The 55,320-nt window shown below is 70.4% G+C and carries 53 protein-coding genes and 2 pseudogenes (1 of these 55 only partly in view); 34 read left to right on the plus strand and 21 right to left on the minus strand.

What is annotated here, in order from left to right; genetic code table 11:
* Positions 1 to 125 (plus strand): glycoside hydrolase family 19 protein (locus AB0N66_RS34290; protein ID WP_365442579.1); only part of this gene is annotated, 125 nt, incomplete at its 5' end.
* Positions 126 to 210: 85 nt separating this feature from the next.
* Positions 211 to 1,115 (plus strand): annotated as a pseudogene (locus AB0N66_RS34295) (aldo/keto reductase).
* Between the two features lie 15 nt (positions 1,116 to 1,130).
* Here the strand turns inward: AB0N66_RS34295 and AB0N66_RS34300 are convergent.
* Positions 1,131 to 1,733, minus strand: a complete 603-nt coding sequence (locus tag AB0N66_RS34300; protein WP_365442398.1) for a TetR/AcrR family transcriptional regulator — start codon at positions 1,731 to 1,733, stop codon at positions 1,131 to 1,133.
* Between the two features lie 122 nt (positions 1,734 to 1,855).
* Between AB0N66_RS34300 and AB0N66_RS34305 the strand changes: the two genes are divergently transcribed.
* Both AB0N66_RS34305 and AB0N66_RS34310 read left to right on the plus strand, forming a co-directional pair.
* Positions 1,856 to 2,539, plus strand: coding sequence for an NAD(P)H-binding protein (locus AB0N66_RS34305; RefSeq protein WP_365442400.1), 684 nt, complete (start codon positions 1,856 to 1,858; stop codon positions 2,537 to 2,539).
* Positions 2,536 to 3,555, plus strand: coding sequence for an NAD-dependent epimerase/dehydratase family protein (locus tag AB0N66_RS34310; protein ID WP_365442402.1), 1,020 nt, complete (start codon positions 2,536 to 2,538; stop codon positions 3,553 to 3,555). The genes AB0N66_RS34305 and AB0N66_RS34310 overlap by 4 nt, the downstream gene beginning before the upstream one ends.
* Before the next feature lie 53 nt (positions 3,556 to 3,608).
* On the opposite strand, the gene AB0N66_RS34315 is transcribed toward AB0N66_RS34310, so the two are convergent.
* Complete coding sequence (locus AB0N66_RS34315; RefSeq protein WP_365442404.1) at positions 3,609 to 4,559, minus strand: aminoglycoside phosphotransferase family protein; 951 nt, start codon at positions 4,557 to 4,559, stop codon at positions 3,609 to 3,611.
* Between the two features lie 195 nt (positions 4,560 to 4,754).
* Positions 4,755 to 5,465, minus strand: a complete 711-nt coding sequence (locus AB0N66_RS34320) for a dienelactone hydrolase family protein (RefSeq protein ID WP_365442406.1) — start codon at positions 5,463 to 5,465, stop codon at positions 4,755 to 4,757.
* 253 nt (positions 5,466 to 5,718) lie between these two features.
* Between AB0N66_RS34320 and AB0N66_RS34325 the strand changes: the two genes are divergently transcribed.
* Positions 5,719 to 6,129 (plus strand): VOC family protein, encoded by a 411-nt coding sequence (locus tag AB0N66_RS34325; protein WP_365442408.1) that lies wholly within the window; start codon positions 5,719 to 5,721, stop codon positions 6,127 to 6,129.
* Positions 6,130 to 6,162: 33 nt separating this feature from the next.
* Positions 6,163 to 7,233, plus strand: coding sequence for an adenosine deaminase (locus AB0N66_RS34330; protein WP_365442410.1), 1,071 nt, complete (start codon positions 6,163 to 6,165; stop codon positions 7,231 to 7,233).
* 177 nt (positions 7,234 to 7,410) lie between these two features.
* On the opposite strand, the gene AB0N66_RS34335 is transcribed toward AB0N66_RS34330, so the two are convergent.
* Positions 7,411 to 7,911, minus strand: coding sequence for a DinB family protein (locus tag AB0N66_RS34335; protein ID WP_365442412.1), 501 nt, complete (start codon positions 7,909 to 7,911; stop codon positions 7,411 to 7,413).
* 77 nt (positions 7,912 to 7,988) lie between these two features.
* Positions 7,989 to 8,882: a LysR family transcriptional regulator gene (locus tag AB0N66_RS34340; protein ID WP_365442414.1), complete on the minus strand. Its 894-nt coding sequence runs from the start codon at positions 8,880 to 8,882 to the stop codon at positions 7,989 to 7,991.
* 148 nt (positions 8,883 to 9,030) lie between these two features.
* Here AB0N66_RS34340 and mgrA point away from each other — a divergent pair, with 148 nt between their 5' ends.
* Complete coding sequence (mgrA, locus tag AB0N66_RS34345; protein WP_365442416.1) at positions 9,031 to 10,032, plus strand: L-glyceraldehyde 3-phosphate reductase; 1,002 nt, start codon at positions 9,031 to 9,033, stop codon at positions 10,030 to 10,032.
* Here the strand turns inward: mgrA and AB0N66_RS34350 are convergent.
* Positions 10,013 to 11,011: an oxidoreductase gene (locus tag AB0N66_RS34350; protein WP_365442418.1), complete on the minus strand. Its 999-nt coding sequence runs from the start codon at positions 11,009 to 11,011 to the stop codon at positions 10,013 to 10,015. The two genes, mgrA and AB0N66_RS34350, sit on opposite strands and share 20 nt — an antisense overlap.
* A gap of 99 nt (positions 11,012 to 11,110) precedes the next feature.
* Here AB0N66_RS34350 and AB0N66_RS34355 point away from each other — a divergent pair, with 99 nt between their 5' ends.
* Positions 11,111 to 12,064 carry an AraC family transcriptional regulator gene (locus AB0N66_RS34355; RefSeq protein ID WP_365442420.1) on the plus strand — a complete coding sequence of 318 codons (954 nt, stop codon included), beginning with the start codon at positions 11,111 to 11,113 and terminating at the stop codon, positions 12,062 to 12,064.
* Here AB0N66_RS34355 and AB0N66_RS34360 read toward each other — a convergent pair.
* On the minus strand, positions 12,061 to 12,438 hold the full coding sequence (locus AB0N66_RS34360) for a nuclear transport factor 2 family protein (RefSeq protein ID WP_365442422.1): 378 nt from the start codon (positions 12,436 to 12,438) through the stop codon (positions 12,061 to 12,063). The genes AB0N66_RS34355 and AB0N66_RS34360 overlap by 4 nt on opposite strands.
* 356 nt (positions 12,439 to 12,794) lie before the next feature.
* On the opposite strand from AB0N66_RS34360, the gene AB0N66_RS34365 reads away from it, so the two are divergent.
* The 5 genes from AB0N66_RS34365 (at position 12,795) to AB0N66_RS34385 (ending at position 18,859) form a co-directional block, all read left to right on the plus strand.
* Complete coding sequence (locus AB0N66_RS34365) at positions 12,795 to 13,205, plus strand: hypothetical protein (RefSeq protein ID WP_365442424.1); 411 nt, start codon at positions 12,795 to 12,797, stop codon at positions 13,203 to 13,205.
* Positions 13,206 to 13,313: 108 nt separating this feature from the next.
* Positions 13,314 to 15,647 carry an FHA domain-containing protein gene (locus tag AB0N66_RS34370; RefSeq protein WP_365442426.1) on the plus strand — a complete coding sequence of 778 codons (2,334 nt, stop codon included), beginning with the start codon at positions 13,314 to 13,316 and terminating at the stop codon, positions 15,645 to 15,647.
* 5 nt (positions 15,648 to 15,652) lie between these two features.
* Positions 15,653 to 16,237 (plus strand): hypothetical protein, encoded by a 585-nt coding sequence (locus tag AB0N66_RS34375; protein WP_365442428.1) that lies wholly within the window; start codon positions 15,653 to 15,655, stop codon positions 16,235 to 16,237.
* 31 nt (positions 16,238 to 16,268) lie between these two features.
* The gene (locus tag AB0N66_RS34380; protein WP_365442430.1) at positions 16,269 to 17,270 is read left to right on the plus strand and encodes a serine/threonine-protein kinase; all 1,002 of its coding nucleotides are present in this window, start codon (positions 16,269 to 16,271) and stop codon (positions 17,268 to 17,270) included.
* 104 nt (positions 17,271 to 17,374) lie between these two features.
* Complete coding sequence (locus AB0N66_RS34385) at positions 17,375 to 18,859, plus strand: alpha/beta hydrolase (RefSeq protein ID WP_365442432.1); 1,485 nt, start codon at positions 17,375 to 17,377, stop codon at positions 18,857 to 18,859.
* Here the strand turns inward: AB0N66_RS34385 and AB0N66_RS34390 are convergent.
* A complete protein-coding gene (locus AB0N66_RS34390; RefSeq protein ID WP_365442434.1) occupies positions 18,856 to 20,178 on the minus strand; it encodes a streptophobe family protein in 1,323 nt (440 codons plus the stop codon). The two genes, AB0N66_RS34385 and AB0N66_RS34390, sit on opposite strands and share 4 nt — an antisense overlap.
* A 203-nt stretch (positions 20,179 to 20,381) precedes the next feature.
* On the opposite strand from AB0N66_RS34390, the gene AB0N66_RS34395 reads away from it, so the two are divergent.
* Both AB0N66_RS34395 and AB0N66_RS34400 read left to right on the plus strand, forming a co-directional pair.
* Positions 20,382 to 21,746 carry a DUF6777 domain-containing protein gene (locus AB0N66_RS34395; RefSeq protein ID WP_365442436.1) on the plus strand — a complete coding sequence of 455 codons (1,365 nt, stop codon included), beginning with the start codon at positions 20,382 to 20,384 and terminating at the stop codon, positions 21,744 to 21,746.
* Positions 21,747 to 21,914: 168 nt separating this feature from the next.
* Positions 21,915 to 22,436 carry a DinB family protein gene (locus AB0N66_RS34400; RefSeq protein ID WP_365442581.1) on the plus strand — a complete coding sequence of 174 codons (522 nt, stop codon included), beginning with the start codon at positions 21,915 to 21,917 and terminating at the stop codon, positions 22,434 to 22,436.
* A 21-nt stretch (positions 22,437 to 22,457) separates the two neighbouring features.
* Here the strand turns inward: AB0N66_RS34400 and AB0N66_RS34405 are convergent, their stop codons facing one another.
* Positions 22,458 to 22,814, minus strand: a complete 357-nt coding sequence (locus AB0N66_RS34405; RefSeq protein ID WP_365442438.1) for a nuclear transport factor 2 family protein — start codon at positions 22,812 to 22,814, stop codon at positions 22,458 to 22,460.
* Positions 22,815 to 22,819: 5 nt separating this feature from the next.
* A complete protein-coding gene (locus AB0N66_RS34410) occupies positions 22,820 to 23,569 on the minus strand; it encodes an SDR family oxidoreductase (protein ID WP_365442440.1) in 750 nt (249 codons plus the stop codon).
* A gap of 154 nt (positions 23,570 to 23,723) precedes the next feature.
* Here AB0N66_RS34410 and AB0N66_RS34415 point away from each other — a divergent pair, with 154 nt between their 5' ends.
* Both AB0N66_RS34415 and AB0N66_RS34420 read left to right on the plus strand, forming a co-directional pair.
* Positions 23,724 to 24,554, plus strand: coding sequence for a helix-turn-helix transcriptional regulator (locus tag AB0N66_RS34415; protein WP_365442442.1), 831 nt, complete (start codon positions 23,724 to 23,726; stop codon positions 24,552 to 24,554).
* Between the two features lie 330 nt (positions 24,555 to 24,884).
* Positions 24,885 to 25,343: a helix-turn-helix transcriptional regulator gene (locus AB0N66_RS34420; RefSeq protein WP_365442444.1), complete on the plus strand. Its 459-nt coding sequence runs from the start codon at positions 24,885 to 24,887 to the stop codon at positions 25,341 to 25,343.
* 35 nt (positions 25,344 to 25,378) lie between these two features.
* Here the strand turns inward: AB0N66_RS34420 and AB0N66_RS34425 are convergent, their stop codons facing one another.
* On the minus strand, positions 25,379 to 25,981 hold the full coding sequence (locus tag AB0N66_RS34425) for an ATP-dependent Clp protease proteolytic subunit (RefSeq protein ID WP_365442446.1): 603 nt from the start codon (positions 25,979 to 25,981) through the stop codon (positions 25,379 to 25,381).
* A 1-nt stretch (position 25,982) separates the two neighbouring features.
* Positions 25,983 to 26,636, minus strand: a complete 654-nt coding sequence (locus AB0N66_RS34430; protein WP_365442448.1) for an ATP-dependent Clp protease proteolytic subunit — start codon at positions 26,634 to 26,636, stop codon at positions 25,983 to 25,985.
* Positions 26,637 to 26,930: 294 nt separating this feature from the next.
* Between AB0N66_RS34430 and AB0N66_RS34435 the strand changes: the two genes are divergently transcribed.
* Positions 26,931 to 27,413: a VOC family protein gene (locus tag AB0N66_RS34435; RefSeq protein WP_365442450.1), complete on the plus strand. Its 483-nt coding sequence runs from the start codon at positions 26,931 to 26,933 to the stop codon at positions 27,411 to 27,413.
* A 36-nt stretch (positions 27,414 to 27,449) separates the two neighbouring features.
* On the opposite strand, the gene AB0N66_RS34440 is transcribed toward AB0N66_RS34435, so the two are convergent.
* Positions 27,450 to 29,213: an ABC transporter ATP-binding protein gene (locus AB0N66_RS34440; protein ID WP_365442452.1), complete on the minus strand. Its 1,764-nt coding sequence runs from the start codon at positions 29,211 to 29,213 to the stop codon at positions 27,450 to 27,452.
* A gap of 261 nt (positions 29,214 to 29,474) precedes the next feature.
* Here AB0N66_RS34440 and AB0N66_RS34445 point away from each other — a divergent pair, with 261 nt between their 5' ends.
* The 6 genes from AB0N66_RS34445 to AB0N66_RS34470 are packed head-to-tail and all read left to right on the plus strand — an operon-like array spanning position 29,475 to position 37,341.
* On the plus strand, positions 29,475 to 31,058 hold the full coding sequence (locus AB0N66_RS34445; RefSeq protein WP_365442454.1) for an ABC transporter substrate-binding protein: 1,584 nt from the start codon (positions 29,475 to 29,477) through the stop codon (positions 31,056 to 31,058).
* A gap of 2 nt (positions 31,059 to 31,060) precedes the next feature.
* The gene (locus AB0N66_RS34450) at positions 31,061 to 32,017 is read left to right on the plus strand and encodes an ABC transporter permease (RefSeq protein WP_365442456.1); all 957 of its coding nucleotides are present in this window, start codon (positions 31,061 to 31,063) and stop codon (positions 32,015 to 32,017) included.
* A complete protein-coding gene (locus AB0N66_RS34455) occupies positions 32,014 to 32,910 on the plus strand; it encodes an ABC transporter permease (protein ID WP_365442458.1) in 897 nt (298 codons plus the stop codon). The genes AB0N66_RS34450 and AB0N66_RS34455 overlap by 4 nt, the downstream gene beginning before the upstream one ends.
* Positions 32,910 to 34,688 carry an ABC transporter ATP-binding protein gene (locus AB0N66_RS34460; RefSeq protein ID WP_365442460.1) on the plus strand — a complete coding sequence of 593 codons (1,779 nt, stop codon included), beginning with the start codon at positions 32,910 to 32,912 and terminating at the stop codon, positions 34,686 to 34,688. The genes AB0N66_RS34455 and AB0N66_RS34460 overlap by 1 nt, the downstream gene beginning before the upstream one ends.
* On the plus strand, positions 34,685 to 36,685 hold the full coding sequence (locus AB0N66_RS34465) for a CocE/NonD family hydrolase (protein ID WP_365442462.1): 2,001 nt from the start codon (positions 34,685 to 34,687) through the stop codon (positions 36,683 to 36,685). Before AB0N66_RS34460 ends, AB0N66_RS34465 begins: the two co-directional genes overlap by 4 nt.
* Complete coding sequence (locus AB0N66_RS34470) at positions 36,682 to 37,341, plus strand: TetR family transcriptional regulator C-terminal domain-containing protein (protein WP_365442464.1); 660 nt, start codon at positions 36,682 to 36,684, stop codon at positions 37,339 to 37,341. The genes AB0N66_RS34465 and AB0N66_RS34470 overlap by 4 nt, the downstream gene beginning before the upstream one ends.
* A gap of 11 nt (positions 37,342 to 37,352) precedes the next feature.
* Here the strand turns inward: AB0N66_RS34470 and AB0N66_RS34475 are convergent, their stop codons facing one another.
* The 3 genes from AB0N66_RS34475 to AB0N66_RS34485 all read right to left on the minus strand — a co-directional run bounded on the left by AB0N66_RS34475 (position 37,353) and on the right by AB0N66_RS34485 (position 40,870).
* Positions 37,353 to 38,282, minus strand: a complete 930-nt coding sequence (locus AB0N66_RS34475) for an SGNH/GDSL hydrolase family protein (protein ID WP_365442466.1) — start codon at positions 38,280 to 38,282, stop codon at positions 37,353 to 37,355.
* A gap of 276 nt (positions 38,283 to 38,558) precedes the next feature.
* Positions 38,559 to 39,788: a GAF domain-containing SpoIIE family protein phosphatase gene (locus AB0N66_RS34480; RefSeq protein WP_365442468.1), complete on the minus strand. Its 1,230-nt coding sequence runs from the start codon at positions 39,786 to 39,788 to the stop codon at positions 38,559 to 38,561.
* Between the two features lie 65 nt (positions 39,789 to 39,853).
* Entirely contained in the window at positions 39,854 to 40,870 is a 1,017-nt protein-coding gene (locus tag AB0N66_RS34485) for a zinc-binding alcohol dehydrogenase family protein (protein ID WP_365442583.1), read from the minus strand.
* 142 nt (positions 40,871 to 41,012) lie between these two features.
* Here AB0N66_RS34485 and AB0N66_RS34490 point away from each other — a divergent pair, with 142 nt between their 5' ends.
* The 3 genes from AB0N66_RS34490 to AB0N66_RS34500 all read left to right on the plus strand — a co-directional run bounded on the left by AB0N66_RS34490 (position 41,013) and on the right by AB0N66_RS34500 (position 43,641).
* Positions 41,013 to 41,810 (plus strand): VOC family protein, encoded by a 798-nt coding sequence (locus AB0N66_RS34490; RefSeq protein WP_365442469.1) that lies wholly within the window; start codon positions 41,013 to 41,015, stop codon positions 41,808 to 41,810.
* A 105-nt stretch (positions 41,811 to 41,915) separates the two neighbouring features.
* Complete coding sequence (locus AB0N66_RS34495) at positions 41,916 to 42,935, plus strand: helix-turn-helix domain-containing protein (RefSeq protein WP_365442471.1); 1,020 nt, start codon at positions 41,916 to 41,918, stop codon at positions 42,933 to 42,935.
* A gap of 1 nt (position 42,936) precedes the next feature.
* Complete coding sequence (locus tag AB0N66_RS34500; RefSeq protein ID WP_365442585.1) at positions 42,937 to 43,641, plus strand: ribonuclease H; 705 nt, start codon at positions 42,937 to 42,939, stop codon at positions 43,639 to 43,641.
* Between the two features lie 118 nt (positions 43,642 to 43,759).
* Here the strand turns inward: AB0N66_RS34500 and AB0N66_RS34505 are convergent.
* Positions 43,760 to 43,996, minus strand: a pseudogene (locus AB0N66_RS34505) (tyrosinase family protein); the annotation flags it as partial.
* 95 nt (positions 43,997 to 44,091) lie between these two features.
* On the opposite strand from AB0N66_RS34505, the gene AB0N66_RS34510 reads away from it, so the two are divergent.
* The 3 genes from AB0N66_RS34510 (at position 44,092) to AB0N66_RS34520 (ending at position 47,436) form a co-directional block, all read left to right on the plus strand.
* Positions 44,092 to 45,297: an FAD-dependent monooxygenase gene (locus tag AB0N66_RS34510; protein ID WP_365442473.1), complete on the plus strand. Its 1,206-nt coding sequence runs from the start codon at positions 44,092 to 44,094 to the stop codon at positions 45,295 to 45,297.
* Positions 45,298 to 45,409: 112 nt separating this feature from the next.
* A complete protein-coding gene (locus AB0N66_RS34515) occupies positions 45,410 to 46,834 on the plus strand; it encodes an MFS transporter (protein WP_365442587.1) in 1,425 nt (474 codons plus the stop codon).
* Complete coding sequence (locus AB0N66_RS34520) at positions 46,831 to 47,436, plus strand: TetR family transcriptional regulator (RefSeq protein WP_365442589.1); 606 nt, start codon at positions 46,831 to 46,833, stop codon at positions 47,434 to 47,436. Before AB0N66_RS34515 ends, AB0N66_RS34520 begins: the two co-directional genes overlap by 4 nt.
* Before the next feature lie 12 nt (positions 47,437 to 47,448).
* On the opposite strand, the gene AB0N66_RS34525 is transcribed toward AB0N66_RS34520, so the two are convergent.
* Entirely contained in the window at positions 47,449 to 48,075 is a 627-nt protein-coding gene (locus tag AB0N66_RS34525; RefSeq protein ID WP_365442475.1) for an alpha-ketoglutarate-dependent dioxygenase AlkB, read from the minus strand.
* A gap of 124 nt (positions 48,076 to 48,199) precedes the next feature.
* Positions 48,200 to 49,081 (minus strand): SDR family NAD(P)-dependent oxidoreductase, encoded by an 882-nt coding sequence (locus tag AB0N66_RS34530; RefSeq protein ID WP_365442477.1) that lies wholly within the window; start codon positions 49,079 to 49,081, stop codon positions 48,200 to 48,202.
* 145 nt (positions 49,082 to 49,226) lie between these two features.
* Between AB0N66_RS34530 and AB0N66_RS34535 the strand changes: the two genes are divergently transcribed.
* Positions 49,227 to 49,706: a MarR family winged helix-turn-helix transcriptional regulator gene (locus tag AB0N66_RS34535; RefSeq protein ID WP_365442479.1), complete on the plus strand. Its 480-nt coding sequence runs from the start codon at positions 49,227 to 49,229 to the stop codon at positions 49,704 to 49,706.
* A 71-nt stretch (positions 49,707 to 49,777) separates the two neighbouring features.
* Here AB0N66_RS34535 and AB0N66_RS34540 read toward each other — a convergent pair whose 3' ends face one another.
* On the minus strand, positions 49,778 to 50,689 hold the full coding sequence (locus AB0N66_RS34540; RefSeq protein ID WP_365442481.1) for an aminoglycoside phosphotransferase family protein: 912 nt from the start codon (positions 50,687 to 50,689) through the stop codon (positions 49,778 to 49,780).
* A 287-nt stretch (positions 50,690 to 50,976) separates the two neighbouring features.
* On the opposite strand from AB0N66_RS34540, the gene AB0N66_RS34545 reads away from it, so the two are divergent.
* From AB0N66_RS34545 to AB0N66_RS34555, 3 genes are all read left to right on the plus strand, one after another.
* Complete coding sequence (locus AB0N66_RS34545; protein ID WP_365442591.1) at positions 50,977 to 52,038, plus strand: tetratricopeptide repeat protein; 1,062 nt, start codon at positions 50,977 to 50,979, stop codon at positions 52,036 to 52,038.
* Positions 52,035 to 53,099 (plus strand): polyprenyl synthetase family protein, encoded by a 1,065-nt coding sequence (locus tag AB0N66_RS34550; RefSeq protein ID WP_365442483.1) that lies wholly within the window; start codon positions 52,035 to 52,037, stop codon positions 53,097 to 53,099. The genes AB0N66_RS34545 and AB0N66_RS34550 overlap by 4 nt, the downstream gene beginning before the upstream one ends.
* Positions 53,100 to 53,305: 206 nt before the next feature.
* On the plus strand, positions 53,306 to 55,060 hold the full coding sequence (locus AB0N66_RS34555) for a M4 family metallopeptidase (RefSeq protein ID WP_365442485.1): 1,755 nt from the start codon (positions 53,306 to 53,308) through the stop codon (positions 55,058 to 55,060).
* A 50-nt stretch (positions 55,061 to 55,110) separates the two neighbouring features.
* Here the strand turns inward: AB0N66_RS34555 and AB0N66_RS34560 are convergent, their stop codons facing one another.
* Positions 55,111 to 55,320: the end of an AIM24 family protein gene (locus AB0N66_RS34560; protein WP_365442487.1), read on the minus strand. Its footprint extends 468 nt past the window's final position; the window shows 210 of its 678 coding nt (coding positions 469-678); its start codon lies off the right edge, out of view — the gene reads right to left on this strand; its stop codon occupies positions 55,111 to 55,113.

Consider the following 55,320-nt stretch of genomic DNA (forward strand, 5'->3'; position numbering starts at 1 on the left):
GCAGCATCAACGGCTCCCTGGAATGCGACGGGAAGAACCCCGCGCAGGTCCAGAGCCGCGTCGACGCCTACAACCGCTTCGTCGGCATCCTCGGCACCACCGCCGGCGCCAACCTCTACTGCTGACGTCGGCCAGGTCGGCGGCAGCGAACCCACGAACGGCAACCTGAACACGTACACCTGTCCGTAGATCCTGTGCGAAGCTGCCGCGATGACCTCAGCGAAGATCACCACGGCAGCCGCGGGCACCTGGAAACTCGGAGATCTGCCCGTCAACCGCATCGGACTCGGCGCGATGCGGCTGACGGGCAGTGCGGCCTTTCATCTGGGCACGCCGAGCGACCGCGCACGCTCGATCGCTGTGCTACGGCGCGCGATCGAGCTGGGCGTCAATCACATCGACACCGCAGCCTTCTACTTCTCGTCGCTGCGCTCCGCGAACGAACTGATCAACAGCGCGCTCGCCCCGTACCCGGACGACCTGGTCATCGCCACGAAGGTCGGGCCGCACCGCGAGTACTCGGGGGAGTGGGGCACCGCCGCCAGGCCGGACCAACTGCGCGGCCAGGTCGAGGAGAACCTGCGGCAGCTCGGCCGCGACCATCTCGACTTGGGTACCTCCGCCGGATGCGGCAGGACTCCATCGCCGAGCACTTCGGGGCGCTGGCCGAGCTGCGCGACGCGGGCCTGATCCGGCACCTCGCCATCTCCGACGTCGAATCCGGGCACCTCGCCGAAGCGCAGGCCATCGCACCGGTGGTGAGCGTGCAGAACAAGTACGGCCTCGACTTCGCGGACCCCGAGACCGATGCCCTTCTGCGAGTCTGCGGCGAACAGGGCATCGCGTTCGTGCCCTTCTTCGCGATCGCGGGCAAGGGCGGCGCACAGGGCGCGAGCGGCGCCGACGACGGCGAAGTGCTCGCCGTCGCGCGTGCGCACGGTGTGACCCCGGCACAGGTCCGGCTCGCCTGGACACTGCGGCAGGGCCCGCACGTGCTCGCCATCCCCGGCACCGGCAACCCGGACCACCTCGCGGAGAACGTGGCCGCGGGCGCGCTCCGGCTCACCGACGACGAAACCTCCCGCCTCGACGCGCGCCACACGCGAGGGGAATGAGAGCGAAGCCGGTTCTCAGGAGCGGGTTTCTCGGGGACCCGCCACAGGAGTGCCAGGTGCGCCGAGCCGCAAGCCGTCGATGACCAGGTCGAGGAGGCGGGCCACACGCGCCTCCCCCTCCTCGCCGGGGCCGGTCCGCCACAGGAATCCCAGCATCAGCAGTACGTCGTCGGGGTCGACGCCGGGGCGGATGCTGCCGTCCTTCTCGCAGGCGCGCAGCAACAGGGTGACCGCGCCGATGACGGCTCCGTAGATCTCACCCGCGAGGCCGTCGTCGGTGAGGGAGTGCAGGATGTCCGACACGCCGTGCTTGACCCGCCCGTAGTACGCGAGCCGGTCGAACCACAGGCGCAGCGCCTCCAGTGGCGGGTGGTCCTCCAGCAACTCCGGGGCGTACGCGGCGAGTTGCTCGACCTCGTGGCGGTAGACCGCCAGAATCAGTGCCTCGCGGGTGGGGAAGTGCCGGTAGAGAGTCCCCGGGCCGACGCCCGCCTTCTTGGCGATGGAGTTGAGCGAGGCGTCGGGGGCGGCCGTGAACGCGTCGCGTGCGACCTCGATGATGCGGGCGCGGTTCTGTCGCGCATCCGCCCGCACGGGCTCGTTCCGCTGCTCGGCCATGCCGCCGCTCCGTCCTTCCGCCAGACATCGCTTGCGTACCGGAGACCTCTCCGTTACTGTCGAAAAGCGATCCGGAGACCTCTCCGGTAATCCTGAGCATACGTGGCGGAGGCGGTAGGCACATGAAGGTCGTGCTCTTCGGAGCGAGCGGCATGATCGGGCACGGGGTTCTGCGGGCATGCCTGGACGACGCCGGTGTCGAGAGCGTCATCGCGGTCGTCCGGCGCCCGCTCGCCGTCCAGCACCCCAAGCTTCACGAGGTCGTCCCCGCGGACTTCACCGACCTCACCGACGTGGCCACCTCCTTCGACGGCACAGACGCCTGCTTTTTCTGCCTGGGCGCCCCTTCGGCCGGGCTCACCGAGGCGGAGTACACACGCGTCACCCACGACTACGCCCTCGCGGCGGCCCACGCACTGCTGCCGCTGAACGACGAGCTGACCTTCGTCTATGTCTCCGGAGCCGGCTCGGACAGCGCGAGCACCACGATGTGGGCGCGGGTCAAGGGCCGCACCGAGGACGCACTGCTGGCCCTGCCGTTCCACGCGTACATCTTCCGGCCTGCCTACATCCGGCCCCGCCAGGGCGCCCGCCCCGGGACCCGCTCCTACCGGCTGATGTACGCCGCCACCTCCTGGCTCTACCCCTTGCTGCGCCGCATCTTCCCGAAGCACACGACCACGACCGACACGCTGGGGCGCGCCATGCTCGGGGTGACACGACTGAAGGGGCGAGGACCGCGCGTTCTCGCCAGCACGGAGATCAACGACCTCGGTGCCCTGCCCCTCGCGGAGGGGAAGTCATGACCGGAACCGTTCTGGTGACCGGCGGCACCGGATTCGTCGCCGGCTGGTGCATCGTCGAACTGCTCCGACAGGGATACGAGGTGCGCACCACGGTGCGCGGTCCGTCCCGTGAGGCAGCCGTACTGGCAGCCGTCTCCACCGAGGTTGACCCGGCGGGCCGCCTGGGTTTCGCCGTCGCGGATCTGACGTCGGACAAGGGCTGGGCCGAGGCGGTCGCGGGCTGCGAGTACGTCCTGCATGTGGCCTCGCCGCTGGGCGCGGACGCGCCGAAGGACCCGGACGCCTTGATGGCTCCGGCCCGGGACGGGGCCCTGCGTGTACTGCGCGCCGCGACGGACGCGGGGGTGCGGCGCGTGGTCATGACGTCCGCGTGCGCCGCCGCGACCCCGCCCCTGGCCGCTCCGGACAGCGTCAGCGACGAAACCCGCTGGACCGACACCGACGACCCGACCCTGACCGCGTACCGGAAGTCGAAAGCCGTCGCGGAACAGGCCGCCTGGCAGTACATGCGGGACCACGAGGGACCGACCACGCTGGCCACGGTTCTGCCGGGAGCGGTCTTCGGACCGCTGCTCGACGCGGCGAACCGGGGCTCGGTGCAGGTGATCGAGCGGCTGCTGAGCGGTCAGTTGCCCGGGACACCTCGGATCGGTTTCGAGGTCGTCGACGTCCGTGACCTCGCCGACCTCCACGTACGCGCCATGACCTCACCGGCAGCGGCGGGGCAGCGTTTCATCGCTGCCGGGGAGTTCCTCTGGATGGCCGACATCGCACAGGTGCTGCGCGCCGCGCTCGGCGACGCGGCGGGGAAGGTGCCCACGCGGAAACTCCCCGACTTCGTGGTCCGCCTCCTGGCGCGCTTCGACCCGGGAGTTCGCGCGGTCGCGCCCTACCTGGGACGCAGGCATCTGCATTCCGCCGACAAGGCGCGGCAGACGCTGGCGTGGCAGCCGCGCCCAGCCGCCGAGACCATCACCGACTGCGCGCGGAGCCTTTCCGCCCACCAGGTGACGTAGTCGGCCCCAGCCGTGGCGAGCGACGCCTCCCGATGGTCGCTGTCTGTTGACGATCATCGGTAATCAGCGGACGGGAGTACATGGCGGCGCAGCAGTGTCGTGGCGATGGCGACCTGGGCGGGCTCCAGCGCGTTTTCGCCGTCCTCGATGTCCCACAACGCGTTCTGCAGCACCCGGCCGAGTGTCCAGCCGGTCGCCCGCCGCCGGTCCAGGGCGAGCACCTCGGTCAGCACGTCGAAGCGGCGGAGCACCGCGCGGGGCACGTCTCCGGTGGCCACTACCTCGCTCCACCGGTTGTCCACCCCGGGGAGCAGGTCGAAACCGGGGTCGCCTGCGAGCGGTTCGGGATCGATGGCCAACCATGGTTCGCGCTGCCCGGCGAGGATGTTGTCGTAGTGCAGGTCCCAGTGCAGCAGGCGGTCGCCGGGCTCGTCGATCAGCTCGGCCACGGCGGACGCGCAGGTACGCACGAGCCGTTGCTCGTCCGGGTTCCGCAGATGCGGCACCGCGCGTGGCACCTGGTCGAGCATCGCGGTGGCGATGTCGGCCAGGTGCCGCAGGCCCTTGGGCGCGGGCACCGCGACAAGACGTGCCAGCAACTCGGCCAGGATCTGCATGGCGGTGGTGTCGTCGGCCACCGCCGACAGCGGGCGCGTCGCGTCCAGCCGTTCCAGCAGCTGGGTGCTGCTGTCCGGGTCGTGGTCGAGCAGGCGTACCGCGCCGTTGCCGTTCCACGCCCGCAGACCGGTGGCCACCCCGGCGTTCTCCTCACCGGCCGGCTGGAGCTTGAGCACGGAGGCCATGCCGTCCGCGCGGATCACCGGCAGTACGAGCGAGGCCATGCCGTGCCCGGCAGGACCGTCCGGCCGCAGCTCCCAACGGTCCAGGAAGTCCGCGACCAACCCGGACAACGCGGCCAGCCACGCGCGCCCGGGCGCATCGTCGGGCTTGCCGTACGACGCGACAAGCGCATCGGGGACGTCGACGGAAAACGACGCGTTCATGTTCGCTATCTCCTTCGTGGGCTCCGGATGCGGCGCAATGACACGAAGGAGTTCAGGCGGTGCCCGGCTGCCGGGCAGGTGCCTACGCATACCGCCGGTGTATCGAGACCGATCACGCCGTCCCCAGCGGAATCGGGGCCGGCACCACACGCGTGAATCGGCAGCGCCCAGCTCCGGAAGCAGGGGCCTGGAGGCTCAGCCCAGCTGCTCGTGCAGGAAGGCCACCGTGCTCTGCCACGCCTGTGCGGCCGACTTGGGGTCGTACACGCTCGGGCGTCCGTCGTTGAAGAAGGCGTGCTGGGCGGGGTACAGGCGGATGTCCGGGGTGATGCCGGACTGCCGCTGGATCGCCTCGGTCATCTGCTCCAGGCCCTCCTTCGGGATGCTCGCGTCGAGTTCGCCGTAGTGGCCCTGGATCTGTGCCTTGAGGCCGGAGAAGTCGCTCTCATCGGCCGGGATCCCGCCGTAGAACGGCACCGCCGCACTGACGCGCTGGTCCACCGAGGCGAGGCGGAGGACGAAGCCGCCGCCCATGCAGAAGCCGACCGAGCCCACCGTGGCGGAGGTGACCTCGGGCATCCCGAGAAGGTGGTCGACCGCGCCGGAGAGCAGCTCGACGCCGTGCGACACCGGCAGCTCCTTCACCATCCGCAGCGCTTCGTCGCGCTCGTGGGCGACATTGCCGCCGTACAGGTCCGGTGCGAGAGCCACGAATCCCTCCGCCGCCAGCCGGTCGGTGACGTTCGCGATGTGATCGGTGAGGCCCCACCACTCCTGGATGACGATGACACCAGGCCCCTGCCCGGAGGGCGGCAGCGCCAGATAGCCGTGCGCGGTGGTCCCGGCGCTGGAGAACGTCACGTTCTGATGGGCGGGGGCTCCGGTCGACTTCGGCAGCTCGGACATGGCACTCAACTCCTGTGGGGGCAGCGTCAAGTGGGGCACGGCGGGACCGGCCCCCAGTCGATCTCCACCATGCCACGGGTGCCCGTGGTGCTTCCTCCCGGCTCGTACGGCTTGACCCGGCGTTGACGAGGAGGGCGGTCATGGCTTTGGCCCGCGTTCATCACGCACTCCTCCGGCTTCAGCGGCGGAGTCGGCAGCGGGATGCCGTACGCTACGTGTTACGTATAACCCCGGAGTCCGCGGAGGGACCCTGATGAGACGCGTCGCCCTGGTCACTCTCGTCGTCGACGACTACGACGAGGCGATCCGCTTCTACACCGAAGCACTCGGATTCCGGCTGGTCGAGGACGCGCCGCGGCCGGACGGTTCCCGCTGGGTCGTCGTCGAGCCGGGCACGGAAGGGCAGGGCGCAGGCCAGGGCACCGGCCTTGTGCTGGGCCGCGCCAAGGACGAGGCACAGCGCGCGCGGGTCGGTGACCAGACCGGCGGGCGCGTGGGCTTCTTCCTGCACACCGACGACTTCGCCCGCGACTACGCGCGGATGCGCGCCGCGGGCGTGACCTTCCTGGAGGAGCCGCGCCACGAACCGTACGGCTCGGTCGTCGTCTTCCAGGACCTGTACGGAAACCGCTGGGACCTGCTCCAGCCGGCACCCACCGCATAAGCCATCGAACCAACCTGCCGAGGAAACACACGCATGACCGCGCCCCGCATCGACATCGACACCATCCGCCGGCTCCCCAAGGCCGTCCTGCACGACCACCTCGACGGCGGCCTGCGCCCCGCCACCCTCGTGGAGCTCGCCGAGTCGGTCGGCCACACCCTGCCCACCACCGACCCGGACGCCCTTGCCGCCTGGTACTACGAGGCCGCCAACTCCGGCGACCTGGTCCGCTACATAGCCACCTTCGAGCACACCCTCGCCGTGATGCAGAGCCGCGAGGGCCTGCTGCGTACCGCCGAGGAGTACGTCCTCGACCTGGCCGCCGACGGCGTCGTCTACGGCGAGGTCCGGTACGCGCCCGAGCTGATGCTGAACGGTGGGCTCAACCTGCCCGAGGTCGTCGAGACCGTGCAGGAGGGCCTGGCGGCGGGCATGGCCAAGGCGGCCGCCGCGGGCACCCCGGTGCGCGTCGGCACGCTGCTGTGCGGGATGCGGATGTTCGACCGCACCCGTGAGATCGCGGACCTCGCGGTGGCCTTCCGGGACGGTGGCGTCGTCGGCTTCGACATCGCCGGCGCCGAGGACGGCTTCCCGCCCGCCGACCACCTGGCCGCCTTCGAGCACCTGCGCCGCGAGAACGTCCCGTTCACCATCCACGCCGGTGAGGCGCACGGTCTGCCCAGCATCCACCAGGCCCTCCAGGTCTGCGGCGCCCAGCGCATCGGCCATGGCGTCCGCATCACCGAGGACATCGTCGAAGGCAAGCTCGGCCGTCTCGCGGGCTGGGTCCGCGACCGCCGTATCGCCCTGGAGATGTGCCCGACGTCCAACCTCCAGACCGGCGCGGCGACCTCCATCGCCGAGCACCCCATCTCCGCCCTGCGCGACCTCGGTTTCCGGGTCACCCTCAACACCGACAACCGTCTGGTCTCGGGCACCACGATGACCCGTGAGATGTCGCTCCTGGTCGAGGAGGCGGGCTGGACCGTCGAGGATCTCCGCACGGTAACCGTGAACACGGTCAAGAGCGCGTTCCTGCCCTACGACGAGCGCAACGCCCTCATCCGCGACGTGGTGCTGCCCGGCTACGAGGCCGCGCTTTAGAGTCCCTCCGGCTCTAGGGGGTGTCGTTTGGATCACCCCGGGTCCGCGACGCCTGGCACCGCACCTCACCGCGTTGTCGCATCACCCGAGTACGCCCAGTACGCGGGTCATGCTCCGCCTTGCGATGCACCGCACCATGCGCCGCGGCCTGATCCGAGGTGATCCGAACGACACCCCCTAGGTGAGCCCGCGTACGTATGCCGCCTGGCCGACATGCTGAAGATCGTCGGAAAGGACGCTCACCAGGCGCACGCTCAGGGTGACCGGCGGGTCCCAGTGCTCGTCCACGACGCGCTCCAGGTCCTTGGCGGCCAGTCCACGGATGAACCCCAGCGTCTGTTCATGCACGGCGTCGTAGTAACCCAGCAGCAGGTCGCCCGAGTCCACCCGGACCTGGGCGACCTGCTTGAGCGTGTGCCCGTACCCGGTGTCCCGATGGGGCAGACCCAGCGCGAAGCGGTCGGCCCAGCCCTGCGAGAGCCAGACCTGTTCGAACTCGGCTGCGTCGGCGACATGGTCGTCCTGGACGCGGGTGAGATGCCAGATCAGCCAGGAGATGGAGTTGGCGCCGACGGCAGGAGGGGTGTTGAGGCGGTCCGGGGGCAGTCCGTCGACCGCGGCATGGACCTCTTCCTGGATGCGGCTGTACGCGTCGATGAGGACGTCCTTTGCATGCATGCGTCCACCATCGCGCATCGCGGTCCCCGGCGCGCGCCACCCCCGAGGGTCATCAGGCGTGCCACCGCCAAGGGTCGTCAGGCCCGCTGCTCCGGGGCGTCCAGCAGGACCATCAGCGCCCGCGCCGCCGGACTGGTGGCGTCCGCCGGCGGGAGCATCGCGACCGTCTCGTACGACGCCTCGGACACGCCCTTGAAGGGGAGGGCGGTGAGATCGCCGGCCTCGCGCTTGAAGCCGAAGTGCCGTGGCACGACGGCGATTCCGAGGCCCTCGTGGACGAGCTCCAGGAGGCTGTGTACGTCGTTCACCTCCAGTGTCACGGTCCGTTGGACGCCCGCGGCGGCGAACGCCGCGTCCGTGGTGCGGCGCGGTCCCCAGTCGGGGTGGAAGTCGACGAAGTCCTCGCCGCCCAGCTCCTCGGGCGTGAGTACCGCGGCGGTCGCGAGGCGATGCTCCGGATGGCAGAGCACGGTCATCGGCTCGCTGGTCAGCGGCACCGACCGCAGCTGGTCGGTGTCAGCCTGGGTCCGCACGGCGAAGGCCAGGTCGAGCCGCCCGGCGGCGACATCCTCGGCCAGCGCCCAGGACCCGGCCTGCCGCAGCCGGATCTCGACGTCGGGGTGCCGCCGCCGGAACGCGGCGAGAAGCGTGGCCACATGCACCCCGGCGATGCACTGCTCGGTGCCGAGGGCGAGCGTGCCGCGCAGCACACCCTGCACCGCGGCCACGGCGTCCTGGGCCGAGCGGACCTGGGCGAGAATCCGCTCGGCCTCGCCGAGCAGGGCGCGCCCGGCCTCCGTGAGCGTGACCCGGCGGGTGGTACGGACGAACAGCGGAGCCTGAAGCTCCCGTTCCAGGGCGCGGATCGAGGACGACAGGCCCGACTGCGACACCATGAGCCGCTCGGCCGCCCGGGTGAAGTGCTGGTCCTCGGCGACGGCGACGAAATGCTGGAGGTGGCGCAGTTCCATGAGGGACAAGGGTAGTCGCCGCGCGGGAACCGTCCTCGCCGATTGAGAAGTGCCGGCGCTGAATGCCATCCGATTCTCCCGTTGGACCGCTGCCCCCGGCGCGCGCGACAGTGGAGACCTGATTTTCCCGGCATCTCAGGAGTACGCGTTGTACACCGCACACACCGACCGTTACGCGGACATGCCCTACCGGCGCACCGGACGCAGCGGCCTGAAGCTTCCCGCGCTGTCGCTCGGCCTGTGGCACAACTTCGGCCCCGACCGGCCGGTGGAGACCCAGCGCGCGATCCTGCGCCGCGCCTTCGATCTGGGCGTCACCCACTTCGACCTGGCGAACAACTACGGCCCGCCGCCCGGCGCCGCCGAGTCCGCCCTCGGCGCCGCCCTGAAGGCGGACTTCACGCCCTACCGCGACGAGCTGGTCATCTCCACCAAGGCCGGCTACCTGATGTGGCCGGGCCCGTACGGCGAATGGGGTTCGCGCAAGTACCTGCTGTCCTCCCTTGACCAGAGCCTGGGCCGGATGGGCCTCGACCACGTGGACATCTTCTACTCGCACCGCCCCGACCCGGAGACTCCCCTCGAGGAGACGATGGGCGCCCTGCACTCCGCGGTCCAGCAGGGCAAGGCGCTGTACGTCGGCGTCTCCAACTACTCGCCGGAGCAGACCCGCGAGGCCGCCCGCATCCTCGGCGAGCTGGGCACCCCGCTCCTCATCCACCAGCCGCGCTACTCGATGCTCGACCGCCGGCCCGAGGAGGAGGGGCTGCTGGACGCCCTGGACGAGCTGAAGGTCGGCTCCATCGCCTACTCGCCGTTGGAGCAGGGCCTGCTGACCAGCCGTTACCTCGACGGCATCCCGGAAGGCTCGCGTGCCGCCAGTGACAGCCCGTTCCTGAGCGCCGACACGGTCACCGAGGATCTCGTACGACAGTTGCGCGCCCTCGACGAGATCGCCAAGTCCCGTGGCCAGTCCCTGGCCCAGCTGGCGCTGGCCTGGGTCCTGCGCGGCGGCCGGGTGACCTCGGCGCTCATCGGCGCGAGCAGCACCCAGCAGCTGGAGGACAGCGTGACGGCCACCCGCGCCCTGGACTTCGACCCGGCGGAGCTGGCCCGGATCGACGCGATCATCAAGCCGTCCGGTCGATGAGGCGCTCGCTGAGCTCCCAGAGCCGGTCGGCCGCCTCGGGATCGACGGCGTAGGGCAGCACGCCGGCCTTCCAGGACCTGTTCATGAGGGTCCAGTCGCGTCCCTCCTCCAGCGACATCGGGGGAGCGACGTCGCTGTTCTCGCAGTAGAGGCCGCCCAGGGAGTCGAGCAGGGGGCTGGTGGCGCACCACACACTGGTGGCCGCTCCCTGCTCGACCGTCTTCAGCTGCCGCTCCGGGTCCAGAATCGGCTGCCCGTCGTCGTCGAGTACGCCGACGGCCTTCAGGTCCTCCTCCGCGAGGTACTTCTTGAGGCCCGTGTCGACGATGCTTCCGGGGTGCAGGGAGAAAGCCCGCACTCCGTCAGCCTTTCCGCGGGCGTCCAGCCCGAGCGCGAACAGGATGTTGGCCGTCTTGGACTGGCCGTAGGCGGCCCAGCGGTCGTACTCGCGGCGCTCGAAGTGCGGGTCGTCGAACACGACGGGGGAGAAGCGGTGCCCCCAGGACGACACCGAGACGACGCGCGCTCCGCCCGCCCGGCGCAGTGCGGGCCGCAGTCGGGCGACGAGCTGGAAGTGGCCGAGGTGGTTGGTGGCGAACTGTGCCTCGTAACCCCGGGCGTCGCGCATCAGCGGAGGCGCCATGATGCCCGCGCTGTTCACGAGGATGTGCAGCGGTCGGCCGGAGGCGAGGAAACGCTCCGCGAAGGCGTCGATGGAGGCGGGATCGAGCAGATCCATCGACTCGACCTCGACGCCGTCGACCCCCTTCAGCGCGGCCCGCGCCCTGTCGGTGTCGCGCGCCGGTACGACGACCTCGGCGCCCGCGGAACGCAGTACGCGCGCGGTTTCCAGGCCGATGCCTGAATAGCCTCCGGTGACGACGGCGACCTTGCCGGTCAGGTCGATGCCCTTGATGACGTCCTCGGCGGTGGAGGCGGCGTCGAACCCGGAGTGGAGGGGCTCTTGGACGGTGGTCATGTCTCGGATCTCCTTCAGTGGACTGTCCTGCCACCGTATGACCGGAGATCCGTACGCTGAATGCTTGAGAGTCCGCATTACTTGCGCGATAGTACGGATATGCCTGCTGATCCCCTCTCCGACACCCTCGCCCTCACGGACGCCCGATGCGTCATCTCCGGCGGATTCACGGCCGGCGGCGGCTGGGCGTTGCGTTTTCCCCGGCCCGGCCGACTCAAGATCACGGCTGTGGTGAAGGGGAGCTTCTGGGTGGCCCTCGACGACATGCCACAGGCCGTGCTGCTGGAGGCCGGAGACGTGGCCGTCTTCGACGGCAGCCGCCCCTTCGTGGTCTCCAGCGATCCGGCACTGGAACCGGCCGACGCGTCGACACTCTTCGCCGATGCGGCCGGACCCATGGTGCAGTTCGGTGCGGGCATGGACGTCGTCTCCGTGGGCGGACATGTCGAACTGGGCAGAAACGGCGAGGAGTTGCTGCTGCACGCCCTGCCGCCGCTGCTGCATGTCCGTGCCGCCGCGGACGAGGCGCCCGTGCTGGGCTGGCTGCTCGACCAGCTCGTCCACGAGCTGACCGCCGGCCGTGCCGGGGCCGACTTCGCGTCGGACCAGCTCGCCCAGCTGATGTTCGTCCAGGTTCTGCGCGCCTACCTCGCGGACGCCGACGCACTTCCGGCCGGACGGCTGAGGGCCCTCGCCGACGACCGCATCGCACCCGCCCTGCGTCTGATGCACGCCGAGCCCGGCCGCCCCTGGCAACTGGAGGAGCTCGCCAGGGCGGCCGCGATGTCGCGGACCACCTTCGCCCAGCGTTTCCGTGCCGTGGCCGGCGTACCGCCCCTGACCTACCTGCTCGACTGGCGCATGAGTCTGGCCAGGCGTGCCCTGCGGGACGGTGAGGCCTCGTTGTCGGCGCTCGCTCAGCGGGTCGGCTACACATCGGAGAGCGCGTTCAGCAATGCCTTCAAGCGCACGACCGGAATGGCCCCGAAGCGCTACCGGGACGCGGCCCGGACCGTGGTCACGACCACAGCTGTCAGCGCCGCGAGGACCTAGGCGGGAACGCGGTCCAGGAACCCGTGCACACTCCGTATACGGTCCTCGCCGTCGAGGGTGATCACGTCGAATCCGGCGACGGGCGCCGAACCGTCCGCCTCGTGGACCAGCTCCCAGCCGAAGCGGGCGGTGTCGTGGTGTCCGTCGACCGAGCCCGTGAGGCGGAAGGCGAAGCCCGGGAACTGCTCGTGTGCCGCGGCGATCAGGGCGGCGATCTGCTCGTGGCCGCGGACCTCGGCCAGCGGATCGGTGTAGTCGCCGTCCGTGGCCCACGCGGCGGCGACCGTCTTCGCGAGCGCGTCCGGCTCACCGGCGTTCCAGGCCTCGAAGTAGCGGGCGACGGCACTCTCATAACGGTCGTTGCTTGCGGACATGGTTGGCCAGCCTCCATCAATTCGGGGTTCGTGCAGGTCGGATACCGGATTCCAGTGGGTTGCGCGCTGCTGGGATCCAATAACGCAACCATGCCCGGAGACCCTCGGAAGCGTCGATTACCTCTGGGGTAAAAGCGGCCCGCTGCATTTCGGCCAAACCCGGTATCGAATATGCCAGGAGACTGGCTGGAATCACATGGTGACAGAGTGTCAGGAGTGGCGATACTCGAATCCAAGGGCAATTCAGCCAAGCCCGCACCTCGCCATCATGCACAACAGCGCCATCAAGCACAGCACACGAGCCGCAGGGAAAGTGAGGCAGTACCGGCAGCGAGCGACGCGATGGGGGAGCGATCGTGCACGATGAATTCCTGTGCTATGTCACCGCGTACGGAATATGCGGCGGTCAGCGGGTAGGCGTGCCGCTGGGAAGTTATCGCGCGCCCACCCTGGCGCTCGCCCTGTGGTGGATGCGGGACCGTGCCGCGTGGATGGCCGAGCGGCTCGACCCGCAGCCCGAGGATCCGACCTTCCCGCCGAACTCCATCGCACCCGTGGGGTCGACCGTCCCGGACGTGCCGAGCGTCCTGCGTGCCTGGTGCGGTGACTCGACGCAACAGGAGCTGGTTGCCGACGAGTTGGCCGCCGGTAGGCTCGTCCGTGTCGCCACCAATGACGACACCACCGAGTACGAGCTGATGGCCGAGTCCGTGGACGCGCGGCGTATGCAGCGGACCGCCGCCGTACTCGGCAGCTCGGCGGCCTGACCGCCGACCCGCTCGCCCCGGCGCTCGAAAGCCGCTACGGGCTCTCGGTCTCGTGCCGATAAGGGCACCCGCCAGGCGAATATATGGACGAATAGCTAGAATTCAGGCATGGCAGAGCGGCCGATCACGCCCGTCGCGCCAGAACTCGTACTCGAAACCGAGACGGGGTTCATGGTGATGAGTCCCAGTCGCGACTATCACGTCGGACGCGACCCGTTGAGCGATGTCGTCATCGACGACGCCCGGGTCTCCTGGCACCACGCGGTACTTCGCCCCGAGGCCGACCACTGGACCATCGAGGACGAGAACAGCACGAACGGTACGTACGCGGACGGCCGGCGCGTCCATGAGTGGGGTGTCGGACCAGGCAGCGTCCTCCGCTTCGGCAACCCCTCCGATGGTCCCCGGGCGGTGCTCGCCGACCGGCCCGCGGAACGCCCCTCGGCCCTCTCCCTGCCCTCGGCCACCGGCACCTTCCGGCGGCCGACCACCGTACGGCCGCTGCCGGCCCGCACCGTGCGCATAGGCCGCGGCGGCGACAACGACCTGGTCATCGACGACCTGATCGTCTCGCGAAGGCACGCCGAGCTACGGGCGCAGCCGGACGGGTCGTACGAGATCGTCGACCTCGGCAGCCACAACGGCACGTTCCTGAACGGCCAGCCCGTGAGCCGCGCGCCGGTCACCGGCGGTGACATCGTCGGCATCGGCCACTCCGTGTTCTGTCTCGTCGGCGACCAGTTGCAGGAGTACGTCGACACCGGCGAGGTCTCCCTCGACGTGCAGGACCTCACGGTCGCCGTCGACCGCGGACGGAAGACGCTGCTGGACCAGGTGTCCTTTCCCGTCGGCGAGAAATGCCTGCTCGCCGTCGTCGGCCCGAGCGGCGCCGGAAAGTCCACGCTCCTGAACGCCCTCACCGGCCAGCGCCCCGCCGACCGCGGCACGGTCCTCTACGACGGCCGCGACCTCTACCGCGACTACGCCGAGCTGCGCCAGCGCATCGGCCTCGTCCCGCAGGACGACATCCTGCACACCCAGCTGACCGTGCGCAAAGCCCTCACGTACGCCGCCCAGCTGCGCTTCCCGCAGGACACCGCGAAGGCGGAACGCCGGGCAAGGGTGGACGAGGTGATCGGCGAGCTGGGTCTTGAGCAGCGCGCCGACCAGCCCATTCACAGCCTCTCGGGCGGCCAGCGCAAGCGGGTCAGCGTGGCCCTGGAACTGCTGACCAAACCGTCGCTGCTGTTCCTCGACGAACCGACGTCGGGCCTCGACCCCGGCATGGACCGCTCCGTCATGCACATGCTTCGCGGCCTCGCCGACGACGGCCGCACGGTCATCGTGGTCACCCACAGTGTGCTGAGCCTCGACGTCTGCGACCGGCTCCTCGTGCTCGCGCCCGGTGGGAAGGTCGCCTACTACGGACCACCCGAGGACGCTCTCGCGTTCTTCGGCTACGAACAGTGGCCGGAGGCGTTCGAGGACTTCGAACGGGACCACGACCGGGACTGGGCGGGCGACTACCGGGTGTCACCCTTCCACCGGCAGTACATCGACAACTCCACCTCTCAGCCGTATCAGGCTCAGGCCGCCCCGGTCGCCGCCGTCGGACCACCGCCCAAGCCCCAGAGCTGGGGTGCCCAGCTCAGCACCCTGATCCGCCGCTACGCAGCCGCCCTCAGCGCCGACCGGACCTTCCTCATCATCATGATCGCGCTGCCGTTCGTGATGGGCGCGATGGCCCGCGCACTGGCCGGAAGCCGCCTGACGCAGGAGACGGCGATGAACGCACTGCTCATTCTGTGCGTGGGGGGAGTCCTGACGGGCGCGGCCAACGCCGTACGCGAACTGGTGAAGGAACGGGTCATCTACCAGCGCGAGCGGGCTGTGGGCCTGTCCAGATCGGCGTACCTGATGTCCAAGGTGGTGGTCCTCGGCACCATCACCGTGCTCCAGGCCGTCGTCCTGACCCTGGTCGGTCTGTTCGGCGTCGATCTCAACGCACCCGGCGGAGAAGGGGTCCTCATGCCGCCGCTCGTCGAGATCACGGTGGCCGTGGCCCTGCTCGCCTTCACCGCGATGATGCTCGGCCTCCTCGTCTCCGCCATGGTGCGCAAGGAGGAGGTCACCATGCCGCTGCTCGTGCTGCTGGCCATCGTCCAAGTGGTCTTCTGCGGCGCGCTGTTGAAACTGAACGGCGTGCCCGGCATCGAACAGCTTGCCTGGCTGGTGCCTTCGCGCTGGGCCCTGGGCGCGATGGCCGGGACCATCGGACTGGCCCGGATCGTCCCCGGGAAGCTGACCGGCGACCCGCTGTTCCGGCACGAGACCGGCGTCTGGCTCCTCAACATGGGGATGCTGGTCGTGCTCTCGGTCGTCTTCGGGTACGCGGTGATCCGCCTGCTGCGCCGGCACGAACCCGCTGTCATGCGGAAGTAGCTGCGATGACGACACCCGAATTCCGCCCCACCCACGTGATCCCGCAGGACGGTCTGCCCACCTGGGAGACCCCCGACCCGTCCCGGCCCACCGTGCCGCTCGACGCGCTGCTGCCGGTCCAGCTGATCGACAGGCTCGGCGACTGGGGCCGGGTCCTCTGCGCCAACGGCTGGTCGGCCTGGGTCGACGGCCGCCTGCTGATCGCCGTGCCGCAGGCGCCGCCCGCCGCGGGCAGCGCGCTCACCCGGACAGCCGATCCGCGCCCGCTGCTGGCCCGCGTGGAGGAGGCGCTCTCCCGCTATCGGGGCGCCGCTGAGGATCTCGCGGCCGGACGGCTCGACGGGCAGTCCTTCCGCGGCCGTACGCAGGGACAGCGGATCGGGGTGATCGTCGACGGTGAGTCGCTCTGGCTGTACGACGGCGAGCACGAGCGGTGGGTGTACTGCGACGGGACGCGGCTGAGCACGTACGCGACGGGCCAGGGCCCCGCGGCAGCGGCGGCCGAGGAGCCCGTACGGGAAGAAGCTCCGGTCGGCCGCGAACCCACGCGGGTCGTGACGTACGACGAGGACAACCGGAGTGACCTCTGATGGACGACGAAGGCGACCGGAGTGACCTCTGATGGAAGACGGCGGGCGCCACGACACCAGCATCTTCTCCGGGCGCCCGTCCGACCTGATCGGCAGGCGGATCGCCGGCTACCGGATCGAGCAGGAGATCGGCCGTGGCGGCATGGCCGTCGTCTACCGCGCCAAGGACCTGCGGCTCGACCGGACCGTCGCCCTCAAACTGCTCGCGCCGGAGCTGGCCCGCAACGACACCTTCCGCGGCCGCTTCACCCACGAGTCACGGGTGGCCGCCGCGATCGATCACCCCAACATCGTGCCGGTCTTCGAGGCGGGTGAGACGGACGGCGTCCTGTACATCGCCATGCGGTACGTCGCCGGGCGCGACCTGCGCCATCTGCTCGACCGCGAGGGCCCGTTGCCGGTCAAGGTGGCCACCCGGATCGCCGTCCAGGTCGCCTCCGCGCTCGACGCGGCGCACGACCACGGTCTGGTGCACCGGGACGTGAAACCCGGCAACATCCTGGTGGCCCAGGGGACCGACAGCGACCACCCCGAGCACGTGTACCTCACGGACTTCGGCCTGACGAAGAAGTCGCTGTCGCTCACCGGGTTCACGACCGTGGGCCAGTTCGTCGGAACGCTCGACTACGTGGCTCCCGAGCAGATCTCGGGCAAGCCGGTGGACGGCCGGTGCGACGTCTACAGCCTCGCCTGCGTCGTCTACGAGACGATGGCCGGGAAGCCGCCCTTCCAGCGCGATGACGACATGGCGCTGCTGTGGGCCCACCAGTACGACGAGCCGCCGCCGCTGACCGACAAACGGCCCGACATCGCCGCCCCGGTGGACGGCGTCCTCGCGAAGGCGCTGGCGAAGAGCCCCGACGACCGGTACGACTCCTGCCTCGCCTTCGTGGCAGCGCTGCGGGTCGCCGCGACCGGCGCCACGGATACCGGCCACGCGCCGACCCAGGTGGACGGGCGGGTTGTCGAGGCCCCCGAGTACGGTCCCCCACTGGATCCGCCGGGCTGGGCCAGACCGGTGTTTCCAGCCTAGGACCAGTCCGGCCGACGACTTCATCTCCACTGGGGCAAGCCCCCCTGAGCACACGCCAGTTGGCAGGATGTGACCGCCGGAGAAGATCGGCGAAGCTCATCTGCATGAAGAAGATCCAGCGAAACGCCGCCCTGCTCGCCGCCTCCGCCTTCGTGCTCGGCCTCACCGCACCACTCACCGCGACGGCTTCGACGGCCGGTGCGCCGAGACCCCTCGACTGGGCGAAGTGCGAGGGAAGCGGGCTCGATCCGCGGCAGCAGTGCGCGACCGTCGAGGTGCCGATGGACTACGCCAACCCCGGTGGCCAAAAGATCAGCATCGCCATCTCCCGGATTCCCAGCGAGAACCCGCAGGCGCGTCGCGGCGCTCTGGTGCTGATCCCTGGCGGACCCGGCGGCTCCAGCCTCAACAACCCTTCGGGCAAGGGGCAGAAGCTGCCGCAGGAGGTGCGGGACGCCTACGATCTGATCGGGTTCGATCCCCGCGGATTCGGCCGCTCCACCCCCGTCACCTGCGGTCTCGACCACAGCGACCTCGCCCTCTCGAAACTGCGTCCCTGGCCCGCCCCCGACGGGTCCATCACGGAGAACATGGTCACCGCACAGCGGATGTCGGACGCCTGCGAGCGCAACGGCGGCGAGCTGATCCAGCACATCAGCACCGCCAACGAAGCCCGCGACATCGACCGCGTCCGCGCGGCCCTCGGCGAGCGGAAGCTGTCCGCGTGGGGTGTCTCGTACGGGACGTATGTCGGCGCCGTCTACAGCCAGTTGTTCCCGCAGCGCACCGACCGCTTCGTGCTGGACAGCAACGACGACCCCGACCACACCCGGGTCGCCCGTGCCTGGCTCGCCGGTCACGAGGCGGGCGTGGAGGACACCTTCCCCGAGTTCGCCAAGTGGGCCTCGGAGCCCGGCAACCCGGACCGGCTGGCCCAGACGGCGGACGAGGTCCGGCCGCTCTTCCTGGATCTCGCCGCGAAGCTGGACCGCGAACCGATCCCCTGGCCCGGCGCCAACCCGGAGGAGCTGAACGGCAATGTGCTCCGCCAGACCATGCTGGACAGCCTCTACGCGCCCAGCGGCTTCCCCGGCCTCGCCAAGCTGATCCTTGCCGCGCAGCAGGGCACCGTGCCGCCGGCTCCCGCCGCGCCGCCCGAGGCGGTGCTGCAGAACGTCGCCGCTGTCGGCGCCGGGACCCTCTGCAACGACATCGCATGGCCCAAGTCGGCCGCCGCGTACGAGGAGGGAGTCGCCTGGAGCCGGGCCAAGTACCCGCTGACCGCCGGAATGACCAGGAACGCGATGGTCTGCGCCGCCTGGCCGTTCACGCCGAAGGAGCCCCCGGTACGGATCACCGACCGCGGCCCCTCCAACATTCTGCTCGTCCAGAACGAGCGCGATGTGGCAACCCCGCTCAGCGGCGCCCTGAAACTCCGCGACGCCCTGGGCAAGCGCGCCATCATGGTCACCGTGAACTCCACAGGCCACGACGCCTACCTCGCCAACGGCAACGAGTGCGGCGACCGGACCGTCTCCCACTTCCTGGCGACGGGGGAGCACCCCGACCGGGACACCTACTGCGGCTAGGACCTGTCCTGGGCACGGACCCCGGGTTCCTCGGCGCTGATCCTGCCCCGCCGGTGGACGCCCTTCGCCAGCAGACCGCCGAGGAACCCGGTGACCAGCCCCCAGAGCACCGCGAACCCGAGCGCGGTCCACAGCTTGGGATGCAGGAAGAGTTCGCCGCTCAGACCGCCGCCGATGTCGCCGATGCCGAGGATCGACAGACCGTAGTGCGCGGAGATCCGGCCGACGAGACAGATCATGAGCACGGTCAGTACGAGTGCGACCGCCATGTGCACGGCGTGCTGCCACAGCCGCATCCGGGCCGGTGAGCGGACGGCCATCAGGAACGCGGCCGCGAGGAGCAGTACCGCGTCGACGACCAGCAGCCACCACACCTTGCCGTCGAGGTCGGCGAGGGTGCGCAGATTGAGCGTGGAGATGTCCGGGGTGCGCAGCACCTCGTCGAGCAGATGCGGCATCGGTAGCCCGAACGGCCCGTCCACCCGCCCGGTCCATGTGGCGCCGAGCCCGAGAGTGAAGGCGAGCCAGACGAGGTTCGGGAGACCGAGCAGGATCACGGCGAACGTCTCGGCGGTGTGCCCGCGCGTCGCCGCGACCACCAGGGCGATGACGACGCCGAGGACGACGTACGCGAGGAGCAGCGCGACCATGGCGTACGCGGCCGGACGCACCGACTCCTGGAAGCGCAGCAGCCGAGGCGGGAGAGGAGCCCCGCGCGAGACCATCAGGGCGAGGGCGAGGACGCCGACGAGCCACAGCACACCGAAGACCAGCGTCGGCGGCACATCGGTGGTGAAGCCGACCTTGGGTGTGGCACCGAACAGGTCGCCGATGTCGCCGATCGTTCCGTCCCCGAGGGAGATGCTGAACTTCTGCCGGGCGAAGAACGCGATGGCGACGAGGGCCAGCAGCCACAGGACGGCGATACGGGCGGCCCACCCGGCCAGTTCGATGGCCCCGGCGACGGCCCGGTGCCGCAGCGGACGCAGGAAGCAGGCGGCGAGCACCAGCGCTCCGGCGAGGGTGACCGACAGGGGAATCACCGTCAGGCCCGCCTTGGTGTCGGCGGTCGCTCCGGCATCGCCCGAGAGCTCGATGGTGCCGCCGACGGCCGTGACGACGGTGGCCGCGACCACCCGGGGGAACGCGTTGTCGGGCAGGTCCGCCGCACCGGCCGCCCACAGCCCGAGTGCGGCGACCACCCCCATGACGATCAGCCCGGCCAGCACCGCCAGGAGGGCTTGGAGCCAGCCGTGGCGGGCGGCCAGTTGGCCACCGGTGCGGACAACTGCCTGGTCGGACGGTGTCTGGGGGCTCACGCTGCCACGCTAAGCAGCGCTGACGCGGACCGCCCGCCGGGAGGGGCCGACCGCGTCGGCTTGCGGACGGTACGGGACCGGAGCACACAATGGGCTCGTTGTGTAAGAAAACGATGCCGAACGTAAGAAATCTGCGCAAAACGCTTGAAGCATCACAAAGCTTTTGTAGTGCCGGGGGATCCCTACACCGGGAAGAAGAGCTCGTGAGCGTCGAACCGCCGTCCTCAGGCCGCCCCACCGGACCGCCTTCGGGCCCGCTGTCGGGCCCGTCCCAGCCGGGTCCGTCCGAGCCGAGTCCGACCCAGCCCAGTGGCCGTGTGCCCTCGAGGCCGCCGAGCGGCGCGGGCGGGAGCGGAGCGGGTGGACCTTCCGGGCCGGGCGGACCGGGCGGACCCGGCGGCCCGAATGAGCCGGGCAAGGGCCCGGACCGTCCCTGGTGGAAATCGGCGCCCCGCGTCGCACTGATCACCGGTGTTCTGGTGGCCGCCGTGGTCCTCGGCCTGGTCTTCACCCGAGACAACGGCGACAGCGACACGTCCGCGAGCGGCGGCGAGGTCTTCCTCCAGGCTGCGAGCAAGTCGGGACCCGATCCGTTCACGGAGTCGACGGCCAACGACAGCTCCTCCGCGCGCGAGACGCCCTCGTCGTCCACCGCGTCGGAATCCGCCAACGTGACCCGAGGCGTGGACGGTTCGGCGCCCGGTCTCTACGGTGGCACCCGCAACGTCTCCAGCTGCGACGTGGAGAAGCAGATCAAGTTTCTCCAGGCGGACCTGGCGAAGAACAACGCGTTCGCCGCGGTGGCGGGCCTGCGGACCTCGCAGGTCCCCGGCTATCTGCGTGCGCTCACCCCGGTGCAACTGGGCTATGACACCCGGGTCACCAACCACGGCTTCCGTGACGGCGCCGCCACCAGCTACCAGGCGGTTCTCCAGTCGGGCACCGCCGTTCTCGTCGACGATCACGGCGTACCCCGGGTGCGCTGCGCCTGCGGCAACCCGCTGGGGGAGCCCGTCGCGCAGAAGACCACGCCCAAGCAGACCGGCGACTCGTGGCCGCCCTACCGGACGCAGAACGTCGTGGTCGTCGCGCCCTCGACCACGGTCATCAACGTGTTCGTCATCTTCGACCCCGACAACGACGAGTGGATCGCCCGGCACAAGGGCGACAGCGGCCACCACGACGAGAAGACGGAACCGCCGGCGCACCTGCCCTTCCCGTCGGCGAGCGTCTCGTCCTCGCCGCCGAACTCCCAGTCGCCGTGTGCCTCTTCGCCCCCCGGTACGACGCCGAGCGGCTCTCCGAGCCCGAGCCTGTGCGCGTCGACCTCCCCGGCGCCGTCCTCCTCCTCGCCCTCCTCGTCCTCGTCCGCGCCCTCGGAGTCGGGGTCGGACTCGCAGTCCCCGCCCTCCGAGCCTCCGACGACGGCATCGGACTCGTCCTCGTCACCCGATCTGGCGTCCTCCGCCACGACGACAGAGACGGCGACGGCGACGACTGGATCGATGACGGAGGCGTCCTCGGCATCCAGTGCCCCGGAGTCCTCCGCGACCTCCCCGGGGCTCTGACGGCAAAGTCGTCCGAGCCGCAAGGGAGTTGGCGTCCCCCGGTGACCCTCGCGTGCCGGAAATATGTGGCGGATTTCCGGCACGCACCTGATGCTCTTGGGCATGACCGACATCGCGGAGCCAGAGCCCGGCAACGCCCAGCCCGAGCGGAGCTTCGGATGGTGGGACATGTTCGTGCATCCGGACGACGATCCGCGGTCCGACGGGGGATTCGTGGGGGAGCGGGACACGCTCGTCGGCTATCTCCGGGACCAGCGGCTCACCCTGGAGATGAAGTGCGCCGGGCTCGACGCGGAGGCGATGGCCCGGCGTTCGGTGGAGCCGTCGAACCTGTCCCTGCTCGGGCTCGTGCGGCACCTGGCCGGGGTCGAACAGCTCTGGTTCCGGCGAGTGATGGCCGGACAGGAGGCACCCCGGCACTACCGCACCGATGACGATCCCAACGGGGACTTCAACGGCGCGGTGGGTGACCCCGAGGTCGTCGCGGAGGCCTGGGGCACCTGGCGCTCCGAGGTCGCCTTCGCGGAACGCTTCGTGGCCGGCGCCCCCAATCTCGACATCAGCGGAATGAACGGCGATGAACCCATCGAGCTCCGCTCGGTCCTGGTGCACATGATCGAGGAGTACGCCCAGCACAACGGCCATGCAGACTTCCTGCGCGAGCGGATCGACGGGAGGGTGGGCCAGTAGCCGTCCCAGCGTGGTGGGGGGTCACACCTCGTTGTTCCACATGCGGAACATGGCGCACTTCCCGTGGCTGTCGAAGGTCACGGTCCACAGGTTGGCGAATGTGCCGAGTTCCTTGTAGCGGCCGGTTCCCTCGACGGCCGCCGTGTCCCCGTTGACGGTGAGGACCGACCACTCGAACTCCCAGCTGCCTTCCTGCCACGCCGCCCGGCCGAGCCAGCCCTCGACGATCTCGTCCCGGCCGATCCAGTCCGTCGCGTAGGGCCACTCGTGGTACTCCGCGTGCGCCGAGAAGAGCGCCGCGATGTCCTTGGGGCTGCCGCTCCTCCAGGCCCGCACATACCCCTCGACCCAGGCCTCGACCCGCTGCTTCGTCACCATCGCACTCACCCCTGTGTCGTCGGCCTGATGACGAGTTCGTTGACGTCGACATCGAGGGGCTGACTGATGGCGTACTGGATCGCCTCACCGATCGCCGAGGCGGGGATAGCGATCCCCATCTGATCCTGGACGGCCTCGCGTACGCCGGGGTCGCTGATGCCCTCGGTCAGCTCGCTGCGGGTCAGGCCGGGGCTGATGACGGTGACGCGCAGGTCGCGGCTCTCCTGGCGCAGGCCTTCGGACAGGGCGCGGACCGCGAACTTGGTGGCGCTGTAGACGGCCGCGGTGGGGTCGACGCGGTGCCCCGAGACGGAGGCGATGTTCACCACGTGTCCCTCGCCCTGCGCGCGCATCACGGGGAGCACGGCCGCGATGCCGTGCAGCACACCCCGGATGTTGACGTCGATCATGCGGTTCCACTCGTCGACCTTCAGGGCGTCCAGCGGTGACAGCGGCATCACGCCCGCGTTGTTGACCAGGACGTCCACGCGCCCGTACCGGCCCTGCGCGGCTCCGACGAAGGCGCGCACGCTCTCCAGGCTGGTCACGTCCAGCTCGTGGTGGAGTGCGCTGCCCCCGTCGGCCCTGATGTCCTTGGCGAGAGCGGCGACGCGGTCCGTGCGGCGGGCACCGAGCACCACTCGGTGGCCCGCCGCGGCCAGCCGTCTGGCCGTGGCCTCGCCGATCCCGCTGCTTGCCCCGGTGATCAGAACGACTTTGCCCAGGGAGGCGTCGGTGGTGGATGGGACGGTCATGAGAACCCCTTCGGACATGTCCGCGACCTGCGGATCTGTTTCTGGTCAGGGTCCGAGCATGTGCCGGATCCCGCCGCGGGGGCAGGACGTGTCTTCCTGGGTGGGCCACACCTAGGAAGCCGTGACGCGGGGCATGCCGACGTACGATTTCTGCATGAGCGGAAACGAGCTGGGTGAGTTTCTGCGGGTACGTCGCTCCCGCCTGAACCCCGCCGACGTGGGCTTCCCGGGCTCCGGGTCACGCCGGGTCGCGGGGCTGCGGCGTGAGGAGGTCGCCGTCCTGGCAGGCGTCAGCGCCGACTACTACGCGCGCCTGGAGCAGGGCCGGGAACGCCACCCCTCCGGGCAGGTCATCGACGCGATCGCGGGGGCGCTGCGCCTGGACACTGACGCCCGCTGGCACGCGTACCGGCTGGCCGGACTCGTGCCGAAGACGTCTCCCGTCGGCCGCCGCCAGGAGCGGGTGGCTCCCGCCCTGCTGCGGCTGATGGACGGCTTTCCTTCCGCCGTCGCCTACATCACCAATCGCCGCCTCGACATCCTCGCCTCGAACGCTCCCGCCCAGGCGCTGCTCTCCCCCCTCGCGAACCCCCGTGACATGGTCCACTCGCTCTTCCACGACCCCGCCGCCCGGCAGCTGTTCGCCGACTGGCAGGCCGTCGCACGCGACACGGTGGCAGCGCTGCGACTGGCGTACGGAAACCAGCGGAGCGACCCCGAGACCGGCGCGCTGGTCGACGAACTCCTCGACAGCAGCGAGGAGTTCGCGGCGCTGTGGCGCGAGCACGGCGTCGGGCGGCTGGGCAGTAAGACCAAGGTGTTCAACCACCCGGACGTGGGCCGGTTCACGCTCATCTACCAGTCCTTCGACGTACAGGACGCCCCAGGGCAGTGCCTGCTCGTCGGCAGCGCCGAGCCGGGCACGGCGGACGCCGACTGCCTCGCCCTGCTCGGCGCCCTGCACGCCGACGCGCCGCGACCGTAGGGCGGTTGAGCCCGGACCTCGCCTCGGGACGCCGTACGGTCCGATCGATTCCCCCGAGAGCGGAACGCCGGTCCCTTCCCGTGCGGCTCAGCGCTTCTAGGGTCTGTCCGGCGGATCAGGTCGGAGGACAGCTGCGGTGCCTCATTGACGCAGGTGAGCGGGGCTTGGTGCGTCTAGGTGCAAGGCGGAGGAGGGCGTCGACGCGATGGGGGTCCCCCGCTCGAGCGAAGCCGAGAGCGGGGGAGTCGGTAACCGACGACAACGCCGCAGATGGCGTGCCAAGCCCCGCGTCTCCGGCATGATCCGCCGGACAGACCCTAGGCTGAAGGGGTGAGCAACCAAGCGCCGAACGAAGCCCGCGTCATCCCTCTGCGCCCGGCGGCAGCGCCGACTCCGGCACCAACTCCGGCACGCGGGCCGCAGTTGCGGCCCCGTCCGGGTCTCGCGCCCCGCCAGGCGCCACCGGCCCCCGCTCCCGCGACCAAGGAGCCGCTGTGGCGTGACCTGGTGGGTGACGTCCTGCGGCGCGAGCGGCTCGCCCAGGAGCGCACGCTCAAGGACGTGGCCGACACGGCCCGGATCTCCATGCCGTACCTCTCGGAGCTGGAACGCGGCCGAAAGGAGGCTTCGTCCGAAGTCCTCGCGGCCGCCGCTCGCGCCCTGGGCCTCGGTCTGGGCGACCTGCTTTCGCTGGCCCAGGACGAGCTCACCCGACTCGCTCAGGTCAGGCCCGGCCGGCACCGCTCCACCACGACCTCGCGGTACGACGGCATGTGCCTCGCCGCCTGACCGGTCAGGCCGGCCTGCCCGGCCTGCCCGGCCTGTCAGATCACCGGGAGCCGACGGCTCACCACCTCGTCGGCGATCCCGTACGCCACGGCCTCCTGCGCGGTGAAGACCTTGTCGCGGTCCATGTCCGCGCGGAGGGTGGCGACATCGTGGTGAGTGTGCCGCGAGAGGACCTCCTCGACCTGCGAGCGGATGCGGAGCATCTCCTTGGCCTGGAGGGCGAGGTCGGAGACCGTCCCCTGCCGACCGCCGCTCGCGGGCTGACCCAGCAGCACGCGCGCGTGCTCCAGCACGAACCGCCGCCCGGGATCGCCCCCGGCCAACAGCACCGCCGCGGTCGAGGCTGCCTGCCCTACACAGAACGTCGAGATCGGCGCCTGCACGTACGTCATCGTGTCGTAGATCGCCATGAGTGAAGTGAACGATCCCCCGGGCGAGTTGATGTAGATCGCGATCTCGCTCTCCGGGCTCGACGACTCCAGATGGAGGAGTTGCGCGATGACGACGTTCGCGACCCCGTCGTCGATCTCGGTGCCGAGGAAGATGATCCGCTCGGACAGCAGCTTGCTGAAGACGTCGTACGAGCGCTCACCCTGCGGAGTCCGCTCGACCACGTTCGGAATCGTGTAACTACCCATGTCAGAGCCCCATCCGTCGCCGTGACGCGGCCGGGCGGACGTCGTCGAGCGACTCCACGACCCGGTCGACCATTCCGTAGTCCTTCGCCTGCTCGGCCGTGAACCAGCGGTCGCGGTCGCCGTCGCGGGAGATCGTCTCCTCGCTCTGGCCGGTGTGCTCCGCGGTGATCCGCTCGATGGCCTTCTTCGTGAACTCCAGGTTCTGCGCCTGGATTTCGATGTCCGCGGTGGTTCCGCCGATACCCGCCGAGGGCTGGTGCATCATGATCCGCGCGTTCGGGAGCGCGAAGCGTTTGCCGTGCGCGCCGACGCTGAGCAGGAACTGCCCCATGCTCGCCGCGAATCCCATGGCGAGCGTCGAGACGTCGTTCGGGATCAGCGTCATCGTGTCGTAGATCGCCAGGCCCGCGGTCACCGATCCGCCCGGGCTGTTGATGTACAGGCTGATGTCGGTCCGCGAGTCCTCCGCGGACAGCAGGAGCAGCTGGGCGCAGACCCGGTTCGCGGAGACCTCGTCGACCTGCGTACCGAGCAGGACGATCCGCTGCGCGAGCAGTTGCGCGGCCAGATGGTCGTCGAAACGGGTCGCAGGTGTGTCGCCCTCGTCGGCCCGCGGTGCGCGGGCCGGGTCCCAGCCGGTGATGAGTGGAGTCATCGGTCCTCCGTGAGGTGTCGGCGCGGCGCGTCCTTCGTCGCCGCGATCTCCACTCTCGGACCGAATGCGCGCGGAATCAGCTTTCTCGGCCGGCAGCAGATTCGCTACGGGCAGAGGTGGCAGGAGGCAGCTCCGGTCCCTCCTGCCACCGCCAAGTGCCTGCCCCGGTCGAACTCCGTCCCCGAACCCGGGAATCCTGGGCACGACGGCGGATCCGGGCCCGCGCCGCCGATGAGTTTTCGGGCGAGGAACAGTCGACAGAGGTGACGACGTTCCCCGCCCGAGGAGGCACTCATGTCCGCCAGTGGATTCACCACCTGTCTGTGGTTCGACGGTCAGGCCGAGGAGGCCGTGGACCACTACATCTCGATCTTCAAGAACTCCGAGCTCGGCAGGATCAGCCGATACACGGAGGCCGGACCTGGACCCGTCGGTTCCGTGGTGACCGTCGAGTTCGTGGCCAACGGCCAAAAGTTCATTGCCCTCAACGGCGGCCCGCAGTTCACGTTCAACGAGGCCATCTCCTTCCAGATCGACTGCGACGACCAGGAGGAGGTGGACTTCTACTGGAACAAGCTCACCGAGGGCGGCGGCGAGGGTGGCCCCTGTGGCTGGCTCAAGGACAAGTACGGCGTCTCCTGGCAGGTCGTCCCGGTGAGGCTCATCGAGATGGTCATCGACCCGGACCCGGCGAAGGCGGCCCGCGCCACCGCGGCGATGCTCAAGATGGGCAAGCTGGACATCGCGACCCTGGAGAAGGCGTACGCGGGCGAGTAGCCCGCCCCTGATGAACCCGGTACAGCGGTCGGCTGCTCAGGCGAGCTGACCGCTGTGCAGAGCCGTGTACGCGCCGCCCCGGCGCAGCAGCTCCTCGTGGGTGCCGACCTCCTGGATCGCCCCGTCCCCCATCACGACGATGCGGTCCGCACCGCGGATGGTGGACAGCCGGTGCGCCACCACGAACGTGGTGCGGCCGTGCAGCAGCCGGGCCAGCGCCTGCTGGACGAGAGCCTCCGAGCGGGTGTCGAGCGCGGAGGTGGCCTCGTCCAGGATGAGCACCCGGGGATCGCGGATCAGCGCCCGCGCGATGGCGAGCCGCTGCCGTTGTCCCCCGGAAAGCCGTGCCCCGTGCTCGCCCACCACCGTGTCGAGCCCCTCCGGCAGCCGGTCCACGAACTCCAGCGCGTTGGCGTCGCGCAACGCCTCCCGCACCGCCGTGTCCCCGACGTCGTTCATGCCGTACGCGACGTTCTCCCGGACCGTGCCGTCGAAAAGGATCGACTCCTGCGGCACGACGGAGACGAAGCGCCGGTAGGTGCGCAGGTCCAGGGTGTTCATGTCGGTTCCGTCGAGCAGTAGCCGGCCCGAGGTCGGACGGATGAAGCCGATCACGAGATTGAGCACCGTCGACTTCCCGGCCCCCGAGGCGCCGACCAGGGCGATGGTCTCGCCGGGGGAGACGGACAGACTGAAGTCCCGTACGGCGGACCGGTTCTCGTCGTACGCGAGCGCCACCTTCTCGAAGGTGACGGCACCGCGCACCGAGGTCACCTCCGCCTTGCCCTCGTTGTCCTCCAGCTCGGGCGCCTGGAGGACCTCGCCGATCGACCGCACGGACTCCAGGCCCTTCGTGATCACCGGAGCCAGCGCCGCAAGCGTCGTCGTGGAGTTGGTGAGCGTCGTCAGGAACGCGCTGAGCATGACGACGTCGCCGGGTGTGACACCCCAGTACCCGTAGTACGACACCAGCGCCGCGCCGGTCAGGAAGAGCACGCCGACGACGTTCAGGAACACCCAGGCCAGAGAGGTGAACCGCCCGTTGAGGAGGTCCAGGCGCAGCCCGGAGCTGAGGACCTGCCGCAGGGTGCCGTCCATGCGGCGCAGCGCGTTGCCCTCCAGACCGTGCGCCCGCGTGACGGAGATGAGCCGGGTCATCTCGGTGACCCGCGTGGACAGATGCTCGACCTCGTGCCGGAAGTGCTCGTTGTGGGAGCGCAGCCGGGTGCGCAGTCGCGCCACGAGGAGGGCGGCGACCGGCACGACGCACAGGAAGACGGGCAGGAACTCGGGTGTGCGGATGGCGATGATGACCAGGCCGCCGGTCAGCACGGTGAGCGCGCCGAGCCCGGTCTCGGCGGTCTGCTGCACGCCTTGCTCGACGGTCTCCACGTCCCGGACGACCTTGGCCTGGAGCACGCCCGCGCTGACCCGCGAGTGGTAGCCGATGGACAGCTGCTGCATGCGCGTGCAGAGGGCCGACCGCAGACCGGTGCCCATGCGGCGCACGCTGCCGTAGAGCAGGCGCACGTACAGCAGATGCAGGGGGATGTTGACCAGCAGGATCAGCAGGATGACCCCGGCGCTCAGCCACACCCGGCCGACCGGCTGGTGCTGGACGACGGTGTCGATGATGGACGCGGTGATCAGGGGCAGCAGCCACACAGGGCTGTGCTTGACGGTGAAGACGAGGAACGCCACGGCGAGCCGTCGGCGGTCGGCGCGGAACAGGTAGACGAGGGTGCGTATCGGGTGCTCGCCACGGTAGCGGTGGTCGAGCGGTCTGTCGGACGACGCCATAGGCGTTGGTCCTCCTCGGTGGCCGAGTCGTGGGCGAGTTGTGGCCGCGCTGTGGCCGAGGTGCGGGCGAGCGCTTCCTGCCCACGTCGCGTCGGCGTACACGCGAGCAGCCGGCCGTGCTCGCACATGGGTGCGTAACGAGTGCGTTTCCGAGGTTAATTTCCGCGTTCCGGGGGTTGGCGCGAAACCGTCCCCTGGTTATCGTTCACGCACTTCACTTAATCGTTCCGTTGAACGAATAGCGGGAAGGGCGGTCGGTCCATGTCCGACATCCACCACCCGGGACGGCGGTCGGTCCTCGCCGCGGGTGCCGCGAGCGCCGCGGCCCTCGGTGCGTCCTGGCTGCTCACCGGCTGTACGGGGGCCGCCGCAGCGCCTGTTCTGCCCGCCGCCGCGCAGATGGGCGCCCCCGACCGCGGCGGCACCCTCCGTATCGCCAGGCCACCCGCCTCCGACGCCGAGACCCTCGATCCGGCCAGTGCGCTGTCGGCGTACGAATACCTGGGCGCCCTCTACAACCGGCTCGTCCGCGTCGGCGAGAACGGCGACCTGGCCCCCGACCTCGCAGAGTCCTGGGAGCCCGACGCCAAGGCCCGCACCTGGACCTTCCGCATCCGCAAGGGCGTCACCTTCCACGACGGGCGGAAGCTGACCTCGGCCGATGCCGCGTACACCCTGCGCCACATCCTCGACAAGGCGACCGCCTCGCCCCAGGCCGCCGTGCTCGCCCCGCTCATCGACCCCGACACGCTCCGCACCCCCGACGAGCACACGCTGGTCGTCCCGCTGAAGACCCCCAACGCGGAGTTCCCGAGCCTTCTCACCCACTACAACTGCTATGTCGTCCCCGACGGAAGCGCCCGCTCGATCGGCCGCACCGGTATCGGCACAGGACCGTTCAAGCTGGAGTCGTTCGCACCGGCGGGGGCCGGTCGCGTCACCGCCTACGAGGACCACTGGCAGGGTCGCCCCGTCCTCGACGCGATCGCCTTCTACTCCGTCGCCGACATGTCAGCCCGCTCGAATGCGTTGCTGGCCGGCCAGGTCGACCTGCTCTCGCAGACGAACCTCGACTTCGCGACCGCCCGCGTGGTGGCCGCTTCCGACCGGGCCACCATCGCCCGGGTCAAGAACGCTCAGTGGTACGTCCTGCCGATGCTCACCACCGAGAAGCCCTTCACTGACGTACGCGTCCGGCAGGCGATGAAGCTCGCCTACGACCCCGAGCACGTGGTGAAGGTCGCCCTGCAGGGCGCGGGCACCGCCGGCTGGGACAACCCGGTACCGCCCAGCGACCCCTCGTACATCTCCGCACACCCGAAGCACGACCCGGAACAGGCGCGGTACCTGCTGAAGCAGGCCGGGCACGAGGGCCTGGCGATCGACCTCTACACGTCCTCGTACGACCCGGTCTTCACGCCGATGGCACTCGCCTACCAGGACTCGGCCAAGCGCGCCGGTATCCGGATCAAGGTCAAGACGGCGGCCGCGGACTCGTACTACACGCAGATCTGGATGAAGAAGCCGCTGATGGCGACCTACTGGTACACCGGCAGACCTGTCGACCAGCTCTTCACCCAGGTCTTCCGCAGCGGCTCCTCGTACAACGAGACCGCCTGGTCCGACAAGGACTTCGACGCGCTGCTCGACCGCGCGCGAAGCGAGACGGACGACACGCGGCGGCGCGAACTGTACGGCGAGGCGCAGACCTTCGTCATCGAGAAGGGCGGGGCGATGACCCCGATGTTCGCCGACCGGCTCGTCGGCATCTCGCGGAAGGTGCGCGGATACGCCGAGCACGGCTTCGAGTTCGACTACCTCGGCATCGGTCTGAAGGGGGCCTGAGCATGTTCTCCTTCATCGCCCGCAGGGTGGCCGCCGCCGTCGGCACTCTGTTCCTCTCCTCAATCCTCGTCTTCCTCGCCGTACAGGCGCTGCCCGGCGATGTCGCCACCCAGGTCCTCGGCAAGGACGCGACACCCGACGCCGTGGCCGCGCTGCGCGAGAAGCTGAAGCTCGACCGGCCCGCCTGGGAGCGGTACGTCGACTGGATGCGCGGAGCCCTGCACGGAGACTTCGGTGTCTCCCTCGTCTCCGGGAAGGCGGTCGGCGGCGAAGTCTCCATGTATCTCGGCAACTCCGCGCTGATCGCCCTGATCACCGTTCTCTTCGCGGTCACCGGTTCGATCGTCCTCGGCATCCTCGCGGGCCTGTACCGCGACCGCTGGCCGGACCATCTGATCTCCACGGTCAGCCTGGTCGGGATGAGCGTCCCCGAGTTCGTGGTGGCGACCGTGCTGGTGCTCTGCTTCTCGGTCGCGCTGCCGTGGTTCCCCGCGGTCGTCCTGTACGGCCCGGAGGCGAGCATCGGTCAACTCCTGCCCGCCGTATGGCTTCCAGCGCTCTCCCTCGCCGTCGTCATGGCCGCGTACATCGTGCGCATGGCCCGTACCTCCGTCATCGACGTGATGGCGAGCGAGTACGTCACCACGGCCCGGCTCAAGGGCCTGTCGCCCTGGCGGGTCGTCACCCGGCACGCCCTGCCCAGCGCGCTGCTGCCGACCCTGCACGTCATCGCGCTGAACGTCGCCTGGCTCGCGGGCGGAGTCGCCGTCGTCGAGAACGTCTTCAACTACCCGGGGATCGGCAAGCTGATGCTGTCCTCGGTCCAGAACCGCGACCTGCCCGTCATCCAGGCCATCGCCCTCATCAGCGCCGTTGTTTACGTCGCCTGCAACTTGGCCGCCGACCTCGGCGCCATGGCCCTCAACCCCAAGCTCCGTACCCGAGGGAGGACCCGATGACCACGCTCGACACCGCCCCGGTAGCCGCTCCGCCGCCTGCCGCCGAGGCACGCGCCGTCCGCGCCTGGCGCACCCTGCGCTCCTCGCGCACCGCCGTCATCGGCCTCGCGATCGTCGCCGTACACGTGCTGATCGCCCTGCTCGCCCCACTCCTCACCTCCTACGACCCGATCGCCAACGACGCCTCGCACGTCCTGCTCGGCCCGAGCTGGGAACACTGGGCCGGAACGGACCAGTACGGGCGCGACGTCCTGACCCGAGTGCTGTACGGCGGCCGGTACGCCCTCGGCGTCTCCGTCGCCGCGACGCTGCTGACCGTCGCGCTCGGCACGGTGGTCGGTTGCGCGGCGGCGCTGCGCGGCGGCTGGTTCGACGACGTGCTGGGGCGGGTCCTGGACGCGGTGCTGTCCATACCGGCGATCCTGGCGCTGCTCGTCATCGTCACCGCGCTCGGGACGGGACCCGCGGTCATCGTCCTCGCGATCGCCGTGGTGTACGTGCCCCAGGTCGTACGAGTCGTGCGGGGCGCGGCACTCGCCGTCGTACCCGCCGACTATGTGACCGCGGCCCGCGCCCGCGGCGAAGGTACCTGGTCGATCCTGCGGCGCGAGATCCTGCCGAACATCACCGACGTGGTGTGCGTGGAGTTCGCGATGCGCGCCTCGTGGGTCGTGCTGCTGATCAGCTCGCTGTCCTTCCTCGGCTTCGGCGCCGACCCGCCGACACCCGACTGGGGTCTGATGGTCGCCGAGAACCGCACCGCCATCACCGTCGTCCCCATGGCGAGTCTCGCCCCGATCATCGCCCTGGCCACGCTCGTGGTCGGGCTCAACCTCGCGGCCGACGGCCTGTCCAAGGCCTGGGGCGTCGACCGGATCAGGGAGGGCTCCTGATGGCCACCTCGATCGTCTCCGTGAACTCCCTTTCCGTGGCCTACCGTTCGAGCGGGCGGGACGTGCCCGTCGTGCACGAGGTGTCGCTGGAAGTGAGCGCCGGGCAGACCCTGGCGCTGGTGGGCGAGTCGGGCAGCGGCAAGTCGACCGTCGCCGCGACACTGCTCGGGCATCTGCGGCACGGGTCCCGGATCACCTCGGGCTCGGTTCTCCTCGACGGGAGGGACGTCTTCGCCCTGCCCGCAAGGGAGTTGAGGCGGCTGCGCGGCGGGACCGTCGCCATGGTCGGGCAGAACGCGGGCCATGCCCTGACGCCGTCCATGCGGATCGGGCGGCAGATCGCGGAGGCAGGCGGGGACGTGTCTGTGGTGGAGCTGTTGGAGCAGGTCCGGCTTCCGAGCCCCGCCGAACTCGCCCGCCGCTACCCGCACGAGCTCTCCGGCGGTCAGCAACAGCGCGTCGCGATCGCCATGGCCATCGCGGCCCGCCCGAAGCTCCTCGTCCTCGACGAGCCGACGACCGGCCTCGACGTCGTCACCCAACGCGGCGTACTCGATCTGATCGGCGCCCTGCGCGACGAACTCGGTCTGGCGGCCGTGCTGGTGAGCCATGACCTCGGGGTCGTGGCCCATATGGCGGACGAGGTCATCGTGCTGCGGTCCGGACGGGTCGTGGAGGCGGCGCCCACCCGGCAGCTGTTCGCGATGCCTCAAGACCCGTATACAAGGCGGCTGTTGGCGAGTGTTCCGCGCCTGGACGACGCCGGTCTCGCGCTCGTCGGCGAGGCGGGGGAGCGCGAGGTGCGGCCGAAGGCGCAGGTGCCGGACGGCGCACCGGTCGCGGTGTCCGCGGTGGACGTCACGATCGACTATGGCTCGGTGCGCGCGGTGCATGGTGTGTCCTTCGACGTCCGGCGCGGCGAAATACTCGCGCTGGTAGGGGAGTCGGGCAGCGGTAAGTCCACGCTGGCCTGGGCGCTCGCGGGCCTGCGCACTCCGTCCGGCGGCACCATGACCCACGAGTCGGGAGACCTCGCGCGCCCCGCGCAGAAGCGGCCGCCGTCCCTGCGACGCCGAGTCCAGCTGGTCTTCCAGAACGCCGATACGTCGCTCAACCCGCGCCGCTCGGTGGGCGACGCGGTCCGGCGCCCGCTCCGCTTCTTCGGCGCCGCCGCCTCCCGGACGGAGGCCACCGCCCGAGCCCGGCAGCTCATCACCGACGTACGCCTCGACCCCGCCCTCGCCGACCGGCTGCCCGCCCAGCTCTCCGGCGGCCAGCGCCAACGGATCGGCATCGCGCGGGCGTTGGCGGGCGAGCCCGACGTCCTGATCGCCGACGAGATCACCACGGCCCTGGATGTCTCCGTCCAGGCCGATGTGCTCCGGCTGCTCGACGACCTGCGCCGGGAACGGGAGCTGGCATGCCTGTTCATCAGCCACGACCTGGCCGTCGTACGAGGCATCGCCGACCGTGTCGTCGTCCTGCGCCACGGAGTGGTGGTCGAGGAGGGGCCCACGGACGCGGTGTTCGCCTCCCCGGGACACCCCTACACGCGCCGGCTGATGGCCGCCGTTCTCGAACCCGACCCGGACGCGGGGCCGTTCGTCGACGGCGCGGTCGACTGGGAGGACGCGGCCGAACCGGGCGACCTCTGGACCGAGCACGACGACGAGGACGGTGACCGTGACCCAGGCCACCGGGTGCGTCGCTGGCGTCCGGCCGGTCACCCCAGTGCTCCCACCGCTCTCACCAGCCTCAGCACAGAAGGAGTTTCGTGAAGTACCGCGAGGAGTTCGAGCACCAGGTCGTCCGCGAGGACGTCTGGATCCCGACCCGCGACGGGAGGACCCGCCTGCACGCTCGCGTATGGCGCCCGGTCGGCGCGGACCCCGTGCCCGCGCTGCTCGAATACCTCCCGTACCGCAAGAGCGACTGGACCGCGCCCCGCGACGCCCAGCGCCACCCCTGGTACGCGGGGCACGGCTACGCCTCCGTCCGTGTCGACATCCGGGGCCACGGAGACAGCGAGGGCACACCCGGCGACGAGTACGACGCGCAGGAGCTCGCGGACGGCGTAGACGTCGTCAACTGGCTTGCCGCGCAACCCTGGTGCACCGGCAAGGTCGGCATGTTCGGCATCTCGTGGGGTGGCTTCAACTCCCTTCAGATCGCCGCCCTCGCCCCCGAACCGCTCAAGGCCGTCGTGACGGTCTGCTCCACGGACGACCGCTACGACAACGACGTGCACTACATGGGCGGCGCGCTGCTCGGCATCGACATGCTCGCCTGGGCGGGCACCATGCTGGCCTTCGCCTCCCGCCCACCGGACCCTGCCCAGGTCGGCCACGACCGCTGGCTGCCGATGTGGCGCGAACGCCTCGACGCCCTCGAACCCTTCCTGCACACCTGGCTGGAACACCAGCAGCGCGACGACTACTGGCGGCACGGCAGTGTCTGCGAGGACTACACCGCCCTCGACGCGGCCGTCCTCGCGGTCGGCGGCTGGAACGACCCGTACCGGGACACCGTGCTCCGGCTCGTGGAACACCTGCCAGGCGAACGGGTAAGGGGGATCATCGGCCCCTGGTCGCACCAGTATCCCGACCGGGGGCTGCCGCCCGGCCCGGCGATCGGCTTCCTCCAGGAGACGCTGCGCTGGTGGGACCAGCACCTGAAGGGCATCGACACGGGAGTCATGCGGGAGCCCCTGCTGCGGGCCTGGATCACCGACCCGGTCCCGCCCGCCACCTCGTACGACGTACTGCCCGGACGTTGGGTAGGCGACACCAACTGGCCCTCGCCGAAGGTTGGTTGGGACGAACGTCCGCTGGGAGCGGGAGCCGCCCCGGTCGTCGTGCGCTCCCCGCAGCACACCGGACTCAACGCCGGCCGCTACTTCCCCTACGGCAACGCGAGCGACCTGCCGCCGGACCAGCGTGAGGAGGACGGCCGTTCGGTCTGCTTCGACTCCGAGCCGCTCACCGAACGGGCCGAGATCCTTGGCCGGCCGCGCGTCCGGCTCCGCCTCGACAGTGCGACCCCGCGGGGCCACGTCATCGCCCGCCTGTGCGACGTCGCCCCGGACGGCTCGTCCACGCTCGTCACCCGTGGGGTGCTCAACCTGCTGAGCCGACACGGCCGTGACCGGGCCGTCGAGTGGACACCGGGGACGTACGAGGACGTCGAGTTCGAGCTGACCGGCATCGGATACGCCGTCCCGCCCGGCCACCGCATCCGGCTCGCCCTCTCCGACACCTACTGGCCCTGGGTCTGGCCGCACGGCGAGCGCGGCGAACTGCGCGTCGTACCGATCGACAGCGCCGTACTGCTGCCCCTGCGCGAGGCCGGGGCCGAACCGCCGATCCGCTTCGAGGAGCCCGAACAGGCCACCCCGCTGGACGTGATCTACGACCGGGCCGCCGAGCCCGCGCCCGAGCGACTGGTCACGCACGATGTCGCCAAGGGGTTGTGGATGCTGGAGGTCGACCCGAACTACGGGGGATCACGGACGTATCCGGACGGGCTGCGCTACGAGGAGAGTGCACGGGAGACGTACCGCATCCGCAGCGACGACCCCCTGTCCGCGCACGCCGTGTCCGAGTGGCGCATCCGGCTGCGGCGCGGGGACGACTACGACGCTGAGATCATGGCGCGGACGGAGCTGCGTGCCACGGCCGCGGACTTCGTCATGGACAGTCGCGTCGAAGCACGGGCGAACGGAGAGACAGTGGCCAAGCGCGCATGGCACCGCACCACCCCGAGGACGTCGGGATGACGGCCGCCAAGCCCCCGCAGGCCGCGAAGTCCCCGCGCCGCGCCGTGGCCGCCGCCGACCGCACCCGCCAGCCCACCGAGGTGCGCCGCCGGCTCATCGTCGAAGCAGCCGTGCCGTTGATCGCCGAGCGCGGGTACGCGTCGGTGGGGGTGCGTGACGTCGCCGCCGCGGCCGGGGTCTCCGTCGGCACGGTCACCTACCACTTCGGCAGTGTCCAGGAGATCCTCTCCGAGGCGATGGTGCTGCACATCGAGCGGTACTACGCGGCACTCAGCGAGGCGGCCGAGCACGCGACCAGCGGGGCCGAGGCGCTGCGGCTCCTTGTCGACGCGCTGTTCACGGAGGACACCGACCGGCACTGGCGGATGTGGTTCGACTACTGGAACGCCGGCGACCAGGACCCGGACCAGCCCTTCGCCCGCGGCCAGGGACAGCGGTACGAGGCCTGGCACACCCAGATCCGCGAACTGGCCGAACGGGGCGTCGCCGACGGGGAGTTCGCCTCCGACGATCTGCACGGCTTCACGGTCCGCTTCGCCGCCCTCGCCGACGGCCTGGCCCTGCAACGGCTGCGGCAGGCGCCTCTGTTGAGCACGCAGGATGCCAGGCGCCACCTCAACCGGCTGGTCGAGACGGAGCTTCGCCCCCGCGCTTGACTTGGGGGCCCTCAGCCGGCGTTGGCGGCGATCACCCGGGTGATCTCACGCGTGATGCGCAGGATCCCCGGAGAGCGGACCGGACAGGGCTTCGGGGTGGTCGTGGTCAGTTTGAGGCAGAAGTGCAGGGGGTCCTTGTCGTGGTGCAGGGCGGTGCGGTCGAGGCCGGGTTGGGTGCAGTACTCGGGGTGCTCGTGCTCGTACGAGGTGCACGGCAGGTACTGGACCCAGGTGTTGCGTGCCGACGCGGGGCTCACGGTCTTCCCTGCGTCGGCGACCAGGCCGCCGGAGGCGCGGGCCCGCTCCTCGTACAGTGCGTTGACGCCCTTGACCCGGTCGGGGGTCATCGGGTCCGGCCCCTGGAGCACCCATACGAGCGTGGGTGGGTGTGCGCCGCCGGCCGCCGAGATCTGGTCGGTCAGCCGTTTCATGTCGGCTTCGTACCGTTCGAAGTACGTCTTCCCAGGCTTGTCGTACGTGATGCCGCCCATGCAGGGCGTGTAACCCCAGGAGTTGCCCCAGAACTGCAGCACCACGAAGTCCGGCCGCAGCGAGCGCACCAGAGCGGCCGCCTTGTCCGCGGTCGGGACGAGGGACCTGTCCGCGCCGCCTTCCAGGTAGTCGCACAGGGTGGTGCCCGAGTACGGGGCACTCGTGTACCGCGCGTCCAGTTGGTCACGCAGCAGGTCCCCGAGCACCTCCTGGTTCTCCATGGCGAGCGAGTCGCCGAGGTAGAGCACGGTAGGCGCCTTCGAGGGGGCGTCCGGCGCATCGGGGGAGGCGGAGGCCGCCGGCCGCTGACGCGTCGTCGAGGTCGGTGCCGTCGAGGTGTCGGGCGTCGCGCGGGCGGGCGGTGACGCCTCGGGGCCCGACGCCGGGTCGCCGCACGCGCCGAGCAGCAGCCCGGCCAACAGCGCCCCGACGATCCACCGCTCGCGCATACGACAACTCCCGCCCACCGAAAGGGCCCCCAGGCAAGCACAGCCGAGCTCAAGGGGGAAGACACCCCGGTCACAACTCTCGCCGCACTGCGCCGAGTTGAAGAAGGACCGAGCGTCCACGTCAGCCCTCGACAGCTCCCGAGCGAAGCGCCGGCAGATCCGGGCGTCCGCGGCGTGAGAGCGATTTCGGGCGGCAGAAGGCCGGAGAGCCCGAAACCGACGTCGTACGGGCGAAACCGCTCGCCCTGTCCGCGGGTGGCCACCTTTGCGGACCTCTCACGTCGCGTTCCGTGGGCGGATGCGGGCGGCGAGTACCGCGACATCGTCCTCCGCGTGGCGGGCGTTGAGACGCACGAGGACCTCGTCGAGGAGTTGGTCGACGCCCGCTCCCTGCGGCAGCCGCATCTCGGCCAGCCGGGCGAGCGAGGCGTCGATGTCCTCGCCGCGCCGCTCCACCAGACCGTCGGTGTACATCAGCAGGGTGTCATCGGGAGTGAGCTTGCGCGTGGCCTGTTCGTAGCCGCCCACTCCGGTGCCCAGCGGGGGACCGACCGGCAGTCGCAGCAGCTCGCCGGTGCCGTCCTCGGAGAAGACGACCGGAGGCAGGTGCCCGGCGGAGGCGAGTGCGGCCGTGCCGCGTGCCGGGTCGACCTGGACCAGCAGACAGGTGGCCGGTCGCCGGTTGCCGTCCTCGGCGACCGCGGCGTCGAGTCGGCGCAGCACCCGGTGGGGCGGCAGGTCGGTGGAGGCGACGTAGCGGAGCATCGAGCGGTAGGCATTCATGTCGACCGCGGCGTTCAGCCCATGCCCCATGACATCGCCCACGACCAGCAGGGTGCGCCCGAAGTGCAGCCGTACGGTCTCGAACCAGTCACCGCCCACCAGGGTGGTGCCGCCGGCCGGCAGATAGCGGGTGGCCAGGTCGAGGTTCGGATGCGGCCGCCCCGGTTCGGCAAGGAGCGCCTTCTGAAGGTTCAGCACGGTGCTGCGTACGGCGTTGTGCCGGCGCGAATGGCCGATGTGGACGGCCGCCAGGCGCGCCGCGTAATGCGTGCCGGAGGTCTCCGGGTCGCTGAACTCCTTCCCCTGCCGGACGGCGAGCAGTACCCCGTACAGACGCCCGTGCGCGAGCAGCGGAACGGTCATGACCTGCCGCGGGACCCCTCCGGACAGGTCGATCGAGGCGCTGATCGGATGTCCCTCGTCCATCGCCTGCACGGACAGCGGCCGTGCCCCGTGCGCGGGCCACGGGGTGAGCAGCTCGGTGTCTCCCGCCGTGGCGACGCGCGAGAAGTCCGGCGTGTGGGGGTGCTGCGTGGTCGCCGGGGCGTCCGCGGGCAGCAGATCCACCGCCGAGGCGTCGCAGAAGTGCCTGCACACGAACGCGGCGAGTTCCTCGCACGTGGTCCGCTCGTCCAGCGTGGTGCCGATCGACTCGACGGCATCCTCCATGGCACCGACCGGCGACGGCGCACCCGGATTGTCCTCACCGCCTCGGCCCGTCATGTCACCTCCACCGCCCTACCCGCCCGGGTCCATCCACGCACGGGGGAGACGGGCCCGCACCCCGGTCAGTGCCGGGGCGGCACGTCGTTCACCAGCACGGCAGCCCCGTCGAAGCGGCCGGCCTCGAGGTCCTGGAGGGCCTCCTGGGCGCGTGACAGCGGGTATGCGTGCGTGGTCGCGCGTATGCCGTGGCGCGCCGCGAGGGCGAGAAATGCCCGCCCGTCCTCGCGGGTGTTCGAGGTGACGCTGCGCAGCTCCTTCTCGTAGAACAGCTCCCGCTCGTAATGGAGGGGCGGGGTGTCGCTCAGATGGATCCCGGCGATGGACAGGACCCCGCCGCGGTCGAGTGCCCGCAGGGCCACCGGGACCAGGTCGCCGACCGGCGCGAACAGGATCGCGCTGTCCAGCGGCTCGGGAGGCTCCTCGTACGCCCCGCGGGCTGACGCCGCCCCGAGGTCGAGCGCCAGCCGCCGGGCGGCCGGGTCCCGCGTCAGTACGTGCACGGTGGCACCCTGCGCGAGCGCGAGCTGCGCGCACAGGTGGGCGCTGCCGCCGAACCCGTAAAGGCCGAGCCGCCCGCCCGGCGGCAGCGAGGCCCGCAGCAGCGCGCGGTAGCCGATGATGCCCGCGCACAGCAGCGGGGCCAGGGCGATGTCGTCCACGTCGCCCGGCAGCCGGTACGCGAAATCGGCCGGGACGGTCGTGTACTCCGCGTAGCCGCCGTCGGCGTCCCAGCCCGTGTACGCGGACTCCGGACAGAGGTTCTCCGCGCCCCGCAGGCAGTACCCGCACGTGCCGTCCGTACGGCGCAGCCAGGCGACGCCCACCCGGTCGCCGACGGCGTGGTCGACCACGCCCTCCCCGAGTGCCACGACCACGCCGACCACCTCGTGCCCCGGTGTCACACCCGGCCGGTGCACGGGCAGGTCGCCCTCGGCGACGTGCAGGTCGGTGCGGCAGACCCCGCAGGCGCGGACATGGACGAGGAGCTCGCCGGCCCGCGGCACCGGCACCGGTTTCTCGACGAGACGCAGCGGCCCCTGTTCGATCGGCCCGGGCCGGACCACCTCCCACGCTTGCATCATCCCGTGCCCCGTCCCGTCGACGATCGTCGTTGTCCGTATTCCAGTTTCATGCGGAATATCCCATTCGGCGCGCGGCCAGGGCCACGGCTGACTAGCGTGAGGCGTGGAACCAGTCACCCAACCGGAGAAGGTCGACGTCATGGCCGTACAACCTGAGGGAACGCCCTGTTGGGCGGACGCGATGTTCAGCGATGTCGAGGGAGCCAAGAGTTTCTACGGTGACGTGCTCGGCTGGACGTTCGGCGAGTCGTCCAGCGAGTACGGGAACTACACGCAGGCGTACAAGGACGGCAAAGCGGTGGCCGCCGTCGTCCCGCCGATGCCCGGGGCGGAGGGCCAGTCCGCCTGGTGCCTCTACTTCGCCTCGCCCGACGCCGCCGCCACCACGCAGAAGATCCGGGACAACGGCGGTGCGGTCCTGATGGAGCCGATGCAGGTCGGCGACTTCGGCACCATGGCCCTGGCCAGCGAGCCCAGCGGCGCCGTCTTCGGCGTCTGGCAGGCGGGTGTCCACGAGGGTTTCGAAGCCACATCCGTGCCCGGCGCGTACGCCTGGGCGGAGGTCTTCACCCGTGAGCCCGAGAAGACCGACGCGTTCCTCCCCGCCGTCTTCCCGCTCAGCGCGAAGCAGGTGGACGAAGCCGAGATGGACTTCAGAATCTTCAACGTCGGCGAGGACACCGTCCTGGGCCGGATGAAGATGACGGACGACTTCCCGCCCGAGGTCCCGTCGTACGTCAATGTCTACTTCGGCGTCGAGGACTGCGACGCGGCGGTGGCGAAGGCGACCGAGCGCGGCGCCGTCCTGCGCTTCGGGCCCATGAGCAGCCCGTTCGGCCGGTTCGCGGCGCTGAGCGACCCGCAGGGCGCGTCGTTCTCCGTCATCGACCTCAACACGACCGAAGGCGACATGCCCAAGTTGACCGACGTGTCCTGAACACGTCGCCCGCCAGGGCAACCGTGCGGACGTGGTTGATCGTCCCTTCTTGTGGCCGCCGCACCTTCGGGTGACCGAACCCCCACAAGAATGGCGGGAGACCGCATGCTCCGCATTCACTTCACGTCGCACGATCTGCAGAACATCCGGGTGGCCCGGCAACCGGATCCGCTGTGGGAACTGGTCTGCAGTGTCTGCCGGCTGGAGACCGGGCAAGGACCGCTCGACTTCGGTCACTGGCGCCGCGCCGCCCGCGACCGGCTCTCCTCGGACCCGGTCGCGAACCGTGCACTGCGCCCGCTGCGGACGCTGATTCCCGCAGCGGGCTACATCCCGGACTTCCTCACGCCGTCGGTCACCGGCGGCGATCTGCCGGCCGGCCTCGACCAGCTGCGGCGCACCCCGCGCACCCGGTTGGTCCGCGACCTGACACGACTGGCCGACTCCCGCCCCGTTCCGGCCTGGGCGACCTCCCTCGGCAGGCCGGGCGGCGACTCACTGAGGTCCCTGGCGAACGCTCTGGCGATCTACTTCCGCGCCCTGCTGGAGCCGTACTGGCCGCACATCCGTACGGCGGTCGCCAACGACGTCGACCTGCGTTCCCGGCACCTCCTCGACGGCGGCACCCAGGCGCTCCTGGACGGGCTGGCCCCACTGGCGCGCTGGAAGTCACCCGTGCTGGAGGTGGACTATCCCATCGAGCGCGATCTCCATCTGGAGGGGCGCGGCCTGCTCCTGGTCCCCTCGTTCTTCTGCTGGCGCAGGCCGACCGCACTCGCGGACCCCGGCCTCGATCCGGTGCTCGTCTACCCGGTGGGGAAGGCGCCGCTCACCGTCGCGCGCGCCGCGGACGACGGCATCGAACGCCTGCTGGGCCGCACCCGCAGCGCCGTACTGGCCGAGGTGGCGGGCGGCCACGCCCGGACCACCTCCGAGGTCGCCGCGGCCGTGGGGATCGCGTTGCCCAGCGCCAGTTACCAGATCGGCGTCCTGCGCGACGGGGGACTCGTGGACAGCCGCCGTGACGGCAAATACGTCCTGCACACGGCCACCCCCCTTGGACAGCGGCTGATCGGGGACGGCGGCGGCCTTCGACCCGGTACGGGAGCATCCGTCGGACCGTGACATCATCGGCGCCATGCCTGAACGTGTAGTGGCCGCCTGTGACGGGGCGTCGAAGGGGAACCCGGGACCCGCCGGATGGGCCTGGGTCGTGGCCGACGGGGACGAGACCCCCACCCGATGGGAGGCAGGGCCGCTGGGCACGGCGACGAACAATGTCGCCGAACTCACCGCGCTGGAGCGCCTGTTGACGGCGATCGCCCCGGACGTTCCGCTGGAGATCCGGATGGACTCCCAGTACGCGATGAAGGCCGTCACCACCTGGCTGCCCGGCTGGAAGCGCAAGGGCTGGAAGACGGCCTCCGGGAAGCCCGTCGCCAACCAGGAACTGGTCGCCCGTATCGACGAACTCCTCGGCGGCCGCTCCGTGGAGTTCTGCTACGTCCCCGCGCACCAGGTCGACGGCGACCGCCTCAACGACTTCGCGGACCGCGCGGCGAGCCAGGCGGCGATCGTGCAGGAGCCCGCGGGCAGCGACCTCGGTTCCCCGCAGCCGCCGGCCGCCCCCGACACCGTCCCGGCCGCCACCGCGCGCCGCCGCGCACCGGCGAAGACCGCGCGGCAGGCCGGCCCGGCCCGCACGATCAAGGCGAAGTTCCCCGGCCGCTGCCTGTGCGGCCGTTCCTACGCGGCGGGCGAACCCATCACCAAGAACGGTTCGGGCTGGGGGCACCCCGAGTGCCGTACGACGGAAACGGCCGACGCGTAGGGCCTGTCGGTACGACGGAGACGGCCGACGCGTAGGGCCTGTCCGTACGACGGAGACGGCCGACGCGTAGGGCCTGTCCGTACGACGGAAACGGCCGACGCGTTGGCCCGTCCGACCGTCAGACCGTGTCGAACGTGTGGTGCGCCGTGTGGTCCAGCAGATCGGTCGGCCGGACGTCGCCCCACGGCTTCATCGTCTCGTTGAGGTCGACAACATTTAGGGTCCCGACGACGGGCGGATGGCCGCCCGCTCAGACATGGACCCGGTTGTGGAGATTGACGCCCCGCCGGCCTTCGAGGTGGTTGCGGAAGCCGTCCGAGGGGCTGTTCCACGGAGCCATGTCGTACGTCGCCACCTGACCGTCCCGGCTGTCGCGTGCAAACTGGCGCGCACCTCGGCGCTGTTACGCTTCGCAGTCAATTGACCGCAAAGTGCAACAAGGGAGTGCGCGTGAAGATCGCGTGCGTCGGTGGCGGACCAGCCGGCCTGTACTTCTCGATCCTGATGAAGCGCCAGGATCCGTCCCACGACATCACTGTCTACGAACGGAATCCGGCCGGTTCGACCTACGGCTGGGGAGTGACGTACTGGGCGGCCCTGCTCGACAAACTCCGCGAGGGCGACCCCGAGTCCGCGCGCGCCGTCAGCGAGAGCTCGGTCCGCTGGAGTGAGGGGGTCGCCCAGGTCGGCGGGAGCAGGACGGTGCACCCCGGCGACGAAGGCTTCGGCATCGGCCGCCGCCGACTGCTCGACCTGCTCGCCGAACGGGCCGAATCCCTCGGTGTGCGGGTCGAGTTCGAGCACGACGTGTCTGCCGAGGGGCTGCCCGACGCCGATCTCGTCGTCGCGGGCGACGGAGTCAACAGCGCCCTGCGCGAGCGCCACGCCGACCACTTCGGCAGTGACGTCACTATGGGACGGAACACCTACCTCTGGCTCGGCACCACCAAGGTCTTCGACTCCTTCACCTTCTCCTTCGTGGAGACGGAGCACGGCTGGATCTGGTGCTACGCCTACCCGTTCAGTGGAGAGCACAGCACCTGTGTCGTCGAGTGTTCCCCCGAGACCTGGACCGGTCTCGGGCTCGACGCGGCGAGCGAGGGCGATGGCCTGGCCCTCCTTGAGAAACTCTTCGCCGACCTCCTGGACGGGCACGCACTGATCGGGCGGGCGCAGAGCGACGGCAGCGCGCAGTGGCTGAACTTCCGCACTCTGACCAACCGGACCTGGCGCCACGGCAATCTGGTCCTGATCGGCGACGCGGCCCACACCACGCACTACTCGATCGGCGCGGGCACCACCCTCGCGCTGGAGGACGCACTCTCACTGGCCGGGGCGCTGCGCGAGATCCCGGATCTGGACGCGGCCCTCGCTCACTACGAACGGGAGCGCAAGGCCGCGCTTCTGTCGATCCAGAGCGCGGCCCGCCACAGCGCCCAGTGGTACGAGAACCTCCCGCGCTACATCCACCTCCCGCCGGCGCAGATGTTCGCCCTGCTCGGCCAGCGCCACTCGCCACTGCTGCCGTACATCCCGCCGCAGGTGTACTACCGGATCGACCGTGCGGCCGGACAACTGGAGGCGCTGCGCCGGTTCAAGCGCTGGCTGGGGCCGCGGCTGGCGCGTTCGGTGCAGGCCGTCCGCTCCCGCCGGTAGCCGTTTGCCAAGATTTTTGTTGGGTGAATAGCGATTCACCAGTTAAGGTGAATCGCTATTCACCCATTTTTTGTGGACTTCTGGAGTATCTGTGGCGGCTCTGCGTGAGCGAATGACGGTCCCGGTGCTGGCGTTCGGCGGGATCCTCATGGCAGTCACGCAGACGGTCGTGGTGCCGCTGCTGCCGGACCTGCCGCGGCTGACGAACTCCTCGGCGGGCGCGGTCTCCTGGCTGGTGACGGCGACCCTGCTGTCCGGAGCGGTGCTCACTCCCGTGCTGGGCCGGGCAGGGGACATGTACGGCAAGAGGCGTGTGCTGCTCATGGCACTCGCGCTGATGACGCTCGGCTCGCTGGTGTGCGCCCTCACGTCCGACATCCGCATACTGATCGCGGCACGGGCGCTCCAGGGCGCGGCCGCCGCGGTTATCCCACTGTCGATCAGCATCCTGCGCGACGAACTGCCGCCGGAGCGTACGGGTTCAGCCGTGGCGATGATGAGCTCCACCCTGGGTATCGGCGCCGCCCTCGGCCTGCCGCTCGCCGCGCTGATCGTCCAGTACGCCAACTGGCACGTCATGTTCTGGGTGACGACCGCGCTCAGCGCCGCCGGCCTCGCGCTCGCCCGGTGGGCGGTGCGGGAGTCGCCGGTCCGCGAGCCCGGCCGCTTCGACACCCTGGGCGCGCTGGGTCTTGCCGCGGGCCTGGTCTGTCTGTTGCTCGGCGTGTCACAGGGCGGACAGTGGGGCTGGACCAGCCCTCGTATCCTGGGCCTGTTCGTGGCGTGCGTGGTCGTCCTGACCCTGTGGTCGATGCAGCAGCGGCGCGCCGAACGGCCCCTGGTCGACCTGAAGTTGGCCACCCGCCCGCGGGTCGCCCTGCCGCATGTGACCGCGCTCCTGACCGGCTTCTCCTTCTACGCCAACACGCTGGTCACGGCACAGCTCGTGCAGGCGCCCGTGGCCACCGGCTACGGACTCGGCCTGTCGATCGTGGCGACCGGTCTGTGCCTGCTGCCCAGCGGGGTGACCATGCTGCTCCTCTCGCCAGTCTCGGCACGCATCTCGATGTCCCGGGGCCCGCGCGTGACGCTGGCCATCGGCGCCGCGATCATCGCCGTCGGCTATGTCGTACGCATCGCGGACAGCCGCGACCTGTGGGTGATCATCCTGGGCGCCACGGTCGTGTCGATCGGAACGACCTTCGCCTACTCGGCCCTGCCCACCCTCATCATCCGCGCCGTGCCCGCCGGGCAGACCGCGTCCGCCAACGGCGTCAACGTCCTGATGCGGACCGTCGGCCAGGCCGTGTGCAGCGCCGCCGTCGCCGCCGTACTCGTCCACCACACCAGCCTCGTCGGCGGCGTTTCCATACCCACGCTGCACGGCTATCTGCTGGCCTTCGCCATCGCGGGTACGGTCGCCCTGGTGGCCTGCGCCGCCGCGCTCGCCATACCCGCCGACGCCGCCCCTCGTGACACCCCACCGGCTCGCGACCGTACGGCAGCGACCCACGACGAGGCACTCGAAGGAGCCTGACCACCGTGATCACCCCGCCCCCCGGTCTCGCGGCAACCGCCACCGCTCCGCCGCGCCGCGACGCCGAGGAGACGAAGGCGGCCATCCTCCGCGCGGCCCGCTATCTGCTGGCCCGCCGCGCCCACGCGGACATCACGCTCAAGGCGGTCGCCGAGCGGGCGGGGGTGAGTGCGCCGCTGATCCTGAAGTACTTCGGAAACAAGGACGCGCTCTTCGCACGCGTCATTTCCTTCGAGTCCGATGCCGACGGCCTGCTGGACGCGCCGCTGGAGGACCTCGGCCGGCACATGGTCCGCCATCTGCTGATCGGCCAGACCGAGCGCGGCGCCGACCCCGTCCTGCGCATCGTGTTCGCCCCGCTCCAGGGCGAGCAGGGCGACATACTGCGCGCCAACTTCCGCACCCAGGTCAGCGGCCGCCTCGCCGAACGCCTCAGCGGCCCCGACGCGGGCCTGCGCGCCGAACTCGCCGTCAGCACACTGCTCGGCCTCGGCGTCATGTACGGCATCGCCCGCGGAACCAGCCTGCGCGCGACGGCGATCGAGGACATCGTCGACCGGTACGGCCCGACGGTGCAGGCCCACATCACCCGCCCGGTGTGAGGAACCGACGGCTCAGTTCACCCCGTGCGGGCGGAACTGGACGCTGATCCGTGGCCCCGCCGCCCGCGCCGACTTGGGGATGGCGTGCTCCCAGGTGCGCTGGCAGGAGCCGCCCATCACGATCAGGTCGCCGTGTCCGAGAGGCCGCCGCACAGTGTCGCCTCCGCGGCGTGGGCGCAGCACCAGATCGCGCGGTGCGCCCACGGAGAGGATGGCGACCATGGTGTCCTCGCGAGCACCCCGCCCGACCCGGTCCCCGTGCCAGGCCACGCTGTCGCGGCCGTCGCGGTAGTAGCAGAGTCCGGCCGTGGTGAACGGCTCACCGAGCTCGGCGGCGTAGTGCCCGGACAGCGTTTCCCGCGCCTCGTCGAGGACCGGGTGCGGCAACGGGTCGCCGCCGCCGTAGTACGCGAGCAGTCTCGGTACGTCGACCACGTGCTCGTACATCTGCCGTCGCTCGGCGCGCCACGGCACGTCCGCGACGAGCCGCGCGAAGAGGGCGTCGGCCCCGGCCAGCCACCCGGGCAGCAGGTCGATCCAGGCGCCGTGGCCCAGCGTGGTCCGGCGCATCCCGTTCAGTGGGGTGAGGCGCAGTTCGTCGGTCTGGTCGAAGAGTGAGCCCTGGAGGTGCGTGGACATGCGTCCAGCGTACTCCGTAATCGAATGTATGTTCCATTGCTGGAGGTGGTGGTGTGGGTCGAGGGGCCTCCGCGACCCGCGTCGTGTCTGATGGCGGCCGGCTTCTCTCGCGTGGGCGGGTCCCTCAGGCGCTGCGTGTATGGCGGGTGTCGGCAAGGAGTTCGGAGGTTGCCTCCCACAGTGCGCGCTGGGCCTGTTCGCCACGGTCCGCCTTCGGGCACTCCAGCGGCTTGGCGCCCTTGGCGGCGAAGTAACCGCCCGTGTTCGCCGCGAACGCGGGGTCGGTCGCGAGACGGACGATGATCTCGGCGCCGCGCCGGGGGTCCCCGATACGCAACCGGGTGAGGAGCTTCTGCAAGGCCCCGGCGAAGGGGAGTTCGCGGCCGAGTCCGGTGACGTTGAACCCCGGGCAGCAGCAGGTGACCGTGACTCCCTTTCCGTCGAGCTGCCGGGCGAGCTCCTGGGTGAACATGATGTCCATCAGCTTGGTCCGGCCGTACAGCCCGCTTGACTCCCGACGCGTGTAGTCGGCCGTGCCGGTGAGGTTCTGGAGCGGATAGACGCCGTCGGCCCGGAGTGAGGCCCGGGAGGCGACCGTGATGATCCGGGAGGGCGTCGAGGCCGTCAGTTTGTCGCGCAGGGCTGCGGTGAGAGCCCAGGGCGCGAGGTAGTTGACCACGGTCATCTCGGCGAGCCCCTCGGAGGTGACCCGTTGGGAGAAGCCGTGCAGGCCCGCGTTGTTGATCAGTACGTCGATGCGCGGGTAGCGGGCGTCGATCTGTTTTCCCGCACGGTGGACGTCACCCAGCAGCGAGAGGTCGGCGAGGAAGACGTCGACCGGAGTTCCCGGTGCGGCCTCCTCGATCTCCCGCCGCAGCGCGTCGGCCTTCCCCTCGCTGCGGGCCACGAGGCCGAGGTGGGCTCCGGCGCGGGCGAGGTCGAGGGCGGCAAGCCTGCCCAGGCCGTTGGTCGCGCCGGTCATGACGATGACGGGTCGAGCGTTCATGGAGTTCTCTCCGTGGCGGATGGCGAGGTGGTGCGGAGTGCCTCGCCGACGGATGATGAGGTACCTCAGTAACGTAACACGTAACATTGGTGAGGCACCTCATCAATCGAGGAGAGTGTTCGAGGCGACGACAGGAGCGATCACCATGACCGGCGGCGACCAGATGAGCCCCACGGATGTCGGGCTGCGGTACTTGTCACTGGGCTACCGCCTGCGCAGGGTCGTCGACGACGGCATGAGCGCGGGCGGCCTCTCGCTCGCCCGCACCAAGGTCCTTCAGGTCCTCGACCGTCGGGGCTCCGTGCGGCAGGCGGTGCTGGCGGAGGAACTGGGCCATGCCCCCCGGTCGGTCACGCAGTCGGTCGAGGCACTGGAGCGCGAGGGGCTGGTCGAACGGACACCGGACCCCGACGACGGGCGCTCCAAGCTCGTCACCCTGACCCCGGCCGGCGCCAAGGCGCTGGCGGCCGGCACCGCCGCGGGCGAGCATGTGCTGCGCGAGATCTTCGGGGCCATGGGGGACGACCGGCTGGCCGATCTGGACGGGCTTCTGGACGCCATCGAGGCGGCGATGTCGCCGACCGCCCCGGATACTCGGAACTCCCTTTCGAGGAAGCCTCGTTGACCAGCCCGAGGTTCCACCGTGAGATCACCGGGCGCGTGGGGTCTCAGCCGTCGGCCCTCAGTCCTCCGCCCTCAGCGCTCACCCCAGGAGGCGGCCTCCGGATCGGCGAGGACCTCGCGGATCACATGCTCGGCGTTGGCCGCCATCACGCGGTTCGTCGTGCGGTAGTACGGAAGCTGGTTCAGGGCCATGGACAAGGCCCAGCCGCGGCCACGTGCCCAGGTGGCGTGGTCGGCTCCTGTCGCGTGCCGGAAGGTGGGTCTCGCCTCGGCGGGGAGGAGGTTCCAGGCGGGGATGAGGTCGCAGGCGGGGTCGCCGATGCCGATGGTGCCGAAGTCCAGGACGGCGCTGAGGTGGCCCTGGTGGGTGAGGAGATTCATGGGCATCAGGTCGGAGTGGAGCCAGACGGGCGGACCGGTCCAGAGGGGTGCCGCCAGCGCCGCTTCCCAGGCGACCGTGGCCGCGACTGTGTCGATCATGCCTTCCAGTTCGCCGAGCGCGGAGCGCGTCGAGGCGTCCACGGATGCCAGCGGCCCGCCCCGGTAGCCGGGCGGCCCGCCCGGTAGGTCTACCTTCCGCAACGCGGCGACGAACGCGCCGAGGTCGGCGGCGAGCCGGACCGGGTCGGCAAGGCGGTCCGGGACGGGGAGTTCGCCGTCGAGCCAGCGGCCCACGCTCCAGGACCACGGGTACCCCGCCCCGGGAACGCCGGTGGCGAGGATCTCGGGAATGGGCAGCGGAAGCAGCGGGGCGAGGAGCGGCAGCCAGCGCCGCTCCTTCTCCACGTCTCCGGCGCCTTCCGGGACGCGGGGGAGACGTACGGCCATGTCGTCGCCGAGACGGTAGAGGGCGTTGACGGTCCCGGATGACGTGACGCGCTTGAGCGGCAGGTCGGCCCAGCGGGGGAACTGCGCGGCGAGCAACTCCCGTACGAGCGAGTCGTCGATCGGCGCTTCGTGGGCATGCATCGGGCCTGCGGACATCAGCTCCTGCTCTCGGTGTCGAAGGTCAACTTCCCTCATCCTCGGCCTGTTTCGAGCTTGTTCGCAATGCCAGGCAACCCTGCGGGCACCGGCTTCGTCTTGATCGGCAACGGGTGGGCAGCGCGTCGACCGTACTGAGCGAAGGATTCCCAGATGGAAATCCGGCGCACTATACGCTCTGCGTATACATGGCGTGTATAGCTGGATGGCCGCGCGCTGCCCGTGACAGCCAGTACCACCGGCGGGCGTTCCGACGTGGCCGACCGATGGCAGACAGAAAGGCATTCATGTACGGCAAGGCCTTCGCCCCGGAATACCAGGGCGCATTGACCACCCTGTCCGTGAACTCCTCGCTCACCGATGTCCTCGCGGCCGGCACCGAGCAACTCCGCGCGGCCGAACGCGTGGGCGCACGGGCGGAGGCGGCGCGTTCGGGCCTCGCCGTTGCCGAGGCGCACCGCCGGCTGGGGCAGGTGGCGGAAGCCGACCGGGCGTGGAAGGCGAGCTACCGCACCGCGCGCGAGGCCGGGGACGCGGCAGCCATGGCGTGGGCGCTGTGGAGCGGCGGCACCCTGGCCCGGCAGCGCGGCGCCTTCCCACTGGCTTGGCGGCTGCTGCGGCTGGCCGCCGAACTCGGTGAGCACGCCGGCGACGTCGTGGCGCGCGGCTACTCCCTGGCGGGGATGGCGGAGACCGGTCGCATCCAGGGCGACTACGCGGCCGTGACCGCCCTGCACGAGCAACTCCTGGCCGAGGCCCGAAAGCGGGGTGAGGCCCGCCACACCGTGTGGGCCCTGGAAGGCATCGCACAGATACACCGCAACACCGGCGCCTACGACACCGCCTACGCGATGTTCGAGGAAGCGGCCGAGATCGCCGCGCGCGCCGACGACCGGCGCGGCCACGCCTGGGCCCTGCGCGGACTGGCGGACATCGTCTCCGTACGCGACCAGGACCCCGACCGCGCGATGGAACTGCTGAGTGAGGCGGAGGAGTCGTGCCGTGCGATGAACCTGTCCGGAGCGCTCGCCTACAACCACAAGATGCGCGCCAACGTCCTCTACCGGGCCGGGCGTTATGAGCAGGCACGCGACGTCTACACGCAGGCGCTGGCGGAGTTCGAGGCGATGAGCGAGCCTCGCGGCCGGGCCCTGGCACGCCTCGGCCTGGTCAAGTCCCTGGCCCGCCTCGGCCGCGACCGCGCCAAGACTGAAGCGGACCTGACCGAACTGGCCCGCGTCCTGGAGAGCATCGGACTGCGCCACGCGGGGCGGATGGTCGAGGGGGCACGGACGGAGCTCGGCCTTGTGGCACCGGCCGGCAGCTCTGACACGGAGGTGACGCGATGACGCTCCTGTCCACATCCCTTCAGTCCCCGCCGGACGCCCCCGCCGCCCCGCAGATCCTGCACCGCTGCCGCGAACTCGTCGCCCCCGCGCTGGCGAAGGCGATCGGCGGACTGCACCCCTGGGTCGGGGAAATGGCCGGCTACGCCCTGGGCCGCTGTGAGGTGGGCGGCGCCCCCGCGGCGTACAGCCAGGGCAAGGGCGTACGGCAGGCACTGGCCGTCCTCGGTGCGGAGGCGGCCAGAGGTTGTGCCGACGCGGGTGTGCCCGGCGCGGTCGCCGTGGAGCTGGTGCACACCTTCTCGCTGCTGCACGACGACATCATGGACGGCGACGCGCTGCGCCGGGGCCGTCCCGCCGTGTGGAAGGCGTACGGCACCGGCCCCGCTGTCCTCGCCGGGGACGCGCTCTTCGCCCTGGCGGTGGAGACCCTCACGGCGGTACCCGCGACTCCGCATGGCGCCACGGCCGTACGTCAGTTGACGACGGCCCTCGGCGATCTGGTCCGTGGCCAGGCCGACGACCTGCTGTTCGCCCATCGTCCCTGGACCGGTCCCGAGGCGGTGGGCGTGGGGGAGTACGCGACGATGGCCGAGCACAAGACCGGCGCCCTGCTCGGCTGCGCGCTGGCCCTGGGGGCTCAACTGGCAGGCGGGCAGCGGGAGGCCGTGTACGCCCTGGACCGCGCCGGTCGTCACCTGGGCGTGGCTTTCCAGATCGCCGACGACCTGCTGGGTATGTGGGGCGATCCGGCGGTCACCGGCAAGCCGGTCCACAGCGACCTGCGCCAGGGAAAGAAGACACTCCCGGTCCTCGCCGCCCTGAACGCCCCCGGCCACTCAGCGCTGGCCGAACTCCTCACTTCCCGGGCCACCCTCGACGACTCCGCCGTACGCCGAGCGGCAACCCTCGTCGAACAGGCGGGCGGCCGTGCCGCGGCCCTGCGCGAAGCCCGGCGTCATCTCACCGCCGCGCACACGCTCCTGGCGGGCGCACCCTTGGCCCCGCGCCCCGCCCGTGACCTGCGCACCCTGTTGTCCTCCCTCGCCCACCGCGTGATCTGACATCTCCGAGCCTCCGGTCCGCTCCGTTCCGGACCGGAGGCAGCCTGCGACGTCGGTCACATGCACGTGTTGACGCATCCCACCAGGCAACCTCTTCATCTCTCGGCACATCTGTCGCCCCGGGGCGGGACAGTCCCCACGGCGTTCAACGGTGCCGTGCGTGAGGGCGGTTGGTGATCCCGGCCGCCCCTGTTCGAAGGAAATCAGTGCGTATACCCCACATACGTCGCGTGGCGATCGCCGTCGCGGTGACGACGACCGTCACGCTCCCGACGGGCCCCGCCTTCGCTTCCGTGCCTGTCGGCGCCTCGGCTGTGGCCTCCTCGCCGGTGGACGCCGCCCGGGCGGCAGCGTTCGCCCACGCGTCGGCCACCGGTGTCAGCCAGGGCGACACCCTGCGGGCCAAGGACGTCATGACGGATCCGGACGGCAAGCAGCACGTGCGCTTCGTGCGCGCCCACCTCGGTATGCCGGTCCTCGGCGGCGACCTCGTCGTTCACCTCAGCGGGCGGTCCGCCTATCTCGGTGTGACCAGGGCCGCCGATCACGCCGTCGAGCCGGCCACGACCGAGGCGAAGCTGACGCCCCGGCAGGCCGAGCGGAAGGCCGCCGAGGTCGCGAAGGGCGACGCGGGCGACGCCCAACTCGTCGTCGACGCCCGCGACGGCGCGAGCGCGCTCGCCTACCAGGTGCGCGTGACGGACAGCGACATGACTGAGGCAGGCGGATCTCGCACGGTTGTCGTGGACGCCAGGTCCGGCCGGATCCGCAGCAACGTTCCCGACAGCGACGAGTTCATCTCGCCGTCCCTGGACGAGACGCTGCGTGAGCGCGGCGAACAGCTGAGCCCCGAGACGGGTACCTCGGCCCAGCCGGCAGGCCTCCTGGGTGCGGCAGCTGCCACTACCTACCCGGTCAAGGCCACCGGCAGCGGCGCTTCCCTCTTCGCAGGCAAGGTGACGCTCACCACCACCCGCACGGCTCGCACCAGCTACCTCCTCAAGGACTCCACCCGGTGGAACACCGAGACCCGGGACGCCAAGGGCCAGGAACTGGAAGCCTTCTCGCGCGGCAAGAAGTTCACCGACGCCGACAACAAGTGGGGCAACGGCGCCACTTCCAGCAGTGTCACCGCCGCGGTCGACGCCCAGTACGGCATCACCAAGACCCTGGACTTCTACAAGAAGACCTTCGGCCGCAAGGGCATCAAGAACAACAGCGCCGGAGCCCGCGCGATGGTCCACTTCGGCAACAAGGTCGGCAACGCCTTCTGGGACTCGACCTGCGGTTGCATGCTGTACGGCGACGGGGACGGCGACATGCTCAAGAAGCCGCTGGTCGTCCTAGACGTCACTGGTCACGAGCTGACCCACGGGGTCGTCGACGCCACCGCCGCCCTCGAACCGACCCGAGTGGACCGGGACGGCAACCAGTACGGCGAGCCGGGTTCGCTGAACGAGTCCCTCGCCGACATCTTCGGCTCGGCGGTCGAGTTCTCCGCCAACAACCCGAAGAACCCGCCCAATTACCTCGTGGGCGAGAAGCTCGGCCTGGCACAGAAGTTCCTGCGCCGCCTCGACCGTCCCTCGCTGGACAAGCTGGAGGGAGCGGTCGACTACTGGTCGTCCGAGGCCTACGACACCGAGGTCCACGCGGGCTCCGGCGTCTCCTCACACGCGTACTACCTGCTCGCCGAGGGCAGTGGCAGGAAGACGATCGGCGGGGTCACCTACGACTCGCCCACGTACGACGGTTCGCGGGTGACCGGCATCGGACGTGCCAAGGCCACGGCGATCTTCTACCGCGCGCTGACCCGCTACATGGTTTCGACGACCGACTTCCACGACGCGCGCGAGGCCACCCTCAAGGCCGCCGGCGACCTGTACGGCACAAGCAGTACCGAGTACAAGACGGTGGCGAAGGCCTGGACCGCCGTCAATGTCACCGCCACCAACGGATGACCTGAGGGTGCCCCGCCACCAGGGCGGGGCACCCTTCGCCGGTCCTTGCCTCAGTGCTGCTGAGCCTTCTGCGGCGTCACCTCGCTGGGCCGTACGACGACATACCCCTCGCCCTCCAGCTTGAGCTGCACGGCCTCACCGGAGCCGCCGCGGATCATCGAGCCGATCGACTGCGAACGGTGCAGCGAGGTGTGCAGATGGGCGGTCCAGCCGACGATCGCGTCCGTGTCGACGAACACCGGCTGCTGCGGCGAGACGGG

It is taken from the genome of Streptomyces sp. NPDC093544 (assembly GCF_040683495.1).
Classification (GTDB): domain Bacteria; phylum Actinomycetota; class Actinomycetes; order Streptomycetales; family Streptomycetaceae; genus Streptomyces.

Bases quoted from the DNA above. Each gene is read 5' to 3' on its own strand.
- AB0N66_RS34540 (WP_365442481.1), bottom strand. From the start codon at position 50,689: ATGTCCGCAGGCCCGATGCATGCCCACGAAGCGCCGATCGACGACTCG.
- AB0N66_RS34475 (WP_365442466.1), bottom strand. From the start codon at position 38,282: ATGCGCGAGCGGTGGATCGTCGGGGCGCTGTTGGCCGGGCTGCTGCTC.
- AB0N66_RS34550 (WP_365442483.1), top strand. From the start codon at position 52,035: ATGACGCTCCTGTCCACATCCCTTCAGTCCCCGCCGGACGCCCCCGCC.
- AB0N66_RS34310 (WP_365442402.1), top strand. From the start codon at position 2,536: ATGACCGGAACCGTTCTGGTGACCGGCGGCACCGGATTCGTCGCCGGC.
- AB0N66_RS34400 (WP_365442581.1), top strand. From the start codon at position 21,915: ATGTTCGTGCATCCGGACGACGATCCGCGGTCCGACGGGGGATTCGTG.
- AB0N66_RS34545 (WP_365442591.1), top strand. From the start codon at position 50,977: ATGTACGGCAAGGCCTTCGCCCCGGAATACCAGGGCGCATTGACCACC.
- AB0N66_RS34495 (WP_365442471.1), top strand. From the start codon at position 41,916: ATGCTCCGCATTCACTTCACGTCGCACGATCTGCAGAACATCCGGGTG.
- AB0N66_RS34330 (WP_365442410.1), top strand. From the start codon at position 6,163: ATGACCGCGCCCCGCATCGACATCGACACCATCCGCCGGCTCCCCAAG.
- AB0N66_RS34360 (WP_365442422.1), bottom strand. From the start codon at position 12,438: ATGTCCGCAAGCAACGACCGTTATGAGAGTGCCGTCGCCCGCTACTTC.
- AB0N66_RS34435 (WP_365442450.1), top strand. From the start codon at position 26,931: ATGTCCGCCAGTGGATTCACCACCTGTCTGTGGTTCGACGGTCAGGCC.
- AB0N66_RS34355 (WP_365442420.1), top strand. From the start codon at position 11,111: ATGCCTGCTGATCCCCTCTCCGACACCCTCGCCCTCACGGACGCCCGA.
- AB0N66_RS34375 (WP_365442428.1), top strand. From the start codon at position 15,653: ATGACGACACCCGAATTCCGCCCCACCCACGTGATCCCGCAGGACGGT.
- AB0N66_RS34340 (WP_365442414.1), bottom strand. From the start codon at position 8,882: ATGGAACTGCGCCACCTCCAGCATTTCGTCGCCGTCGCCGAGGACCAG.
- AB0N66_RS34320 (WP_365442406.1), bottom strand. From the start codon at position 5,465: ATGTCCGAGCTGCCGAAGTCGACCGGAGCCCCCGCCCATCAGAACGTG.
- AB0N66_RS34480 (WP_365442468.1), bottom strand. From the start codon at position 39,788: ATGACGGGCCGAGGCGGTGAGGACAATCCGGGTGCGCCGTCGCCGGTC.
- AB0N66_RS34305 (WP_365442400.1), top strand. From the start codon at position 1,856: ATGAAGGTCGTGCTCTTCGGAGCGAGCGGCATGATCGGGCACGGGGTT.
- AB0N66_RS34350 (WP_365442418.1), bottom strand. From the start codon at position 11,011: ATGACCACCGTCCAAGAGCCCCTCCACTCCGGGTTCGACGCCGCCTCC.
- AB0N66_RS34405 (WP_365442438.1), bottom strand. From the start codon at position 22,814: ATGGTGACGAAGCAGCGGGTCGAGGCCTGGGTCGAGGGGTATGTGCGG.
- AB0N66_RS34425 (WP_365442446.1), bottom strand. From the start codon at position 25,981: ATGGGTAGTTACACGATTCCGAACGTGGTCGAGCGGACTCCGCAGGGT.
- AB0N66_RS34385 (WP_365442432.1), top strand. From the start codon at position 17,375: ATGAAGAAGATCCAGCGAAACGCCGCCCTGCTCGCCGCCTCCGCCTTC.
- AB0N66_RS34450 (WP_365442456.1), top strand. From the start codon at position 31,061: ATGTTCTCCTTCATCGCCCGCAGGGTGGCCGCCGCCGTCGGCACTCTG.
- AB0N66_RS34380 (WP_365442430.1), top strand. From the start codon at position 16,269: ATGGAAGACGGCGGGCGCCACGACACCAGCATCTTCTCCGGGCGCCCG.
- AB0N66_RS34455 (WP_365442458.1), top strand. From the start codon at position 32,014: ATGACCACGCTCGACACCGCCCCGGTAGCCGCTCCGCCGCCTGCCGCC.
- AB0N66_RS34525 (WP_365442475.1), bottom strand. From the start codon at position 48,075: ATGTCCACGCACCTCCAGGGCTCACTCTTCGACCAGACCGACGAACTG.
- AB0N66_RS34470 (WP_365442464.1), top strand. From the start codon at position 36,682: ATGACGGCCGCCAAGCCCCCGCAGGCCGCGAAGTCCCCGCGCCGCGCC.
- AB0N66_RS34315 (WP_365442404.1), bottom strand. From the start codon at position 4,559: ATGAACGCGTCGTTTTCCGTCGACGTCCCCGATGCGCTTGTCGCGTCG.
- AB0N66_RS34530 (WP_365442477.1), bottom strand. From the start codon at position 49,081: ATGAACGCTCGACCCGTCATCGTCATGACCGGCGCGACCAACGGCCTG.
- AB0N66_RS34535 (WP_365442479.1), top strand. From the start codon at position 49,227: ATGACCGGCGGCGACCAGATGAGCCCCACGGATGTCGGGCTGCGGTAC.
- AB0N66_RS34300 (WP_365442398.1), bottom strand. From the start codon at position 1,733: ATGGCCGAGCAGCGGAACGAGCCCGTGCGGGCGGATGCGCGACAGAAC.
- AB0N66_RS34515 (WP_365442587.1), top strand. From the start codon at position 45,410: ATGACGGTCCCGGTGCTGGCGTTCGGCGGGATCCTCATGGCAGTCACG.
- AB0N66_RS34490 (WP_365442469.1), top strand. From the start codon at position 41,013: ATGGCCGTACAACCTGAGGGAACGCCCTGTTGGGCGGACGCGATGTTC.
- AB0N66_RS34430 (WP_365442448.1), bottom strand. From the start codon at position 26,636: ATGACTCCACTCATCACCGGCTGGGACCCGGCCCGCGCACCGCGGGCC.
- AB0N66_RS34440 (WP_365442452.1), bottom strand. From the start codon at position 29,213: ATGGCGTCGTCCGACAGACCGCTCGACCACCGCTACCGTGGCGAGCAC.
- AB0N66_RS34445 (WP_365442454.1), top strand. From the start codon at position 29,475: ATGTCCGACATCCACCACCCGGGACGGCGGTCGGTCCTCGCCGCGGGT.
- AB0N66_RS34410 (WP_365442440.1), bottom strand. From the start codon at position 23,569: ATGACCGTCCCATCCACCACCGACGCCTCCCTGGGCAAAGTCGTTCTG.
- AB0N66_RS34325 (WP_365442408.1), top strand. From the start codon at position 5,719: ATGAGACGCGTCGCCCTGGTCACTCTCGTCGTCGACGACTACGACGAG.
- AB0N66_RS34335 (WP_365442412.1), bottom strand. From the start codon at position 7,911: ATGCATGCAAAGGACGTCCTCATCGACGCGTACAGCCGCATCCAGGAA.
- AB0N66_RS34460 (WP_365442460.1), top strand. From the start codon at position 32,910: ATGGCCACCTCGATCGTCTCCGTGAACTCCCTTTCCGTGGCCTACCGT.
- AB0N66_RS34370 (WP_365442426.1), top strand. From the start codon at position 13,314: ATGGCAGAGCGGCCGATCACGCCCGTCGCGCCAGAACTCGTACTCGAA.
- AB0N66_RS34415 (WP_365442442.1), top strand. From the start codon at position 23,724: ATGAGCGGAAACGAGCTGGGTGAGTTTCTGCGGGTACGTCGCTCCCGC.
- AB0N66_RS34485 (WP_365442583.1), bottom strand. From the start codon at position 40,870: ATGCAAGCGTGGGAGGTGGTCCGGCCCGGGCCGATCGAACAGGGGCCG.